At 61.5% G+C, this 57,671-nt stretch carries 51 protein-coding genes (2 of these 51 running past the window's edge); 33 read left to right on the forward strand and 18 right to left on the reverse strand.

Annotation, left to right across the window (positions count from 1 at the left end):
- Together AC3WJP_RS13730 and AC3WJP_RS13735 are read left to right on the forward strand one after the other, a co-directional pair.
- Positions 1 to 384: the 3' portion of a YbaN family protein gene (locus AC3WJP_RS13730; protein WP_493722733.1), read on the forward strand. 12 nt of this gene lie to the left of the window's left edge; 384 of the gene's 396 nt are visible here — the last part of the coding sequence; the start codon falls outside the window, past its left edge; its stop codon occupies positions 382 to 384.
- Positions 385 to 454: 70 nt separating this feature from the next.
- A complete protein-coding gene (locus AC3WJP_RS13735; protein WP_493722684.1) occupies positions 455 to 808 on the forward strand; it encodes a DUF5064 family protein in 354 nt (117 codons plus the stop codon).
- 16 nt (positions 809 to 824) lie between these two features.
- On the opposite strand, the gene AC3WJP_RS13740 is transcribed toward AC3WJP_RS13735, so the two are convergent.
- Positions 825 to 1,433: an RES family NAD+ phosphorylase gene (locus AC3WJP_RS13740; RefSeq protein WP_493722683.1), complete on the reverse strand. Its 609-nt coding sequence runs from the start codon at positions 1,431 to 1,433 to the stop codon at positions 825 to 827.
- Between the two features lie 83 nt (positions 1,434 to 1,516).
- Between AC3WJP_RS13740 and gcsR the strand changes: the two genes are divergently transcribed.
- From gcsR to AC3WJP_RS13770, 6 genes are all read left to right on the forward strand, one after another.
- Positions 1,517 to 3,025 (forward strand): transcriptional regulator GcsR, encoded by a 1,509-nt coding sequence (gene gcsR, locus AC3WJP_RS13745; RefSeq protein WP_493722682.1) that lies wholly within the window; start codon positions 1,517 to 1,519, stop codon positions 3,023 to 3,025.
- A 511-nt stretch (positions 3,026 to 3,536) separates the two neighbouring features.
- On the forward strand, positions 3,537 to 3,914 hold the full coding sequence (gene gcvH, locus AC3WJP_RS13750) for a glycine cleavage system protein GcvH (protein ID WP_493722681.1): 378 nt from the start codon (positions 3,537 to 3,539) through the stop codon (positions 3,912 to 3,914).
- Positions 3,915 to 3,924: 10 nt separating this feature from the next.
- Positions 3,925 to 6,789 (forward strand): aminomethyl-transferring glycine dehydrogenase, encoded by a 2,865-nt coding sequence (gene gcvP / locus AC3WJP_RS13755; RefSeq protein WP_493722680.1) that lies wholly within the window; start codon positions 3,925 to 3,927, stop codon positions 6,787 to 6,789.
- A gap of 124 nt (positions 6,790 to 6,913) precedes the next feature.
- Positions 6,914 to 8,038, forward strand: coding sequence for a glycine cleavage system aminomethyltransferase GcvT (gene gcvT / locus AC3WJP_RS13760; RefSeq protein ID WP_493722679.1), 1,125 nt, complete (start codon positions 6,914 to 6,916; stop codon positions 8,036 to 8,038).
- Between the two features lie 424 nt (positions 8,039 to 8,462).
- Entirely contained in the window at positions 8,463 to 8,675 is a 213-nt protein-coding gene (locus AC3WJP_RS13765; protein ID WP_003227496.1) for a cold-shock protein, read from the forward strand.
- A 127-nt stretch (positions 8,676 to 8,802) separates the two neighbouring features.
- Complete coding sequence (locus tag AC3WJP_RS13770; RefSeq protein ID WP_493722678.1) at positions 8,803 to 9,285, forward strand: RDD family protein; 483 nt, start codon at positions 8,803 to 8,805, stop codon at positions 9,283 to 9,285.
- Positions 9,286 to 9,379: 94 nt separating this feature from the next.
- Here AC3WJP_RS13770 and lptG read toward each other — a convergent pair whose 3' ends face one another.
- A complete protein-coding gene (gene lptG / locus AC3WJP_RS13775; RefSeq protein WP_493722677.1) occupies positions 9,380 to 10,441 on the reverse strand; it encodes an LPS export ABC transporter permease LptG in 1,062 nt (353 codons plus the stop codon).
- Positions 10,438 to 11,559 (reverse strand): LPS export ABC transporter permease LptF, encoded by a 1,122-nt coding sequence (lptF, locus tag AC3WJP_RS13780; RefSeq protein WP_493722676.1) that lies wholly within the window; start codon positions 11,557 to 11,559, stop codon positions 10,438 to 10,440. The genes lptG and lptF overlap by 4 nt, the downstream gene beginning before the upstream one ends.
- A 363-nt stretch (positions 11,560 to 11,922) precedes the next feature.
- Here lptF and AC3WJP_RS13785 point away from each other — a divergent pair, with 363 nt between their 5' ends.
- The 5 genes from AC3WJP_RS13785 (at position 11,923) to rlmF (ending at position 18,437) form a co-directional block, all read left to right on the forward strand.
- Positions 11,923 to 13,410, forward strand: coding sequence for a leucyl aminopeptidase (locus AC3WJP_RS13785; RefSeq protein WP_493722675.1), 1,488 nt, complete (start codon positions 11,923 to 11,925; stop codon positions 13,408 to 13,410).
- 128 nt (positions 13,411 to 13,538) lie between these two features.
- On the forward strand, positions 13,539 to 13,967 hold the full coding sequence (locus AC3WJP_RS13790; RefSeq protein WP_493722732.1) for a DNA polymerase III subunit chi: 429 nt from the start codon (positions 13,539 to 13,541) through the stop codon (positions 13,965 to 13,967).
- Between the two features lie 7 nt (positions 13,968 to 13,974).
- Positions 13,975 to 14,358, forward strand: a complete 384-nt coding sequence (locus tag AC3WJP_RS13795; RefSeq protein ID WP_493722674.1) for a DNA polymerase III subunit chi — start codon at positions 13,975 to 13,977, stop codon at positions 14,356 to 14,358.
- 199 nt (positions 14,359 to 14,557) lie between these two features.
- Positions 14,558 to 17,404: a valine--tRNA ligase gene (locus AC3WJP_RS13800; protein ID WP_493722673.1), complete on the forward strand. Its 2,847-nt coding sequence runs from the start codon at positions 14,558 to 14,560 to the stop codon at positions 17,402 to 17,404.
- 121 nt (positions 17,405 to 17,525) lie between these two features.
- The gene (rlmF, locus tag AC3WJP_RS13805) at positions 17,526 to 18,437 is read left to right on the forward strand and encodes a 23S rRNA (adenine(1618)-N(6))-methyltransferase RlmF (RefSeq protein WP_493722672.1); all 912 of its coding nucleotides are present in this window, start codon (positions 17,526 to 17,528) and stop codon (positions 18,435 to 18,437) included.
- 231 nt (positions 18,438 to 18,668) lie between these two features.
- On the opposite strand, the gene AC3WJP_RS13810 is transcribed toward rlmF, so the two are convergent.
- Positions 18,669 to 18,950 (reverse strand): HU family DNA-binding protein, encoded by a 282-nt coding sequence (locus tag AC3WJP_RS13810; RefSeq protein ID WP_493722671.1) that lies wholly within the window; start codon positions 18,948 to 18,950, stop codon positions 18,669 to 18,671.
- A gap of 428 nt (positions 18,951 to 19,378) precedes the next feature.
- On the opposite strand from AC3WJP_RS13810, the gene yejK reads away from it, so the two are divergent.
- The gene (gene yejK, locus AC3WJP_RS13815; protein ID WP_493722670.1) at positions 19,379 to 20,386 is read left to right on the forward strand and encodes a nucleoid-associated protein YejK; all 1,008 of its coding nucleotides are present in this window, start codon (positions 19,379 to 19,381) and stop codon (positions 20,384 to 20,386) included.
- A 127-nt stretch (positions 20,387 to 20,513) separates the two neighbouring features.
- Here yejK and AC3WJP_RS13820 read toward each other — a convergent pair whose 3' ends face one another.
- The 8 genes from AC3WJP_RS13820 to AC3WJP_RS13855 all read right to left on the reverse strand — a co-directional run bounded on the left by AC3WJP_RS13820 (position 20,514) and on the right by AC3WJP_RS13855 (position 28,334).
- On the reverse strand, positions 20,514 to 21,449 hold the full coding sequence (locus AC3WJP_RS13820) for a glutathione S-transferase family protein (RefSeq protein ID WP_493722669.1): 936 nt from the start codon (positions 21,447 to 21,449) through the stop codon (positions 20,514 to 20,516).
- Positions 21,450 to 21,662: 213 nt separating this feature from the next.
- Positions 21,663 to 22,079: a GIY-YIG nuclease family protein gene (locus AC3WJP_RS13825; protein ID WP_493722668.1), complete on the reverse strand. Its 417-nt coding sequence runs from the start codon at positions 22,077 to 22,079 to the stop codon at positions 21,663 to 21,665.
- A gap of 13 nt (positions 22,080 to 22,092) precedes the next feature.
- Complete coding sequence (locus AC3WJP_RS13830; protein WP_226503023.1) at positions 22,093 to 22,569, reverse strand: nuclear transport factor 2 family protein; 477 nt, start codon at positions 22,567 to 22,569, stop codon at positions 22,093 to 22,095.
- Between the two features lie 171 nt (positions 22,570 to 22,740).
- On the reverse strand, positions 22,741 to 24,045 hold the full coding sequence (locus tag AC3WJP_RS13835) for a CynX/NimT family MFS transporter (protein WP_493722667.1): 1,305 nt from the start codon (positions 24,043 to 24,045) through the stop codon (positions 22,741 to 22,743).
- A 131-nt stretch (positions 24,046 to 24,176) separates the two neighbouring features.
- The gene (locus AC3WJP_RS13840) at positions 24,177 to 24,941 is read right to left on the reverse strand and encodes an amino acid ABC transporter ATP-binding protein (RefSeq protein WP_493722666.1); all 765 of its coding nucleotides are present in this window, start codon (positions 24,939 to 24,941) and stop codon (positions 24,177 to 24,179) included.
- Positions 24,942 to 24,951: 10 nt separating this feature from the next.
- The gene (locus AC3WJP_RS13845) at positions 24,952 to 26,049 is read right to left on the reverse strand and encodes an amino acid ABC transporter permease (RefSeq protein WP_493722665.1); all 1,098 of its coding nucleotides are present in this window, start codon (positions 26,047 to 26,049) and stop codon (positions 24,952 to 24,954) included.
- Positions 26,050 to 26,059: 10 nt separating this feature from the next.
- Positions 26,060 to 27,238 carry an amino acid ABC transporter permease gene (locus AC3WJP_RS13850; RefSeq protein WP_493722664.1) on the reverse strand — a complete coding sequence of 393 codons (1,179 nt, stop codon included), beginning with the start codon at positions 27,236 to 27,238 and terminating at the stop codon, positions 26,060 to 26,062.
- A gap of 67 nt (positions 27,239 to 27,305) precedes the next feature.
- On the reverse strand, positions 27,306 to 28,334 hold the full coding sequence (locus AC3WJP_RS13855; RefSeq protein WP_493722663.1) for an amino acid ABC transporter substrate-binding protein: 1,029 nt from the start codon (positions 28,332 to 28,334) through the stop codon (positions 27,306 to 27,308).
- Positions 28,335 to 28,834: 500 nt separating this feature from the next.
- On the opposite strand from AC3WJP_RS13855, the gene AC3WJP_RS13860 reads away from it, so the two are divergent.
- Both AC3WJP_RS13860 and rhlB read left to right on the forward strand, forming a co-directional pair.
- Complete coding sequence (locus tag AC3WJP_RS13860; protein ID WP_493722662.1) at positions 28,835 to 29,500, forward strand: alpha/beta hydrolase; 666 nt, start codon at positions 28,835 to 28,837, stop codon at positions 29,498 to 29,500.
- 146 nt (positions 29,501 to 29,646) lie between these two features.
- Entirely contained in the window at positions 29,647 to 31,161 is a 1,515-nt protein-coding gene (rhlB, locus tag AC3WJP_RS13865) for an ATP-dependent RNA helicase RhlB (RefSeq protein ID WP_493722731.1), read from the forward strand.
- A gap of 75 nt (positions 31,162 to 31,236) precedes the next feature.
- Here rhlB and AC3WJP_RS13870 read toward each other — a convergent pair whose 3' ends face one another.
- Positions 31,237 to 31,371 (reverse strand): hypothetical protein, encoded by a 135-nt coding sequence (locus AC3WJP_RS13870; RefSeq protein ID WP_493722661.1) that lies wholly within the window; start codon positions 31,369 to 31,371, stop codon positions 31,237 to 31,239.
- A 33-nt stretch (positions 31,372 to 31,404) separates the two neighbouring features.
- Here AC3WJP_RS13870 and AC3WJP_RS13875 point away from each other — a divergent pair, with 33 nt between their 5' ends.
- Complete coding sequence (locus AC3WJP_RS13875; RefSeq protein WP_493722660.1) at positions 31,405 to 31,746, forward strand: hypothetical protein; 342 nt, start codon at positions 31,405 to 31,407, stop codon at positions 31,744 to 31,746.
- Between the two features lie 108 nt (positions 31,747 to 31,854).
- Here AC3WJP_RS13875 and moaE read toward each other — a convergent pair whose 3' ends face one another.
- The 5 genes from moaE to AC3WJP_RS13900 form a co-directional block, all read right to left on the reverse strand.
- Positions 31,855 to 32,307, reverse strand: coding sequence for a molybdopterin synthase catalytic subunit MoaE (gene moaE / locus AC3WJP_RS13880; RefSeq protein WP_493722659.1), 453 nt, complete (start codon positions 32,305 to 32,307; stop codon positions 31,855 to 31,857).
- 1 nt (position 32,308) lies between these two features.
- On the reverse strand, positions 32,309 to 32,551 hold the full coding sequence (locus tag AC3WJP_RS13885; protein ID WP_493722658.1) for a MoaD/ThiS family protein: 243 nt from the start codon (positions 32,549 to 32,551) through the stop codon (positions 32,309 to 32,311).
- Positions 32,548 to 33,021, reverse strand: a complete 474-nt coding sequence (moaC, locus tag AC3WJP_RS13890) for a cyclic pyranopterin monophosphate synthase MoaC (RefSeq protein WP_493722657.1) — start codon at positions 33,019 to 33,021, stop codon at positions 32,548 to 32,550. Before moaC ends, AC3WJP_RS13885 begins: the two co-directional genes overlap by 4 nt.
- Before the next feature lie 151 nt (positions 33,022 to 33,172).
- Positions 33,173 to 34,567 carry a PhoH family protein gene (locus AC3WJP_RS13895; RefSeq protein WP_493722656.1) on the reverse strand — a complete coding sequence of 465 codons (1,395 nt, stop codon included), beginning with the start codon at positions 34,565 to 34,567 and terminating at the stop codon, positions 33,173 to 33,175.
- A gap of 339 nt (positions 34,568 to 34,906) precedes the next feature.
- Positions 34,907 to 36,022: a polysaccharide deacetylase family protein gene (locus AC3WJP_RS13900; RefSeq protein WP_493722655.1), complete on the reverse strand. Its 1,116-nt coding sequence runs from the start codon at positions 36,020 to 36,022 to the stop codon at positions 34,907 to 34,909.
- 229 nt (positions 36,023 to 36,251) lie between these two features.
- Here AC3WJP_RS13900 and yaaA point away from each other — a divergent pair, with 229 nt between their 5' ends.
- The 16 genes from yaaA to AC3WJP_RS13980 form a co-directional block, all read left to right on the forward strand.
- Positions 36,252 to 37,031, forward strand: coding sequence for a peroxide stress protein YaaA (gene yaaA, locus AC3WJP_RS13905; protein ID WP_493722654.1), 780 nt, complete (start codon positions 36,252 to 36,254; stop codon positions 37,029 to 37,031).
- Positions 37,032 to 37,861: 830 nt separating this feature from the next.
- Entirely contained in the window at positions 37,862 to 39,178 is a 1,317-nt protein-coding gene (locus AC3WJP_RS13910; RefSeq protein ID WP_493722653.1) for a nucleotide sugar dehydrogenase, read from the forward strand.
- Between the two features lie 108 nt (positions 39,179 to 39,286).
- Complete coding sequence (gene alg8, locus AC3WJP_RS13915; RefSeq protein WP_493722652.1) at positions 39,287 to 40,768, forward strand: mannuronan synthase; 1,482 nt, start codon at positions 39,287 to 39,289, stop codon at positions 40,766 to 40,768.
- A 35-nt stretch (positions 40,769 to 40,803) separates the two neighbouring features.
- Positions 40,804 to 41,964: a PilZ domain-containing protein gene (locus AC3WJP_RS13920; RefSeq protein ID WP_493722651.1), complete on the forward strand. Its 1,161-nt coding sequence runs from the start codon at positions 40,804 to 40,806 to the stop codon at positions 41,962 to 41,964.
- Between the two features lie 19 nt (positions 41,965 to 41,983).
- Entirely contained in the window at positions 41,984 to 43,411 is a 1,428-nt protein-coding gene (gene algK / locus AC3WJP_RS13925) for an alginate biosynthesis TPR repeat lipoprotein AlgK (RefSeq protein WP_493722650.1), read from the forward strand.
- Complete coding sequence (locus AC3WJP_RS13930) at positions 43,408 to 44,925, forward strand: alginate export family protein (protein ID WP_493722649.1); 1,518 nt, start codon at positions 43,408 to 43,410, stop codon at positions 44,923 to 44,925. The genes algK and AC3WJP_RS13930 overlap by 4 nt, the downstream gene beginning before the upstream one ends.
- Positions 44,926 to 44,951: 26 nt before the next feature.
- Complete coding sequence (algG, locus tag AC3WJP_RS13935; RefSeq protein ID WP_493722648.1) at positions 44,952 to 46,592, forward strand: mannuronan 5-epimerase AlgG; 1,641 nt, start codon at positions 44,952 to 44,954, stop codon at positions 46,590 to 46,592.
- Positions 46,593 to 46,601: 9 nt separating this feature from the next.
- Complete coding sequence (locus AC3WJP_RS13940; protein WP_493722647.1) at positions 46,602 to 48,056, forward strand: alginate O-acetyltransferase; 1,455 nt, start codon at positions 46,602 to 46,604, stop codon at positions 48,054 to 48,056.
- 7 nt (positions 48,057 to 48,063) lie between these two features.
- Positions 48,064 to 49,233, forward strand: coding sequence for a mannuronate-specific alginate lyase (locus AC3WJP_RS13945; protein WP_493722646.1), 1,170 nt, complete (start codon positions 48,064 to 48,066; stop codon positions 49,231 to 49,233).
- 177 nt (positions 49,234 to 49,410) lie between these two features.
- Positions 49,411 to 50,973, forward strand: a complete 1,563-nt coding sequence (locus AC3WJP_RS13950) for an MBOAT family O-acyltransferase (protein WP_493722645.1) — start codon at positions 49,411 to 49,413, stop codon at positions 50,971 to 50,973.
- A gap of 13 nt (positions 50,974 to 50,986) precedes the next feature.
- Complete coding sequence (locus AC3WJP_RS13955) at positions 50,987 to 52,153, forward strand: alginate O-acetyltransferase (RefSeq protein ID WP_493722644.1); 1,167 nt, start codon at positions 50,987 to 50,989, stop codon at positions 52,151 to 52,153.
- Positions 52,154 to 52,199: 46 nt separating this feature from the next.
- On the forward strand, positions 52,200 to 52,874 hold the full coding sequence (locus tag AC3WJP_RS13960; protein WP_493722643.1) for an alginate O-acetyltransferase AlgF: 675 nt from the start codon (positions 52,200 to 52,202) through the stop codon (positions 52,872 to 52,874).
- Positions 52,875 to 52,989: 115 nt separating this feature from the next.
- On the forward strand, positions 52,990 to 54,441 hold the full coding sequence (locus AC3WJP_RS13965; protein WP_493722642.1) for a mannose-1-phosphate guanylyltransferase/mannose-6-phosphate isomerase: 1,452 nt from the start codon (positions 52,990 to 52,992) through the stop codon (positions 54,439 to 54,441).
- Between the two features lie 650 nt (positions 54,442 to 55,091).
- Positions 55,092 to 55,373, forward strand: coding sequence for a DUF3077 domain-containing protein (locus AC3WJP_RS13970; protein ID WP_493722641.1), 282 nt, complete (start codon positions 55,092 to 55,094; stop codon positions 55,371 to 55,373).
- A gap of 1,027 nt (positions 55,374 to 56,400) precedes the next feature.
- Positions 56,401 to 57,051, forward strand: coding sequence for a hypothetical protein (locus AC3WJP_RS13975; protein ID WP_493722640.1), 651 nt, complete (start codon positions 56,401 to 56,403; stop codon positions 57,049 to 57,051).
- A gap of 363 nt (positions 57,052 to 57,414) precedes the next feature.
- On the forward strand, positions 57,415 to 57,671 hold the 5' end (the start) of the coding sequence (locus AC3WJP_RS13980) for a hypothetical protein (protein WP_493722639.1). The gene runs 358 nt beyond the window's last position; 257 of the gene's 615 nt are visible here — the first part of the coding sequence; it begins with the start codon at positions 57,415 to 57,417; its stop codon lies beyond the right edge, outside the window.

A 57,671-nucleotide genomic window follows, 5' to 3' on the forward strand; every position in this document is an offset into this window, starting at 1 on the left:
AGGCCGCCCCGCTCCAAAGTCGCCCGTGTGCTGTATGGCGTGCTGGCTTACACGAGCCTGACCATCGGCCTGATCGCCATCGTCATTCCGGGCTTGCCCACCACGGAGTTCGTCCTGCTCGCCGCGTGGGCCGCGACTCGCAGCTCGCCGGCGCTGAGCGCATGGCTCGAGAACCATCGGCTGTTCGGGCCCATCATCAGCAATTGGCGCGATGGCAAGGTCATCACCCGCAAGGCCAAAGTCAGCGCCACCGTCAGCATGCTGATCTGCAGCGTGGTGATGTGGCTGACGCTCAAGCACCTGTGGTTTCTGTATGCGGCCATCGGCGGCATGGTGCTGGTCAATCTGTGGATCTGGTCGCGGCCCGAAGAGCGCCGCGGCTGATCGCCACGCTGAACCACAGCGCCCCCCAAAGGGTCTATCCTGCACGCATCAGCCCAGGAGAACCCTTCCCATGTTCGAACCCGGTCATCTGCACCTCCAGCACGCCAAGCTGCTTCCCGACGAAGTCGGCTACGACATCCACCTCAAATACGAAGTGCGCACCGACGCCGAGCGTGGCGCGCTGATGCACTTCGATATCAGCGGTCAGATCGACGGCAAGGAATTCAACGACGAATTCGACCTCCCTGAGGACATGGCCTGCAACTTCGCCAGCAATGCCGAACGCATCGCCCACACGCACGGCCTGCCCAAGGCCAAGGTGCTGCCGATCGCGGTGCACAAGCAATACGACGCGATGTTCGAGGATGTGCGCAGCAAGCTCGGCAGGCATTCGGGTGATCCGGTGAATACCGATCGGGTTTGACGCCAGCAGTCGCTCGCTAGAAAGACCGATCGACCGACCGCACTTCCAGCACATGGCTGAATCGCTGCGTCTTGCCGTCCCAGCAATAGCGAAAGTGCGGGCCTTGGGTGGGGATGGATAACGCAGGCGGTCGTAATGCCGCCACGCACTCATGCCCAGGCGACCGAACGCTGCGGTAGAGCAGGCCCCAAGCGCCCTCGCTACGCTGTTCACGGGCGAATGCCTGCGGGGCGGGGTATTCCGCCTCGTGGAAGTCCGCGCGATGGCGCACATCCACCATGGGCTTGAGTACCTGATTGACATAGGTGCGCATCGTCACTTCGATGCTTGCCTCTTGGGTCGCGCGCCAGAACGCCTCCTGATGAAAACGCGTTTCGGCCAACGCCGCGTCCAGGCTGTTCGCGCAGTAGTAAACGCCGTAGCTGCCGTCGGTATAACGGCTGGCGCGACCGATATGGGTGAAGGCCGCCATCAAGGGCGTCGACCCCGGCCCGCTGACACGATCCTGCGGCTGCACCCGATCGATCACGCCGGCCTGGTCGAGCAAGCGATCGTTGGTCAGCGCCTCGATGGCGAAGGCGATCTCAAGGTCGGCAGGTTCCAGCGTGTCCTCGAACACATCCACCGGCGACGAATCTGGGTATTTTCCATTCTTTCCCCCACCAAGGCATACTGCCGGTCCCTGCTGTCCAGAATTTCTGCTAGCCCATGCGCATCCACGTCAGTTTCATCGACCGAGTCGGTATCACCCAGGAAGTACTGGCGTTGCTGGGGGCTCGCAACCTCAATCTGGATGCCGTGGAGATGGTCCCACCCAACGTCTACATCGACGCTCCGACCCTGAGCCCGCAAGTCCTCGAAGAGTTGCACCACGCGCTGCTCAGCGTGCGCGGCGTGCAGGCGGTGACGGTGGTCGACATCCTTCCGGGGCAGCGCCGTCATCTGCAACTCGAGGCGCTGCTGGCGGCGATGGCCGATCCGGTACTGGCGCTGGACAGCGTTGGCCGTGTCCTGCTGGCCAATCCGGCGTTGATCGCCCTTTACGGCCGCGACCCGCGCGATGAATTTCTCGGCCAACTGCTAGGTGACGATGAACTGCTGGCGACCCTGATCGAGCAAGGCTTTCGTTTGCCATTGCGCGAAGTGCTGCTCAACGGTCAGACGCTGCTGCTCGATGCCACGCCGATCACCGACGCGGGTGCCCTGGTGACCCTTTACCCGCCCAATCGCATGGGCGAGCGCCTGGCCGCGCTGCACCATGATCATGCCGAGGGATTCGACTCGCTGCTGGGTGAGTCCCCGCCCATCCGCACCCTCAAGACCCGCGCCTTGCGGGTGGCGGCACTGGATGCACCCCTGCTGATCCAGGGCGAAACCGGCACCGGCAAGGAGCTGGTCGCCCGTGGCTGCCATGCCATCAGCGCGCGCCACAACGCGCCGTTTCTGGCGCTCAACTGCGCGGCGCTGCCGGAGAATCTGGCCGAGAGCGAGCTGTTCGGCTATGCCCCCGGCGCCTTCACCGGCGCTCAACGGGGTGGCAAACCGGGGCTGATGGAACTGGCCAATCAGGGCACGGTGTTTCTCGACGAAATCGGCGAGATGTCACCTTATCTGCAAGCCAAGCTCCTGCGTTTTCTCAACGATGGCAGCTTCCGCCGGGTCGGCGGCGATCGCGAGGTCAAGGTCGATGTGCGCATCCTCAGCGCCACCCATCGCAACTTGCAGAAGATGGTCGCCGAAGGCACCTTTCGCGAGGACCTCTACTACCGCCTCAACGTGCTGTCGCTGGAGGTGCCGCCGCTGCGCGAGCGCGGCCAGGACATCCTTATGCTGGCGCGGTACTTCATGCAGCAGGCCTGCACCCAGATCCAGCGGCCGCTGTGTCGCCTGGCGCCGGGCACCTACCCGGCGCTGCTGGGCAACCGCTGGCCGGGCAATGTGCGTCAGTTGCAAAACGTGATCTTCCGCGCCGCGGCCATCTGTGAAAGCACGGTGGTGGACATTGGCGACCTGGACATCGCCGGCACCTCGGTCGCGCGCCAGAGCGATATCGAGATCGACAGCCTGGAGCAGGCGGTGGAAGGCTTCGAGAAGGCCCTGTTGGAAAAACTTTACGTCAACTACCCTTCCACGCGGCAACTGGCGAGCCGGTTGCAGACTTCGCATACGGCCATTGCGCATCGGCTGCGCAAGTACGGTATTCCCCGGGATCTCTAGCGCGGCGGCCGGCCTCTTCGCGGGCAAGCCCGGCTCCTACAGAGGGCGCGCTGGGCTTGAGGGTGTGGGAGCAAGGCTTGCCCGCGATGGGGGTGGCGAGGCTGGGGATTTTTCGTGCGGCGGCCGGCCTCTTCGCGGGCAAGCCCGGCTCCTACAGAGGGCGCGCTGGGCTTGAGGGTGTGGGAGCAGGGCTTGCCCGCGATGGGGGCGGTGATTTCACGGCGTGGATCGTAGTGGAATCGTTACGTCGTAGCGAAATCATTCCACTTCCATCAGCGGGCGGCCGGTATAGCGCTGCCTATGCAAGCGCCCGTAAAACGTCTCAGACTGTACCGAATTCGTTCCACCCACATTTCCTTTGAAACGGGCGAAAACGCCTCCAACGCTGCTGTTTCCGACACTCCCGTTCACTTGGCAACAAACTTGCAAACAACGCTCTCAGATCGGCCCGAGCATGCCCGGGCCCACCTTTGCATCGGCCAGCTTAAAGCGCTGGCCCTGAGGAGTTTCAATGAGCGAGTTGCGTTTTACCGTTGAGCACGAATGGCTGCGTCTGGAAGCCGATGGCAGCGTCACCGTCGGCATCACTGCCTTCGCCCAGAACGCCTTGGGCGACGTGGTCTTCGTGCAACTGCCGGACCTGGCCAGCTACAACCAGCATGCCGAAGTCTCGGTGGTGGAATCGGTCAAGGCCGCCAGCAGCATCAACATGCCCCTGGACGGCGAGGTGGTCGAAGTCAACAGCGCGCTGGACGCCACCCCTGAGCTGGTCAATGACGCACCGCTGGGCGATGGCTGGTTCTTCCGCTTCGTACCGGCCGACGCCGGTCAACTCGATACGCTGCTCGATCAGCTAGCCTATGACAACTTGATCAGCGCCCAAGGCTAAGGAATCCGTCATGACCCTGCGCACGCCTCTGAACACCGCCAACGAATTCATCGCCCGTCATATCGGCCCGCGCGCCGAGGACGAGCAGGCCATGCTCGCCACCCTCGGTTTCGATTCGCTGCAGGCCCTGAGCGCCAGCGTGATCCCGGAATCGATCAAGGGCACCAGCGTACTGGAATTGTCCGAAGGCCAGAGCGAGGCCGAAGCCCTCGCCGCCATCAAGGCCATCGCCAGCCACAACCAGTTGTTCAAGACCTACATCGGCCAGGGCTACTACAACTGCCACACGCCGGCGCCGATCTTGCGCAACCTGCTGGAAAACCCGGCCTGGTACACCGCCTACACGCCGTACCAGCCGGAAATTTCCCAAGGCCGCCTCGAAGCGCTGCTGAACTTCCAGACCCTGATCAGCGACCTCAGCGGCCTGCCGATCTCCAACGCCTCCCTGCTCGACGAAGCCACTGCCGCCGCCGAAGCAATGACCTTCTGCAAGCGCCTGAGCAAAAACAAGCAAGGCGGCGCGTTCTTCGCTTCGCAGCATTGCCATCCGCAAACGCTGGACGTGCTGCGCACCCGCGCTGAACCCCTGGGTATCGAAGTGGTGGTGGCCGACGAGCAGCAACTCGGCGATCTGAGCGACTACTTCGGCGCCCTGCTGCAATACCCCGCCACAGACGGCGACGTGTACGACTACGCCGCGCTGATCCAGCGCTTCCACGATGCCAACGCGCTGGTCGCGGTCGCGGCCGATCTGCTGGCCCTGACCCTGCTCACTCCACCCGGCGAATTCGGTGCCGACGTGGCCTTGGGCAGTGCCCAGCGTTTCGGCGTGCCACTGGGCTTCGGCGGCCCGCACGCCGCCTATTTCGCCACCCGCGACGCGTTCAAGCGCGACATGCCCGGGCGCCTGGTGGGTGTGTCCATCGACCGCCACGGCAAGACCGCCCTGCGCCTGGCCATGCAGACCCGCGAGCAGCATATCCGCCGCGAGAAGGCCACCAGCAACATCTGCACCGCCCAGGTCTTGCTGGCCAACATCGCCAGCACCTACGCCGTGTATCACGGCCCGGCCGGCTTGCAGCAGATCGCCCGACGCGTCCACGGCCTGACCGCGATTCTGGCCCAGGGCCTGAGCGCGCTGGGCGTGCACGCCGAGCAGGAATACTTCTTCGATACCCTGACCTTCGCCACCGGCGATGCCACTGGCCCGTTGCATGCCAAGGCCACCGCAGCCGGCATCAACCTGCGGATCATCGACGCAGCCCGCCTGGGCCTGTCGCTGGACGAAACCACCACCCAGGCCGATGTTCAGGCGCTGTGGCAGCTGTTCGCGGCAGAGGGCCAGGCACAACCCGATTTCGACGCCCTGGCGCAAAGCTACAGCGATCGCCTGCCAGCCGCCTTGCTGCGCCAGTCAGCCATCCTCAGCCATGAAGTGTTCAACCGCTATCACTCCGAAACCGAGCTGATGCGTTACCTGCGCCGCCTGGCCGACAAGGACCTGGCGCTGGATCGCACCATGATTCCGCTGGGCTCGTGCACCATGAAACTCAACGCCGCCAGCGAGATGATCCCGATCACCTGGCCGGAATTCGGCAGCCTGCATCCGTTCGCTCCCGCCGAGCAGAGCCAGGGTTATCAGATGCTGACCGACGAACTGGAGGCCATGCTCTGCGCCGCCACCGGTTACGACGCGGTATCGCTGCAGCCCAACGCCGGTTCCCAGGGCGAGTACGCCGGCCTGCTGGCCATTCGTGCCTATCACCAGAGCCGTGGCGAGGAGCGCCGCGACGTGTGCCTGATCCCATCATCGGCCCATGGCACCAATCCCGCGACCGCCCACATGGCCGGCATGCGCGTGGTGGTCACGGCCTGTGACGCCCGCGGTAACGTCGACATCGAGGACCTGCGCGCCAAGGCCGTGCAACACCGCGACCAACTCGCCGCGCTGATGATCACCTACCCGTCGACCCACGGCGTATTCGAAGAAGGCATCCGTGAAATCTGCGCCATCGTTCATGACAACGGCGGCCAGGTGTACATCGACGGCGCCAACATGAACGCCATGGTCGGCCTGTGCGCGCCCGGCAAGTTCGGCGGCGACGTCTCGCACCTCAACCTGCACAAGACCTTCTGCATCCCCCACGGCGGTGGCGGCCCGGGCGTCGGCCCGATCGGCGTCAAATCGCACCTGGCGCCGTTCCTGCCCGGCCACGCGGCCATGGCGCGCAAGGAAGGCGCGGTCTGCGCAGCGCCGTTCGGCAGCGCCAGCATCCTGCCGATCACCTGGATGTACATCCGCATGATGGGCGGCGCCGGCCTCCAGCGCGCTTCGCAGTTGGCGATCCTCAACGCCAACTACATCGCCCGCCGCCTGGAAACCCACTACCCCGTGCTCTACAGCGGCAGCAACGGTCTGGTGGCGCACGAGTGCATCCTTGATCTGCGCCCGTTGAAGGACAGCAGCGGCATCAGTGTCGATGACGTCGCCAAGCGCTTGATCGACTTTGGCTTCCATGCGCCGACCATGTCGTTCCCGGTGGCCGGCACCTTGATGATCGAGCCGACCGAAAGCGAATCCCGCGCCGAGCTGGATCGCTTCTGCGACGCCATGATCTGCATCCGCGAAGAGATCCGCGCTGTGGAAAACGGCAGCCTCGACAGCGAGGACAACCCGCTGAAGAACGCGCCGCACACCGCCGAGGAAATCGTCGGCGAGTGGCCCCATCCCTACAGCCGCGAACAGGCGGTCTATCCGCTGCGCTCGCTGGTGCAGAGCAAGTACTGGCCGCCAGTGGGCCGTGTCGACAACGTCTTCGGCGATCGCAATCTGGTCTGCGCCTGCCCGTCGATCGAGGCGTATCAGGAAGCCTGAGTGAAGCCATCGGGGGCAAGCCCACTCGCTACAGCATCCCCCCTTGTAGCGAGGGGGCTTGCCCCCGATAGCGCTCAGCCCGGCCCGCCCCGGCCCGCCCCGCCCAATTCCAAGGAACACTGCGATGTCCACCGAAACCTTGCAACACACTCCCCTGCACGCCCTGCACCTCGAACTGGGCGCGCGCATGGTGCCGTTCGCCGGCTATGACATGCCCGTGCAGTACCCGTTGGGCGTGATGAAGGAACACCTCCACAGCCGCGAACAGGCGGGCTTGTTCGACGTCTCGCACATGGGCCAGATTCGCCTCACCGGCGCCAACGCCGCCAAGGCCCTCGAGGCGCTGGTGCCGGTGGATATCATCGACCTGCCCGTGGGCATGCAGCGTTATGCGATGTTCACCAACCCCCAGGGCGGCATTCTCGACGACCTGATGGTCGCCAATCTGGGTGACGACCAACTGTTCCTGGTGGTCAACGCCGCCTGCAAGGATCAGGACCTGGCCCACCTGCGCGAACATCTGGGCGATCAATGCAGCGTCGAGCCGATGTTCGAACAGCGCGCCTTGCTGGCCCTGCAAGGCCCGGCCGCCGTTACCGTGCTGGCACGTCTGGCGCCCGGCGTGGCGAGCATGACCTTCATGCAGTTCGCTGCCGTCGACGTGGATGGCATCGCCTGCTACGTCAGCCGCTCGGGCTACACCGGTGAAGATGGCTTCGAAATCTCCGTACCGGCCGAACACGCCGAAGCCCTGGCCCGGCGCCTGCTGGCCGAGCCTGAGGTCGCCGCCATCGGCCTGGGCGCCCGAGACTCGCTGCGCCTGGAGGCCGGCCTGTGCCTTTACGGCCACGACATGAACACCGACACCACACCGATCGAGGCCAGCCTGCTGTGGGCCATCTCCAAGGCCCGCCGCAGCGACGGTGTCCGGGCAGGCGGTTTCCCTGGGGCCGAGGTGATCTTCGCGCAGCAGCGCGACGGCATCGCCCGCAAGCGCGTCGGCCTGCTGCCGCAGGAACGTACTCCCGTGCGCGAAGGTGCCGAGGTGGTGGACGCCGAAGGCAAGGTCGTGGGCAGTGTATGCAGTGGCGGCTTCGGCCCGACCCTGGGCGCACCAGTGGCCATGGCGTATGTAGACAGCGCCTGCAGTGCTCTGGACAGCGAGTTGTGGGCCATGGTGCGTGGCAAACGGGTCGCGGTGAAAGTCAGCAAGATGCCCTTTGTAGTTCAACGTTATTACCGCGGCTAAATGTATCGGGGCAGCGTGATTGCAACGTTCGCGCCCCTCTGCTGACGCATTGCGCCAGACCACGCGAAAAACTTTTATATGCACTTACAAGGGCTTAGACGAACAGTCTCGATTCGATATCGAAACTCTCTGTACGGAATCGAAAATGACCGAACAGCGGCTAATGGCAGCAAGTGATTAGCCCCGCAGAAAAAGCTGCTGAAAAGCGCTAAAAGCAAGGCTTCGCAGGCTTGTTTTTGTCACAGGAGTTGTCGTAGAGTCTAGCGACTGTGTTTGCATGGGTCGCTATAGTACGTGGCCTGGGCAGTAGCTCTGAGCATTGCTACAACCCCTGTTCGACGGCGCTAAACTTTCCTGCAACCAGCCCAGTACTCTTTCATTTGGAAGAAGCTGTCACTAATTCTGTTTCAAGGGAAATAAAGCTATGTCGACTCGTCAGAGCGGTACCGTCAAGTGGTTTAACGACGAAAAGGGTTTTGGTTTTATCACTCCAGAGAGCGGTCCGGATCTGTTCGTACATTTCCGCGCAATCCAGGGTAACGGCTTCAAGAGCCTGAAAGAAGGCCAGAAAGTGACCTTCGTTGCAGTGCAGGGCCAAAAAGGCATGCAGGCGGACGAAGTCCAAGCCGAAGCCTGATTCGCGCGTGACAAAAAGCCCTCGCCGGCAACCGGCGAGGGCTTTTTCATGTCTGCGTTTCGGGTGGCGAGCGGCTTGCACACTGGGCTAAAGTGCCTGTCCTTTCAAGCCTGTGACGATGTCGAACGTGACTCCTTTGCTCACTCCTCCCGGCCCCTACCCCGCCGCCGGACTCAGCCGCCGCCTCGCCGCCATGGCCTACGACCTGCTGCTGTGCATCGCGCTGCTGATGCTAACTACCCTGCTGTACAAACTGGCCGCCATGGCCTTGATCGGCGAGGCGCGCTTGCGGCAACTGTCGGACAGCGGCGCACTGGATGGCGACCCGCTGCTGTCGACGCTGCTGGTGTTGGTGCTGTTCGGGTTCTTCGCCACGTTCTGGACCCGTGCCGGGCAGACGCTGGGCATGCAAGTGTGGGGGATCAGGGTGCAGAACGCCGACGGCAGCGCCATCAACCTGTGGCAGGCGCTGTTGCGCTTCATGGTGGCGATGGCTTCGGGGTTATGCCTGGGGCTGGGCTTTATCTGGGTGCGGATCGACCGGCAACAGCGCAGCTGGCATGACATCTGCTCGAGGTCGCAGATCGTGCGCCTGCCCGCCAGACGCTAACCTATAGCGAGGGGGCTTGCCCCCGAAAATCCTGTCAGATACACAGGCGCACCTGACACACCTATCGGCGGCAAGCCCCCTCGCTACAGCGGCATTACCCGGCTCGGCGCAGCAGCCACAAACCAGCGAACGCACAGATGCTCGCCGGTATCAGCACCGCCAGCAGCGGCGGGAAGCCAAACACCAGGCTCGATGGCCCGAGCAGGTCCTGCACGATACGGAAGGTGAACCCGACCAGCACACCGGTAAATACCCGCTGGCCCAGAGTCACCGAGCGCAGCGGCCCGAAGATGAAGGAAATCGCCATCAACACCAGCGCGGCCGTCACCAGCGGCTGGGTGACCTTGGTCCAGAATGCCAGCCAGTACTGGCCGTTGTTCAGGCCTTGATCGGCAAGGTAGTGGATGTAGCGCCACATGCCGGTGATCGACAGCGAATCAGGCGTGAGGATCACAGTCGCCAACAGTTGCGGGGTCAGCGACACGTCCCAGCGCTCTTCGGGAGCGGTCTTGATCTCGGTGTGATCACCCATGAAATGGGTGGTGGTGACCTCGCTCAGCACCCAGTGATCCCTGGCGTACTGCGCCTTGCGCGCAAAGCTGGCCGTCTGCATGTGCCGTTCCGGATCGATGTGATAACGGGTCACTCCGTACAGCACACCGTTGGGCTGCACGGCGTTGATGTGGATGTACTCCTCACCCTCGCGGTGCCACAGACCGTACTTGCCGGTTTGCGCTTGGTCGCCGCCCTGCTCCAGCGCGCGGTTGGCCTGCGCCTGGCTCTCGGTAACCGGCGCCACGTACTCGCCGATCAGCACGCCCATCACCATGAGCAGCAGCATGGGTTTCATCACCGCCCAGACGATACGGCCGATGGACACGCCAGCGGCGCGCATGATGGTCAGCTCGCTGCTGCTGGCCAGGCTGCCGAGGCCGATCAGGCAGCCGATCAGCGCGGCCATGGGCAGCATGTCGTAAAGGCGGCGCGGCGCGGTCAGGCCTACATAGCTCAGGGCATTGACCAAGGTGTAGGACTCGTCGACGTCCTTGATTTCATCGATCAGCGCAAACAGCGAGGCCAGGCCGAGAATGATGCCCAGCACCGCCAGAATGGCGAACAGGACGCTCTTGCCGATGTAGCGGTCGAGTTTTTTCATCGTGCCACACCCCGTACGGCTTTCTGGCTGGCGCGGCGCAGTTTCATGGGTTCCCAGAGCATCAGCCCGGCACCGATGGCGAGGAAGATCGCGTGCACCCACCACAGCCCCAGCGCGGCCGGCAGGCGGCCTTTTTCAAGGGCGCCGCGGGCGGCGATCAGGATGGTCAGGTAGGCCATGTACAGAAGAATCGCCGGCAGCAGCTTGAGGAAGCGACCCTGGCGCGGGTTGACTCGCGACAGTGGCACCGCCATCAGGGTCACGATGAAGACCAGCAACGGCAACGACAGGCGCCATTGCAGCTCGGCACGGGAGCGCGGGTCATTGGTGCTGGCCAACAGTTGCGAGGTGGGAATCGACTCACGCTCGGAGAGGTCTTCGACAAGATCCGGCTTGGGCAGCAGCACGCCATAGGTGTCGTACTTGATGGCCCGGTAGTCGGGCTCGCCCGGCTTGCCGTCGTAGCGGTAGCCGTTGTTCAGAATCAGGTAGCGGCTGCCGTCGGGACGCGTTTCCTGATGCCCCTTCTCGGCCACCAGCACGGCGATGCCTGGGTCCTTTTTGCCAGGCTGCACCTCATGGCGTTCGGAGATGAACACGCCGCTGAGATTGACGCGGTCGTCTGACATCCGCTCGGTATAGGTCACCCGCGAGCCGTCGCGCAGCATCTGGAAGCGGCCAGGTACCAGGGTGTCGAACTCGGTCATGGAATCCTGCTGGTCGACCACCTTCATCCACTGCGCCACGCCTTGCGGCGCCAGGCTGAGGCTCAGCCAGGCAACGATGACGAACAACACGGTGGCCGGGCCCATGGTCATGGCCAGCAAGCGTTGCTGGCTCATGCCGGTGGCGGCGAGCACGGTCATTTCGCTTTCGAGGTAGAGGCGCCCATACGCCAGCAGGATGCCGAGGAACAGGCCCAGAGGCAGGATCAACTGCAGGAAGCCGGGCAAGCGATAGCCCATGATCTGGAACAGCACGCCCGGATCGATGATGCCCTGCGCCGCTTGGGCCAGGTACTTGATGAAGCGACCGCTCATGATGATGACCAGCAGCACCGCACTGACGGCGCTCATGGTCACCATGACCTCGCGGGATAGATAACGGAAGACGATCAAACCAGACACTCCAGGGTTGTCAGGCTCAGGCAGCCGAACAATTGAACGCAGCACTCAAGACAGCGGTGGCCGGCATGCCGGGGCACGCCAACGAAAAAGTCGGCGCATTATCCTGTGATTGCCCTTCCGTGTCACTTCGCGCGCTCGCTGGCGAGCAAATTTCATCGCCTGGCTATCTGCGTCGCTGACGGGGCCGACACTTGAAGCAACGGGGCTCGCACCTCATATAGAGGGTTGTCAGCATCCGTTGCCTAGGGTCAAACTGCGCTCTTTGCCGCGACATGCGCACGCGCAGCGCACCCACGGCCGCCGCAGGGCCCAGACCCGGCGCCACACTCGACAGACCAATTAGGGATTCGAAATATGGAACTGGTTGTAAAAAGCGTCAACGCCGACACCCTCAAGACCGCCACCCTGGTCGTGCCGGTCAGCGAAGGCGGCGCCCTGGGCACCGTCGCGCAAAAAATCGACACCCTCACCAATGGGGCCCTGAGCGCGGTGCTCAAGCGTGGCGACCTGGTCGGCAAAAGCGGCCAGACTCTGGTGTTGCATGCCCCGACTGGCGTAAAGGCCGAGCGCATCCTGCTGGTCGGCGTGGGCAAGGACGAACTCGGCGACCGTCCGTTTCGCAAAATCGCCAGCAGCATCCTGGGTGTGCTCAAGGGCCTGGGCGGCGGTGACGCCGTGCTGGCCCTTGACGAACTGACGGTCAAAGGCCGCGATGCCTACGGCAAGGCGCGCCTGCTGAGCGAGACCCTGCTGGACGGCGAATATGTATTCGATCGTTTCAAGAGCCAGAAGGCCGAGCCTCGCGCGCTGCAGAAGATCACCCTGCTGACCACCAAGGCCAGCCTGGCGGAAGTCGAGCGTGCCGTGACCCACGCCAAGGCAATCGCCACCGGCATGAGCTTCACCAAGGACCTGGGCAACCTGCCGCCCAACCTGTGCCATCCGAGCTTCCTGGCCGAAGCGGCGAAGAGCCTGAGCAAGTCGCACAAAAACCTCAAGGTGGTCATCCACGACGAGAAAAAACTCAAGGAACTGGGCATGGGCGCCTTCCTGGCCGTGGCTCAGGGCAGCGACCAGCCACCGCGCCTGATCGAGCTCAGCTACCAGGGCGGGAAAAAATCCGACCAGCCGTACGTGCTGGTCGGCAAGGGCATCACCTTCGACACCGGTGGCATCAGCATCAAGCCCGCCGCCGGCATGGATGAAATGAAATACGACATGTGCGGCGCCGCCAGCGTGTTCGGCACCCTGCGCGCCGTGCTCGAGCTGAACCTGCCGATCAACCTGGTGTGCCTGATGGCCTGCGCCGAGAACATGCCGAGCGGCGGCGCCACGCGCCCTGGCGACATCGTCGAAACCATGAGCGGGCAGACCGTCGAAATCCTCAACACCGATGCCGAAGGTCGTCTGGTGCTGTGCGACACCCTCACCTATGCCGAGCGCTTCAAGCCCCAGGCCGTGATCGATATCGCCACCCTGACCGGCGCCTGCGTGGTTGCTCTGGGTGCCCACACCTCGGGCCTGATGGGCAACAACGACGAACTGGTCGGCCAACTGCTGACCGCTGGCAAGGCTGCCGACGACCGCGCCTGGCAACTGCCGCTGTTCGACGAATACCAGGAGCAGCTCGACAGCCCGTTCGCCGACATTGCCAACATCGGCGGGCCGAAAGGCGGCACCATCACCGCCGGGTGCTTCCTGTCGCGTTTCGCCAAGCAGTACAACTGGGCGCACATGGACATCGCCGGCACGGCATGGGTCAGCGGCGGCAAGGACAAAGGCGCCACTGGGCGTCCGGTGCCGTTGCTGACGCAATACCTGCTGGATCGCGCCGCGGTGTAATGGCTGACGGCCTCTTCGCGGGCAAGCCTCGCTCCCACACCACTGTGGGAGCAGGGCTTGCCCGCGAAGAGGCCGGTATGACTGGCGCAATACCGCGCCGCTATCTGTCCAGCCTTGTTGCCCTGACCATGACCAAAATCGACTTCTACATCCTCCCCAGCCCCTCCCCCGCCGCACGCCTGGATTTCGCCTGCAAACTCACGGAAAAAGCCTGGCGCCTTGGTCATCGGGTCTATCTGCAGTGCGCCGACAACGCCCAACGCGATGCGCTGGACGCGCGCCTGTGGAGCTTCAAGGGCGAGAGCTTCGTCCCCCACAGCCTGATCGAGGCAGCTGACAACGCCCCGATCGCCCTGGGCCTGGATGACCAGAGCGGCGAGCACAGCGATCTGCTGGTCAACCTCGGTCTGAGCATACCGACCGACTTCGCGCGCTTCGCCCGCGTGGCCGAGATCGTGGTCGAAGACCCGGCGATTCGCCAGGCTGCGCGGGAGAGTTTCCGTTTCTACCGGGAGAAGGGCTATCCTTTGCAAGATCACCGCTTGACGCGACTTTGAGCCGACGATGGACAAACCATACAACTTGCCTAAATCCGCGCACCTGCTGGACGACCTCGAGTCGATCCGCCAGTTGCTCGGCGACGACGACCTGCAACCGCCGCTACTGACCGAAACCGTGCAAGACAGCGAGGAGCAGATCCCCCTGCTGTTCGAGCTGGCTGACGAACGCTCCACCACTACGGCCGAGCCTGTGGTACCCGCGGCCCCGACGCCCAATGGGACGCAGCAAGAACGCAACCGCCAGGATACCTTGCTGCACCTGGATGCCGAACTGCGCGCGGCGGCACAACTGATCATGCAGGACGTAATCGACGACTTCGCCCCGCACATCGAGGCGGAAGTCAAACGCCGCCTCGAAGCCCGGCTGGAGCGCCTGCTGGGCAACTGAATACCCGCCCTGTAGCGAGGGGGCTCGCCCCCGACTCGGTTCACCACTTCCACTGTGGTATCCGATACCGGATCGGGGGCAAGCCCCCTCGCTACACCGCCGTAATTGTCACTCCCCGCCGCAAGGCATGTGCCTGCCCGCCCATTGGCGTTATACTTGTCGGCTTTCCTGAATTAATGCCTATAGGGTCCCGCCGCGCATGGATAAGACCTACCAGCCGCACGCCATCGAAACTTCCTGGTACCAGACCTGGGAGTCCGAGAACTACTTTGCCCCGCAAGGCGCGGGCGAGTCCTACACCATCATGATCCCGCCGCCGAACGTTACCGGCAGCCTGCACATGGGCCACGGCTTCAACAACGCGATCATGGACGCCCTGATCCGTTTCCGTCGCATGCAGGGGCGCGACACCCTTTGGCAGCCCGGTACCGACCACGCCGGTATCGCCACCCAGATGCTGGTCGAGCGCCAGCTCGAAGCCCAGGGCCAGAGTCGCCACGACCTGGGTCGGGAAAAATTCCTCGACAAGATCTGGGAATGGAAGGATCAGTCCGGCGGCAACATCAGCCGTCAGATTCGCCGCCTGGGCTCGTCCGTGGACTGGAGCCGCGAACGCTTCACCATGGATGACGGCCTCTCGGAAGCGGTCAAGGAAGCGTTCGTGCGCCTGCATGAAGACGGCCTGATCTACCGCGGCAAGCGCCTGGTCAACTGGGACACCAAGCTGCACACCGCCATCTCCGACCTCGAAGTGGAAAACCACGACGAGAAAGGCTTCCTGTGGAACCTCAAGTACCCGCTGGCCGACGGCGCGAAAACCGCCGAGGGCAACGCCTACCTGATCGTCGCCACCACCCGCCCGGAAACCATGCTCGGCGACGCCGCCGTGGCCGTGAACCCGAACGACGAGCGCTATCAGGCGCTGATCGGCAAGTTCATCGAGCTGCCGCTGGTGGGTCGTCACATCCCGATCATCGCTGATGATTACTGCGACCCCGAGTTCGGCACCGGCTGCGTGAAGATCACTCCGGCTCACGATTTCAACGACTACGAAGTCGGCAAGCGCCACAACCTGCCGCTGCTCAACATTTTCGACAAGAATGCCCACGTGCTGCCCGCCGCCCAGGTGTTCAACCTCGACGGCAGCCTCAACGACGCCGTCGACGGCACCCTGCCCGCGCAATACGCGGGCCTGGAGCGCTTTGAAGCGCGCAAGCAGATCGTCGCCGCGTTCGACGAACTGGGCCTGCTGGTCAGCGTCGACGATCACGGCCTCAAGGTGCCCAAGGGTGACCGGTCCGGCACCGTCATCGAGCCGTGGCTGACCGACCAGTGGTACGTGTCCACCAAGCCGTTGGCCGAGCCGGCGATCGCCGCCGTGGAAGACGGCCGCATCGAGTTCGTGCCCAAGCAATACGAAAACATGTACTTCTCCTGGATGCGCGACATTCAGGACTGGTGCATCAGCCGCCAGCTCTGGTGGGGCCACCGCATCCCGGCCTGGTACGACGAGTCGGGCAAGGTCTACGTCGGCCGCAGCGAAGCCGAAGTGCGCGCCAAGCACGGCCTGGGCGACGACCTGGTACTGAATCAGGACAACGACGTCCTCGACACCTGGTTCAGCTCGGGGCTGTGGACCTTCTCCACCCTCGGCTGGCCGGAGCAGACCGAATTCCTGAAGAAATTCCACTCCACCGACGTGCTGGTGACGGGCTTCGACATCATTTTCTTCTGGGTCGCCCGGATGATCATGCTGACCATGCACCTGATCAAGAACGAGGACGGCACCCCGCAGGTGCCATTCAAGACGGTGTACGTGCACGGCCTGGTGCGTGACGGCCAGGGCCAGAAAATGTCCAAGTCCAAGGGCAACGTCCTGGACCCGCTGGACATCATCGACGGCATCGAACTCGAAGCCTTGGTGCAGAAGCGCACCTCGGGGATGATGCAGCCCAAGCTGGCCAAGAAGATCGAGAAGCAGACCCGCGACGAGTTCGCCGACGGCATCGCCAGCTACGGCACCGACGCCCTGCGCTTCACCTTCTGCTCGCTGGCTTCCACCGGGCGCGACATCAAGTTCGACATGGGCCGCGTCGAAGGCTATCGAAACTTCTGCAACAAGATCTGGAACGCCGCCCGCTACGTGCTGGACAAAGGCGAAGACTGCGGCCAGAACGGCGAAGCCTACGAGCTGTCGCTGGCCGATCGCTGGATCATCTCGCAGCTGCAACGCACCGAAGCCGAAGTGACCCGCCAGCTGGATCAGTTCCGCTTCGACCTGGCCTCTCAGGCGCTGTACGAGTTCATCTGGAACCAATACTGCGACTGGTACCTGGAGCTGTCCAAGCCCGTGCTGTGGGACGAGAACGCGCCGGTCGAACGCCAGCGCGGCACTCGTCGCACCCTGGTGCGCGTGCTGGAAGTGGCGCTGCGCCTGGCGCATCCGTTCATGCCGTTCATCACCGAGGAAATCTGGCAGCGCCTGGCGCCGCTGGTGGGTGCCGAGGGCAAGACCATCATGCTGCAGCCGTGGCCAGTGGCCAACGAATCGCGCATCGACGTGGCCGCCGAAGACGATATCGAATGGCTCAAGGGCCTGATGCTGGGCACTCGCAACATTCGTGGCGAAATGAACATCGGCCCCGGCAAGCCGCTGCAGATTTTCGTCAAGAACGCCAGCAGCGAAGACCAGCGTCGTCTGCTCGAGAACGAAGCCTTGCTCAAGAAGCTGGCCAAGCTCGAGTCGATCACCGTGCTGGACGCCGGCGCCGAAGCGCCATTGAGCGCCACCGCGTTGGTGGGCGAGATGGAAGTGCTGGTGCCGATGGCCGGGCTGATCGACAAGGACGCCGAACTGGCGCGTCTGGACAAGGAAATCCAGCGTCTGCAGGGTGAAGTCCAGCGCGTCGGCGGCAAGCTTTCGAATGCTGCCTTCGTCGACAAGGCGCCCCCAGCGGTCATCGACAAAGAACGCGCCAAGCTGGCCGAAGCCGAGCAGGCGCTGGGCAAACTGGCCGAGCAGCACGCGCGGATCAGCAGCCTGTAAACACCGCACCTGTGTGGCGAGGGGGCTTGCTCCCGATACGGTGTCTCAGTCCCGGCAGCGGTGACTGGCACACCGTATCGGGAGCAAGCCCCCTCGCCACATTTGCACTGGACGTATCGACATGACATCCCCCGCCAAACCCACCCTGCACCCGCGCAACCGCCATCAGGGCCGCTACGACTTCCCCAAGCTGATCAAGAGCAGCCCCGAGCTTGCCCAGTTCATGATCATCAACCCCTATGGCAAGGAGAGCATCGATTTCGCCAACCCGGCGGCGGTCAAGGTGTTCAACCGTGCCCTGCTGCGGGCGCTGTATGGCATCCAGCACTGGGACATTCCCGAAGGCTACCTGTGCCCGCCGATCCCGGGGCGGGCCGACTACCTGCACTGCCTGGCGGATCTGTTGGCCGCCGACCGAGGCGGCGAGATCCCGCGCGGTAGCGTGGTGCGGGTACTGGACGTGGGGGTAGGTGCCAACGTGATCTATCCGCTGCTGGGCTACAGCGATTACCGTTGGCAGTTCGTGGGCTCTGACATCGACCCTGTGGCCCTGGCATCGGCCAAGGCGATCGTGCAGGCCAACGGCCTGGAGAAAGCTATCAGCCTGCGCCAGGCCGATCCACGGTACATTCTCAAGGGCCTGATCCAGGCTGACGAACGCTTTGACCTGACGATGTGCAATCCGCCCTTCCACGCGTCTTTGGCCGAAGCCACCAAAGGCAGCCAGCGCAAATGGCGGGCGCTGGGCAAGGCCGATCCGAAGCGCAAGCTGCCGGTGCTCAATTTTGGCGGGCAGAACAACGAGCTGTGGTGCGAGGGCGGCGAGATCCGTTTTACCAGCCAGCTGGTGGCCGAGAGCGCGGCGTTTGGGCAACAGGTGCGCTGGTTCAGCACGCTGGTATCGAAGGCGTCCAATCTGCCGGGGATTCAGGCGGCGCTGAAAAAAGCCGGGGCGCTGGACAGCACGGTGGTGGAGATGGGCCAGGGTCAAAAACAAAGTCGGTTTATCGCCTGGACGTTTCAGACGAAGTGATTTGTCGGTCTTGCCGGCCTCTTCGCGAGCAAGCCTCGCTCCCACAGGGTTTTGCCGATCCAGAGTCGTACGCCTGTGGGAGCAAGGGTGGCTCCCACAGGGTTTTGCCGATCCAGAGTCGTGCGCCTGTGGGAGCAAGGCTTGCCCGCGAAGCTTTTGATCTTTTCAACAGACAATAAAAAACCGCACCTGGGTCTCCCCACGGCGCGGTCTCTGAAAGCCTGTTTACAATTACTTGTTAACAGAGTCGGTCAGCACTTTGGCTGGCACGAACTTGACGACTTTCTTGGCAGCGATTTCGATGGCGGCGCCAGTCGAAGGGTTGCGGCCAGTGCGAGCTGGACGCTCGGTGATTTTCAGCTTACCGATACCTGGCAGAGTGATTTCGTTGCCATTTTCCAACTGATCAGCAACGATCTGGCCCAGTTGCTCAAGAGCATTGCGCGCGGTGGTTTTAGGCGCGTCGATGGCTTCAGCAATGTCGGCGATCAGTTGGTCTTTGGTTAATGCCATGGTGGTGTTCCTTCCCTATCAAATTCATTTGGATTGCAGTGTGCAATGTCGGTCGTCGGACCAGACCCGGCAGGCCTGGCAAGGGTGTTGGTGCCACGCCAATCGCGAATGTAGATACACAAATCGGCGTTTGGTTCGACCTGACAGCAGTGAGCTGCGAGTGATGCGCGCCGTTCAGCCGATGTTCGATACCGAACAGGGCGCAAGACCGGGCAAAACTAGCACAGCAACGGATAAATATCCGCCACTGATGGAGCAAATATTCAGGTTTATTGATCATTTGGCCAAAAAACGTCCAAAAGTGTCGCACCGAGCCCTATTCCCCGGCCCTCATGGACCAGCCAGCCCCCCATTGCGCTACACTTGGCGACTTTGCAGCGAGCGCCCGTCCCGCTACGCTGGCTCCCATTTCACCAGCCGAGAAGCCTATGCCGATCCGTCATTGCATCGTCCACTTGATCGACAAGAAACCCGACGGCAGCCCCGCTGTGCTCCACGCCCGCGACACCGAACTGCAGGCCTCCCAGGCCATCGAGCACCTGCTCGCCGATCTCAACGAGAGCTATAACGCCAAACAGGGCAAGGCCTGGGGTTTCTTCCATGCCGAATCCGGCGCGCACCCATTCAGCGGTTGGCTCAAGGAGTACCTTGAAAGCGACAAGGACTTCACCGGTTTCAGCCGCACCGCAGTCGAGCACCTGCAAAAGCTCATGGAAGAGTCCAACCTCTCCACCGGCGGCCACGTGGTCTTCGCTCACTATCAGCAAGGCATGACCGACTACCTGGCCATCGCCCTGCTGCACCACAGCGAAGGCGTGGCCGTGAACGACGCGCTCGACGTCACCCCGTCGCGGCACCTGGACCTGGGCCAGTTGCACCTGGCGGCGCGGATCAACCTGTCGGAATGGCAGAACAACAAGCAGTCCAAGCAGTACATCTCGTTCATCAAGGGCAAGAACGGCAAGAAGGTCTCGGAATACTTCCGCGATTTCATCGGTTGCCAGGAAGGCGTCGACGGCCCGGGAGAAACCCGCACTCTGCTCAAGGCCTTCAGTGACTTCGTCGAGAGCGAGGACCTGCCTGAGGAGGCTGCCCGGGAGAAAACCCAGGCACTGGTGGATTACGCCAGCAGCCAGTCGAAAATGGGCGAGCCCATGGCCCTGGAAGAGCTCTCCGGGTTGATCGACGAGGACCATCCACGGGCGTTCTACGATCACATCCGCAACAAGGACTACGGGCTGTCACCAGAGATCCCCGCGGACAAGCGCACGCTCAATCAATTTCGCCGTTTCACCGGCCGCGCGGAGGGCCTGTCGATCAGTTTCGAAGCCCACCTGCTGGGTTCCAAGATCGAATATGACGAGGAAGCCGGCACGCTGATCATCAAGGGCCTGCCGACGCAGTTGACCGATCAGCTCAAGCGGCGCAAGGACTGAGATGAGCGGCGGTCTGACTGCCGTCTTCGCGAGCAAGCTTTGCTCCCACAGTGTCAACCGCTCCTGAGCCCTACACCTGTGGGAGCAAGACTTGCCCGCGAAGGGGCCAGATCAGGCAACGCAGATTTCAGCATTTTTCGACGCGAAAGCCCAACCGCGGGAAGTGCACATGCACCGTACCGACGCGATCGTCCTGACGCTTGAGGATGAATTGCTCGCCCCCGGCATACACCAACTCGCCCTCCACCCCATCGACGCCGTAGTCGACCGCCGCGATCGCCACCTGATCGCCGGCCTTGAAGCCGTTAGGGTCATCGAACGGTTCGGCGGGCAATGGCGCCGGCGTCGCATCCCGAGCGATCTCGAGAGCCTGCTCCGCGCTGAGCTCGCTGGATGCGCCATGCCCGAAACCCTGAACCCGCGCGAACCAGGCACTCACTGCCGGATAGGCGTCCACCAGCGGCGCGGTAACCGGGGTGCCCTTGAGGAACCAGCACAGGTGCGCCATGGAGAAGTCAGCGATGCTCGGCTCACCGAACAGGTAGTCGCCGGCCTCGCGCTGCAACTGCTGCTCGAGGCGCGCCATGATCACTGGCCACTGCTGCTTGGCCTGCTCGACGGCGACGCGCACGGCCGTGCCCCCGGAAAACAACTTCATGCGGTCCTCGATAAACGCCTGCCGGGCATCTGGCGAGAAGCGCGCAAACCGCACTGCCGCTGACTCCGGCTGGAATATCAGGGCCACGCAGTTGGCGAACGCGAACGAATCGAGCCAGGCCGCGAAGGTCGCGGTGATCATTTCCTGACCCACCGGGAACATCGCGGGCTGGGCCTTTTCCTGCTCAAGGCGGCGGGCGATGAGTGCCGTGTCGCAGTAGATGTCGGCGCCCACCTGCAGCACCGGCGTCTTGCGATAGCCACCGGTCAAGGGCATCAGATCGGGCTTGGGCAGCATCGGCGGGATCGTCACCGAACGCCAGGACAAGCCCTTGAAGCCGAGCATCAGGCGGGCCTTTTCGGCGAAAGGCGAAGCGGGGTAATGGTGAAGGATGAGCTCTGACATGGGCAGCGTCCGCTGTTGGAATTTGTTTCCTCAGCTTACCCGCGTGCGGAGCATCGGCCTACCCATGGGATTGGATACGGGTTCCGTCTGGCGTATTTACCGGCTGTTCCGGCCTCTTCGCGGGCAAGCCCTGCTCCCACAGGGGTAAGGCTCTAGAGGTCATTGTGGGAGCCGGGCTCGCCCATCGGCCTACCCAGAGAATTGGATACGGGCTCAGTCTGGCGTATTTACCGGCTGTTCCGGCCTCTTCGCGGGCAAGCCTTGCTCCCACAGTGTGACCGGGTCTGGAGTCGTACCCCTGTGGGAGCAGGGCTTGCCCGCGAAGGGGCCATCGGGATCAATACTGTAGGCCGCCACCAGCGCCTCCTTGGCACTTTTGCGCAGGCGCTTGATCAACCGCTCCTGGCGCAGCGCCTCGCCCTTGTCGGGCCAGACTTCGACGTACACCAGAGCCACCGCCGGGCTGGAGGCGAAGAACCGCGCGCCCTTGCCACTCTGGTGCTTGGCGAAGCGGCGGTGCGGATCGTCGCTGATGCCGCAGTAAAGGGCACCATTGGCCGCGCGCACCAGGTACACGGACCAGGGCTTGGGAGAGGGCGCGAGCAGCGCTTCACAGATCGGATCGGTCATGACGCGCAGGATATCAGAGCGCAGTGCCCGCGCGCCCGGCCTGGAAGCTGCGCAGCCCCTTGAGCGCCTGCTGGTTGACCTTGCGGTGCAACATCGGCGTCCAACCCAGCAATAGCCCAGGGGTGCCCAGCGCCTGACGCGACCAGCGCCAGAAATCGAACTGATCGTGATGCTCGCTGATCTTGCCGTCGCGAAACACGAAGCGCGCCTGGATATCGTTGACCACCGTGCGGCCGGTCTGGCTGAACAGGTAGGTCGCCACCCAATGGGCCGCGCCCGCGCGCTCATCGCCGCGGACCTGGTCGAAGCTCAAGGAAAACTGCTGGGCGCGGGACGCCAACAGGCGCCACATGTCCCTGGCATCGTCGCCGCGCAAGGTACCGAAAGCCGGATCGCTGAACAGCACATCCTTGCTGTAGCAGGCGCACATGGCCTCGGCATCGAGGCGGCTGAACGCCGTGTAGAATTCGCGGATCAGGGCTTCGCTCATCAGGGTGTCCACCAGTTACTGTGCGGGCAGTTTTACCATGATGGTGCAGCAAGTGCGATCAGGATGGCACCGCTTACCCTGTGGCGAGGGGGCTTGCCCCCGATACGGAGTGTCAGTCACCTGACTTGACACTGACACCCCGTATCGGGAGCAAGCCCCCTCGCCACAGCTTCACACCCGCTCGCTGCTGACATTCACCTGCAACGCCCTTCCCGCCCCCATCCCGGCCGCCGTCGCCGTGACGCCGATAAACGCGAACACCCAGCCCACCGCGCTCCAGCCGCCGGTCATGTCATGCACCAGGCCCACGGCAAAGGGCCCCAGCGAGGCGATGGTGTAGCCCACGCCTTGCGCCATGCTCGACAGATTGGCAGCCACATGGGCATCACGGGAGCGCAGTACGATCAAGGTCAGCGCCAAGGCAAACACCCCGCCCTGCCCCAATCCCAGCACCACCGCCCAGCCCCACAAACCGCCCAGCGGCGCATACAGACAACCGAACAGGCCGGCCATGGACAGCGCCATCACCACCACGATCGCCAGCCGCTGATCCCGCCCGCGGGTGCCGAACCATGGCGCCGTCAGCGCACTGGCCAGTTGCACGATGATCGACCCGGACATCACCAGCCCGGCGTCCGCCGCCGACAGGCCACGGCCCATCAGAATCGACGGCAGCCAGCCAAATACGATATACGCCAGCGACGATTGCAGGCCCATGAACAGGGTCACCTGCCACGCCAGCGGGTCCTTCAACAGGCCCCGCACCCGGTAGGCGACCTTGTGCGATGCGTGCTGAGTACGCGTCTGGGGCCACCAGATCAGCGCCGCCAACAGCGCAGGCAGCAGCCAGAAACCCAGCCCCCGCTGCCAATGCCCGCCCAGCAGGTTACTGATCGGCACGCTGCTGCCCGCCGCCAACGCCGCGCCCAGGCACAAGGCCATGGTGTAGACACCGGTCATCATCCCGGCCTGCCGAGCGAAGTCGCGCTTGACGATGCCGGGCAGCAACACACCGATGATGCCGATACTGGCGCCGGCCAACAGACTGCCCGCGAACAGCCCAGCTATACCGAAATGGCTGCGCAAGGCGATGCCCGCCGCCAGTACCAGCAAGATCAGCAGCACCACCCGTTCACTGCCCAGGCGCCGGGCCAGCAAGGGTGCCAGCGGCGCGAACAGGCCCAGGCAGAGCACGGGCAGAGTGGTCAGCAGACCTGCCTGGGTGCCGGACAGTCCCAGGGCGGCTGACACTTCGCCCAGCAGCGGCGCCATGCTCGAGAGCGCCGGGCGCAGATTCAGTGCGACCAGCACCAGGCCGAGCAACAGCAGCCAGCGTCGATGAACGACTGGATGGTCCGGGGCGCCTTCGCGGACGGGGCCTGCTCCCACAGGAGCAGCGGCAGAAGAATGGGCTTGAGTGGTCTTTATCGACACAGGCTCGGGGACCGAGGCGGCCTGCTGGGGTTGAATCGACATGGGGGGCTCGCAATTATGGCTAGCAATCAACTGTGGCAGCTGCACCCCTGACGGGTCAACCCGAGCATTTTTGCCGGGCCAAAAAAAACCCGAACCTGCGTCCGGGTTTTCTGACGATGCGCTTCAACCGATCAATGCAGGATCTGGCTGAGGAACATCTTGGTACGGTCGCTCTGCGGGTTATCGAAAAAGTCGTTCGGTGCCGCCTGTTCGACGATTTCGCCCTTGTCCATGAAGATCACGCGGTTGGCCACGGTCCGCGCGAAACCCATTTCGTGGGTCACACAAAGCATGGTCATGCCGTCTTCGGCCAGGCCGATCATGGTGTCCAGCACCTCTTTGACCATCTCCGGATCGAGTGCCGAAGTCGGCTCGTCGAACAGCATGATCTTGGGCTTCATGCACAACGCACGGGCAATCGCCACACGCTGCTGCTGGCCACCGGACAGTTGCCCCGGAAACTTGTGGGCCTGCTCCGGAATCCGTACGCGCTGCAGGTAATGCATGGCGATTTCTTCGGCCTGACGCTTGGGCATCTTGCGCACCCACATCGGCGCCAGCGTGCAGTTCTGCAGGATGGTCAGATGGGGGAACAGGTTGAAGTGCTGGAACACCATGCCGACTTCACGACGCACCGACTCGATCTGCTTGAGATCGTTGGTGAGCTCGACGCCGTCGACGATGATGGTGCCCTTCTGGTGCTCTTCCAGACGATTCAGGCAACGGATGGTGGTCGACTTGCCCGAGCCCGAAGGCCCGCACAGTACGATCCGCTCACCCTGCTGCACATTGAGGTTGATGTCTTTCAGTACGTGGAACTGGCCGTACCACTTGTTGACGCCCTGCATCTGGATGATGCCCGGGGCGCCCGCTGGCTGTTTGATCGCTTCGCTCATGGGAAAACTCCTAACGCTTGTGGCCAGTGTCCAGCTTGCGCTCCAGATACTGGGAGTAGCGGGACATACCGAAACAGAAAATCCAGAAGACCAGGGCGGCGAATACATAGCCCTCGGTCGCCATACCCAACCATTTAGGGTCGGCGGATGCTTGCTTGACGCTGTTGAGCAGGTCGAACAGGCCGATGATGATCACCAGGCTGGTGTCCTTGAACAGCGCGATCAGGGTGTTGACCAACCCCGGGATCACCATTTTCAAGGCCTGCGGCAGGATCACCAGACCCATGGTGCGCCAGTAGCCCAACGCCATGGCGGCCGCGGCTTCGTACTGGCCCTTGGGAATGGCCTGCATGCCACCACGAACCACCTCGGCCACGTAGGCCGACTGAAACAGAATCACGCCGATCAGCGCCCGCAGCAGCTTGTCGAAGTTCATGCCCTCAGGCAGGAACAGCGGCAGCATCACGGAAGACATGAACAGCACGGTGATCAGCGGCACACCCCGCCAGAATTCGATGAAGGTCACGCAGACCACCTTCACCGCCGGCATGTTCGAACGACGGCCCAGCGCCAGCAGAATGCCCAGCGGCAACGCGCCCGCGATACCGACCACGGCGATCACCAGGGTCAGCATCAAACCGCCCCATTGGCTGGTGGCGACGTTTTCAAGGCCGAACGCGCCGCCGTGCAGCAGGAAATAGGCAACGATCGGGTAAATGACGATGAAGCACAGCCCGTAGATGGCCTTCTTCGGCACCTTGGCGATGAACAGCGGCGCCACGCCGATGATTGCCAGCCACACGGTCAGGTCAACGCGCCAGCGGAACTCCGCCGGGTAGTAGCCGTACATGAACTGGCCGAAGCGCTGGATGATGAACACCCAGCAGGCGCCTTCCTTGTTGCAGTCGGCCTGCGTCGTGCCGACCCAGCTTGCTTTGAAGATGGCCCACTCGAGCAGCGGCGGGATGATCAGGTAGATCAGGTAGATCGCCACCAGCGTGAGCAAGGTGTTGAACCAGCCGTCGAACAGGTTGTTGCGCATCCAGGCCATAGGCCCGAAGACCTTGCCCGGTGGCGGCATGTCAGGTTTGAAATTATGAGTGCTCATGGGCGCATCCTCACCGTTCGATCAGCGCAATGCGCTTGTTGTACCAGTTCATCAGCAGGGAAATGCTGATACTGATGGCCAGGTAGACGCTCATGGTGATGGCAATCACTTCGATCGCCTGGCCGGTCTGGTTGAGCACGGTACCGGCAAACAGCGAGACCATCTCCGGATAACCGATACCGGCGGCCAGCGACGAGTTCTTCGCCAGGTTGAGGTACTGGCTGGTCAGCGGCGGAATGATCACCCGCAGTGCCTGCGGAATGATGACCTTGCGCAGGGTCGGACCATTGCGCAGCCCCAGGGAGTGGGCGGCTTCGGTCTGGCCATGGCTGACCGACTTGATGCCCGAGCGCACGATTTCGGCGATGAATGCCGCGGTGTACACCGTCAGCGCCAAGGTCAGTGCCAGCAGTTCCGGGATCATCACCCAGCCACCGACGAAGTTGAAACCTTGCAGCTGGGCGAGCTCCCAGTGCACCGGCACGCCAAAGATCAGCATGCTCAGCGCCGGGATCACGATGATCAAGGCCAGGCCGGCCCAGAACTTGTGAAACGGCACGCCGGTTTCTTCGAAACGCCTGGTGGCCCACTTGGACATCACCACGATCGCGACGATGGCGACGATGACGGCGATCACGAACGGCCAGACGCCCTCGGCAGGAATCGCCGCCGGCATGTTCAGGCCGCGGCTGCTGACGAAGAAGTAACCGAGGATGCTGTGGGCGGCGCGCGGACCCGGCAGGGTCAGGAACACGGCGAAGTACCAGAACAGGATCTGCAACAGCGGCGGAATGTTACGGAATACTTCGATGTAGACCGTCGCCAGCTTGTTGATCATCCAGTTTTTGGACAAGCGCGCCACACCGAGCACGAAACCCAGCAAAGTCGCCAGAATGATGCCGATGAAGGTGACCAGCAAAGTGTTCAGCAGCCCGATCAGGAAGACCCGCGCGTAGCTATCCGACTCTTTGTAGTCGATAAGATGTTGAGCAATACCGAAGCCGGCACTGTTCTGCAGGAAGCCAAAGCCCGAGGTGATGCCCCGGTGCTGCAGGTTGGTTTGAGTGTTGTCGAACAGAAACCAGCCCAGCGAGATCACCGCGAGTACCGTGATGATCTGGAATAGCCACGCACGCACACGTGGATCGGTCAGGGAAAACCCTTTGGGTGCGCCGATTTGATTTTGCATTGAATGCCCCAGGAGAAATGAAACGAGCAACGCCCGGCAGCCTTCAAGCTACCGGGCGTTCAGCCGATCAGCGCACTGGAGGTGCGTACTGGATACCGCCGTTGTTCCACAAGGCATTCTGGCCACGGTCGATGGCCAGCGGGGTGCTCTTGCCGAGGTTGCGCTCGAACACTTCACCGTAGTTGCCGACCTGCTTGACGATCTGCACGACCCAATCCTTGCGCAGCTTCAGGTCTTTGCCGTACTCGCCGTCAGCACCCAGCAGACGACCGACGTCCGGGTTCTTGGTCGACTTGGCTTCTTCCTCGACGTTCTTGGAGGTGACGCCCGCTTCTTCAGCGTTCAGCATCGCGAACAGGGTCCACTTGACGATCGCCATCCAGTCTTCGTCGCCACGACGAACCACAGGGCCCAGCGGCTCCTTGGAGATGGTTTCCGGCAGTACCACGTAGTCGTTCGGCGAGCCCAGTTTGCTCCGCTGTGCGTAGAGCTGCGATTTGTCTGAGGTCAACACGTCGCAACGGCCGCTTTCCAGCGACTTGGCGCTTTCATCGGAGGTGTCGAAGGTGATGGGGGTGTATTTCAGGCCCTGACCGCGGAAATAGTCGGCCACGTTCAGTTCGGTGGTGGTACCGGCCTGGATGCAGATGGTCGCGCCGTCGAGCTCTTTGGCGCTCTTGACGTTGAGCTTCTTGTTGACCAGGAAGCCGACGCCGTCGTAGTAGGTCACGCCGGCGAACACCAGGCCCATGCCCGCGTCACGGGAGCTGGTCCAGGTGGTGTTGCGCGACAGTACGTCGATTTCGCCGGACTGCAGGGCGGTGAAGCGCTCCTTGGCGTTCAGCTGGCTGAACTTGACCTTGGTGGCGTCGCCGAATACAGCGGCAGCCACAGCGCGGCAGACGTCTGCGTCGATGCCAGTGATCTTGCCGGTCGAATCCGCTACCGAGAAACCAGGCAAGCCATCACTGACGCCGCACTGGATGAAGCCTTTTTTCTGGATTGCATCAAGGGTAGTCCCTGCCTGAGCGAAGCTGGCAACGCCCAGGGCGGTTGCAGCGGTCAGTACGGCCAGGGTGGATTTCAACATCTTCATTCAAAACCTCCAATGTGCTCTTGTTGTGTCCGAGCTTGAGTTGCGCCGCACCTTTATGAGGCGGATTCGACCAGTGCTGGCTTTTTTTTGGGTCGAGCGCCGCAACCAGCAAGATTTAAATCCGAAACGCGTAAACTACGTGCCGGGTTAGAACTCACCATTTCCTATCGTTTGCCGGACCGAAGCGCAGGTACTCTGTGTCAGCAGCCATTCGCAACCATCCAGCAGACCAAGGTAAAGCATCTGCATGACGGGTTTATGCGTCCCCCTGCGGCCTCTGCCACCGGGTGTTACCAACGGGGAGCGCGCCTTCATTCAGGGGTTGTGTAGCAAAGGGCATACCATAGTTGAACGCGGAAGCGTTTAAGTGTGCGTCAAGCTTAAAACTTGTAGCCTTGCGACATTCTCTTCTCAAATTGGCACCTCATCATTTCAAATCGATACCGCACGCACTTTTCTAATGCACTTAAAAATGCCGTGCGCACCAACAAGGAGCAGTCATGACCGAGCCACTTATTCTGCAACCCAAACCACCGGCCAAGGCCGATGCCTGTGTCATCTGGCTGCATGGCTTGGGCGCCGATCGGTTCGATTTCGAGCCGGTAGCCCAGATGCTGATGGTCAGCCTCACCACCACCCGCTTCATCCTGCCCCAGGCCCCAACCCGCGCGGTCACCGTCAACGGCGGTTATGAAATGCCCAGCTGGTACGACATCAAGGCCATGAGCCCTGGCAGCCGTGCGATAGATGAAAGCCAGCTCGAAGGCTCTGCCCAGCAGGTCCTGGACTTGATTGAAGATCAGATTGCGGCAGGTATCCAGCCGCAGCGTATTTTCCTCGCCGGTTTTTCCCAGGGCGGCGCTGTGGTCTATCACACGGCCTTCGTGAAATCGCAGCAGCCGCTTGGCGGCGTCATCGCCCTCTCGACCTATGCGCCGACCTTCGCCGCCGACTTGACCGTGGCCGACAGCCAGCGGGCCATTCCGGCACTTTGCCTGCACGGCACTCAGGACACTGTAGTGCCCTATAGCATGGGCCGCACCGCGCATGATTGGCTCGCGGACCGGAACGTCACCGTTACCTGGCACGAATACCCAATGGGCCACGAAGTGTTACCCAAAGAAATCAAGGACATCGCTGCCTGGTTGGCCGCACGTCTGGGCTGAATCGACTGCCCGGCTCGCGACAATGACCCCGGTGGCTGTAGCGCAACGCGTCAGCCACTACGCCGCGCCCGATTCTTGCATTACACTGCCCCGCGTACATTCCTTAACCAATCGATGAGAAGACCGTGCTCAAAGCACTCAAGAAAATGTTCGGTAAAAGCGAGGCTGAGCCGCTCGCCCCCGTAACGACCGCTTCCACCCGCTCCCCCGCAGCGTACGATCAGCCCGCCCATGTCGCGCCCCAGGCGGCGGCCGAGTTGAACGTTGCCGCCGCGTCAGAGGCGACCCCGGCAGCCGCCGCGCCTCTAGCCGCGAGCGAAGCGCTGATCGACAGTGCGGTGGTGCACGGCAGCCCTTTGGTGACAGACCACGCGCCGCAACGCGCCGAGCGCCCTCGACGCCAGCCGAAACGTGCGGCCAGCACTTGGAAGCTGGAAGACTTCGCCGTCGAGCCGCAAGAGGGCAAGACCCGCTTCCACGACTTCGCGCTGTCGGCCGAGCTGATGCACGCCATCCACGACCTCGGTTTCCCGTACTGCACGCCGATCCAGGCGCAGGTGCTGGGCTTTACCCTCAAGGGCAAGGACGCCATCGGCCGCGCCCAGACCGGCACGGGCAAGACCGCCGCCTTTCTGATTTCGATCATCACCCAGCTGCAGCAGACGCCACCGCCCAAAGAGCGCTACATGGGCGAGCCGCGGGCGCTGATCATCGCTCCAACCCGCGAGTTGGTGGTGCAGATCGCCAAGGACGCAGCCAACCTGACCAAATACACCGGCCTCAATGTCATGACGTTTGTCGGCGGCATGGAGTTCGACAAGCAGCTCAAGCTGCTCGAGGCGCGCCATTGCGACATCCTCGTGGCCACGCCAGGCCGCCTGCTCGACTTCAACCAGCGTGGCGAAGTGCACCTGGACATGGTCGAAGTCATGGTCCTGGACGAAGCCGACCGCATGCTCGACATGGGCTTCATCCCCCAGGTGCGGCAGATCATTCGCCAGACCCCGCCGAAAAGCGAACGCCAGACCTTGCTGTTTTCGGCCACCTTCACCGAAGACGTGATGAACCTGGCCAAGCAGTGGACCACCGACCCCGCCATCGTCGAGATCGAACCCGAGAACGTCGCCAGCGACACCGTCGAGCAGCATGTCTATGCCGTGGCCGGCGCCGACAAGTACCGTCTGCTGTACAACCTGGTCACCGAAAACAACTGGGAACGGGTCATCGTCTTCGCCAACCGCAAGGATGAAGTGCGCCGCATCGAAGAAAAGCTCGTGCGAGATGGCGTCAACGCCGCGCAGCTGTCCGGGGATGTGCCGCAGCACAAACGCATCAAGACCCTCGAGAGTTTTCGCGAAGGCCGCATCCGTGTACTGGTGGCCACCGACGTGGCGGGCCGCGGGATTCACATCGATGGCATCAGTCACGTGATCAACTTTACCCTGCCGGAAGTCCCGGACGACTACGTGCACCGCATTGGCCGTACCGGTCGAGCCGGCGCCAGCGGGGTGTCGATCAGCTTCGCCGGGGAAGACGACTCTTATCAGTTGCCGTCCATCGAAGCGCTGCTGGGGCGCAAGATCAGCTGCGAAACGCCACCGGCCGAATTGCTTAAGCCGGTGGAGCGCAAGCGTCCGCCAGTGCCGACCACGGATAACTGATCCAGCCCTGTGGTGAGGGGCTTGCTCCCTCACCACATTGGACTGCACTACTCCCCGCACCGCGCCGCAGTAGCGTCAGCGGCTGTCAGCAACGTGCAACGCGTTGCGCTCGGCGCATGGGTCGAACATCGAAGTCTGCATCTGATCGCCATAGATATTTACCGAACCGCTCGCCGGCTGCTCAGGATCATGGGCCAGCAGGAGGTGCAAACGCGCCTCCCCTTCTGACAAGGACGCTGACATATGAACAAACAGGACTTCAAGCAGATCCACAGCACCCTCAAGCAGGCCATCGGCCAACCGCTGGGCTCGGCGGCGGTTGATGCCATCATCGAAACGTTTAAAAATTGCCAGCATTCCAGCTCAGTTACGTTGTTCTATTCCATCGACAACCGCGCACCGCTGGCGCGCGGCCATGGTAGCGACGGCGCCTATCTGTCGCCCTTGATAGACATCCTGGTGATCTGCGACGAGAGAGCGATCATTCGCCAGCTGATCTGCTTCGACCGCCAGGCTCGGCCCGAAGACTTCGGCCACATCCCATGCACGGGTTGCGTGAGTGCCGCGAACCACAGGGTCGACTGACCCGTACTCGAGCCATAACCAAAAGAGGCCCTTTCGGTGAAAGGGCCTCTTTGTTGCAACCTGCCGCTGACGTCTGAGCAACGTACCGCGAGCGGCGCAGCCCGCTCTTCAAAGGTCCCAGCGCTTTGCCGCTGCCTTGTCGCTCTCTCGCCCCTCGACCCAGCGCGGGCCATCGGCGGTATCTTCCTTCTTCCAGAACGCGGCGCGGGTCTTGAGATAGTCCATCACGAAATCGCACGCCTCGAACGCCGCCTGCCGGTGCGCGCTGGCCACGCCGACGAAGACGATAGGCTCACCCGGCTCCAGCGTCCCGACCCGATGCAGCACTTCGACCTTGAGCAATGGCCAGCGCTGCTCGGCCTCGACGACGATCGCAGCCAGGGCCTTCTCGGTCATGCCGGGGTAGTGCTCGAGGAACATCCCGCGCACGTCCAGCCCATCGTTGAAGTCCCGCACGTACCCGACAAAGCCGACCACCGCCCCCACACCGGTGTTGGCGGCGTGCAACGCGTTGAGCTCGGCGCCGGGGTCGAACATCGCATTCTGCACCCTGATCGCCATCTCAGCCCCCCGTGACCGTCGGAAAAAACGCCACCGCATCGCCGCCAGTCAGCGGCTGATCCAGCCCGCACAGCTCTTCGTTGCGGGCGCACATCAGGTTGCGTTCGCCCAATACTGCCCGGTCGCCACGCGCGAGCAGATGCTGGCGCAGGTCGTCGATGGTGGCGAAATCTCCCTCGACCACCTCCTCGCCCAGCCCGAGCACCTCACGATAACGGGCGAAATACAGCACCTGGATGCTCATGCCGGGTCCACCAGGAAATGCCCGCTCTTGCCGCCGACCTTCTCCAGCAACTGGACGTTCTCGATCACCATGGCGCGGTCCACCGCCTTGCACATGTCGTAGATGGTCAGCGCAGCGACGCTGGCGGCGGTCAGCGCCTCCATCTCCACGCCGGTCTGCCCGGAAAGCTTGCAGCGCGCCACCACGCGCACGCGGTCGCTGCCTTCGGCGCTGAGCTCGACCTTGACGCTGGACAGCATCAGCGGATGGCACAGAGGGATCAGATCGGAGGTCTTCTTCGCCGCCTGGATGCCGGCGATGCGCGCCACGGCGAACACATCACCTTTGGGGTGACCGCCGTCGACGATCATCTGCAGGGTCTGCGGCAGCATACGGATAAAAGCCTGGGCCACGGCCTCGCGGTGGGTCACGGCTTTGTCCGTGACATCGACCATGTTGGCACGGCCTTGGGCATCGAGATGAGTGAGCACAATGAATATTCCTGGGCAAGTGGGGGGATTTTACCCCCGATGCCAGGTCGACGCGAATGCGCTTTTCGCCGCCGAACGCGCAAGCCCGCTCCCACAGTATCGACACGACCCTGTGGGAGCGAGCTCGGCTCGCGAAGAGGCCATTAGGCCGTTACAGATGCGACTCGGCGTATTCCGCCAGAATCGAACGCGGCACCCCTTGCAGGGTGATGTGTACACCGTTGGGGAAGTCCTTGAAGCGCTCCGTCAGGTAGGTGAGGCCCGAGCTGGTGGCGGACAGGTAGGGCGTGTCGATCTGCGCCAGGTTGCCCAGGCAGATCACCTTGGAGCCGTTACCGGCCCGGGTGATGATGGTTTTCATCTGGTGCGGCGTGAGGTTCTGGCACTCGTCGATCAGGATCAGGCTCTGCTGGAAGCTGCGCCCCCGGATGTAGTTGAGTGACTTGAACTGCAACGGCACCTTGCTGAGGATGTAATCGACGCTGCCATGGGTATTCTCGTCGTCCATGTGCAAGGCTTCGAGGTTGTCGGTGATGGCCCCCAGCCAAGGCTCCATTTTCTCGGCTTCGGTGCCTGGCAGGAAGCCGATTTCCTGATCCAGCCCCTGCACGCTGCGCGTGGCGATGATGCGCCGATAGCGCTTGGTGACCATGGTCTGCTCGATCGCCGCCGCCAGCGCCAGGATGGTTTTACCCGAACCCGCCGCGCCCGACAGATTGACCAGATGGATATCCGGATCGAGCAACGCAAAGAGCGCCAGGCCCTGATAGATGTCCCGTGGCTTGAGGCCCCAGGCTTCCTGATGCAGCAAAGGCTCCTGATGCATGTCGAGGATCATCAGCTCATCGGCCTTGACGCCCTTGACCCAGCCGACGAAGCCCTGCTCGTCGATGATGAACTCGTTCATGTGCACGGCAGGCAGCATTTCGGTGAGCTGCACGCGGTGCCAGGTACGGCCGTGGTCCTGGCGCGTGTCGACCTTGCTGACGCGATCCCAGAACGATCCGCTAAGGGTGTGATAGCCGCGCGACAGCAGTGAGACGTCGTCGACCAGTTGGTCGGTGCTGTAATCTTCGGCCTCGATCCCGCACGCCCGGGCCTTGAGGCGCATGTTGATGTCTTTGGTGACCAGGATCACGCTGAGCCGCGGCTGAGCGGCATGCAGGTCGATCAACTGGTTGATGATGATGTTGTCGTTGAGGTGCTCGGGCAGCAGGCTGTCCGGTTCGGCACGCTTGTTCATGAGGATCGACAGGAAGCCCTTGGGGTCACCCTTGCCGCGCTGGATCGGCACGCCCTTTTCGACGTCCGCCGGGGAAGCTTCACCGAGGGTCTTGTCGATCAGGCGGATGGCCTGACGACACTCGGCGGCCACGGAATGCTTGCCACTTTTAAGCTTGTCGAGCTCCTCCAGAACGGTCATCGGGATGGCGACGTGGTGTTCTTCGAAATTGAGCAGTGCGTTGGGATCGTGAATCAGTACGTTGGTATCGAGCACATAAAGGATTGGCTGGGTGGAGGAAGTGCTGCGTCCTTGATCATCCATACTCGGTCACCTTTGTGGGAGCCAGTCAACGCAGGACCTGAACGGTGCTGCGCCGCGAAGTAGCCGCCGAACGATGCCCTTGAGGCAGGACACCACTAACCAGGTACGGTCCGGTTGAAGACGCCACCTGTGTTGCAGGTTTCGGCGGTCTGTCGTCTTGATACCGCAAAACCCATGACGATAAAAAGCACTTTGACAGTTTTTTGAAGTTTATTTGATAGAGAGACGAATAGCGCTTGGCGTGCGCCCCAAGCGCCGTTACAGTCGGAAGTCCACCCTACTAGCACGCGCAGAACATTTTTCTGCAAAAAACCGTGCGCGCCTTGTAAACCGGGGCTGTCAGTCAAACTGATGGCATTCTTCCCAGGCAATTCCACTTTCCACCGTCTGATTCAGAATCAACGGCACCGCCACCTTGGCGCGGTCCTGGACATCGTGAAAGGCAATGATCCCCTTGCGCCACAACAGCATCAGCGTGATGACGCGATCGGCTGACTGCGCCGCAGTCAATTGGCTGTCCTGGGAATCGATATTCCACAGCGCCACCTGCAACTGTTGCGCGGCGAAGAAGCTGCCGCTGTCGGCGCGACGCTGGCCATAAGGAGGGCGGAACAAGGGCACGAAGCTGGCAGGCAACTGCGCCCGCACCAGCGCCACGCTGCGCTGGATCGAGTCCTTCCAGTCGTTCCACTGGCTGTGCGAGCGATACTGCCAGCCCTGCACACCGACGCATTGATCGGCATAGATCGCCTGCAAGTCCTCGTCAGGCTGATGATCGCGGCGCAGTTCGACACTATTGCCCAGCACGAAGAAAATCGCCGACATCTTTTGCTTGCGCAGATAATCGGTCATCCAGTCGGTCGGGCCGGGCGCCAGGCTGGGTCCGCCGTCGAAGGTGAGCAGAAACACCCGATCCTTGAAATCGTCGCCATTGCGCTCCTGATCGTTGAAGCGCGCCACCTCGCTGCTGATCTGCGGAAACAGCGCAGCCATGTGCAACAGCTCGTCGAGGTAATCGATATTGAACTGCTTGCCGGGGATCAGCCACTTCGCATAGAAGGAGTCGCTGGCCACCTGAAAGGTCGCAGCTTCGCGGCGCAACGCGGCCTCATCCTCGATGAGGTAACAGAACGAAGCATCCTGCTCGCAACTTTGCTGAGCGTTGTTGTAGTTTTCCCACAGGCGCTGCCACAACCGCTGACGCAGGGCGGTGATGGCCTCCATGTTGATCTGCCGCAGGCCCAGGCGCTGGGCCAGGGCATCCTCGCTGAGCAGCTCGCTGTCGCCCAGCTCCCGGGCGAACCCCAGCACCTCGGCGCGCGAGGCGACGTCGAACAATACCGGACTGGTCAGCGCTTCGGGCCAGTTGGCACGGTCGAGCACGGCGGCCGGTGGTTGCGCGGCAGCGGCGTTGAGGCAGATGAGCAGGGAAGCCAACGACAGGGCGAAACGCAAAAGCAGTTCTCCGGAAAAAGTCAAAACACATGTAGCGAGGGGGCTTGCCCCCGATTGCGGCGCGCCAGCGCTGGAAACTCAGCTTACCCACTGATCGGTGGCGAGCCCCCTCGCTACAGGTTGGTGGAGGCCGACAAGCGCCCGATGCTAAAGCTTCTATCCCACCGATAGCTAGAGTTTGCGTGTCTATCTCCCTAGAATCGCTCCACGATCCGAAGGAGACAACGACATGCTGATGGTGATTTCGCCCGCCAAGACCCTCGACTACGACACCCCGCCGACGACCCAGCGCTTCACCCAGCCGCAGTATCTGGACCACTCCCAGGAATTGATCGGCCAGCTGCGCGACCTCAGCCCGGCACAGATCAGCGAACTGATGCACCTGTCCGACAAACTCGCCGGCCTCAATGCCGCGCGTTTCGGCAGCTGGAACCCGGTGTTCACCCTCGACAACGCCAAGCAGGCGCTGCTGGCCTTCAAGGGCGATGTTTACACCGGCCTGGATGCCAACAGCCTCGACGAGCAGGATCTGGACTACGCCCAGCAACACCTGCGCATGCTCTCCGGCCTCTACGGCCTGCTGCGCCCGCTGGACCTGATGATGCCGTACCGCCTGGAGATGGGCACCAAACTGGCCAACCCTCGCGGCAAGGACCTCTATGCCTTCTGGGGCGAGCGCATCAGCGAATGGCTCAATCAGGCACTGGCCGAACAGGGCGACGAGGTGCTGCTCAACCTGGCCTCCAACGAATACTTCAGCGCAGTCAAACGCAAGGCACTGAAGGCACGGGTCATCAACACCGAGTTCCGCGACCTGAAGAACGGCCAATACAAGATCATCAGCTTCTATGCGAAAAAAGCTCGGGGCCTGATGAGTCGCTTCGTCATTACCGAGCGCATAAACGACGCTGAACAGCTCAAGGCATTCGACAGCCAGGGCTACCGTTTCAACGCCAAAGACTCCACTGCGGACAACCTGGTGTTCCTGCGTGACCATCCAGACGAATAACCGCCACCGTTCATCGGCGTAGCCGCCCGGCTGCGCCCGCTGCTCTCCCCCAAATGGTCGTGCATACCCCCCTAAAGACAGTTTCATGGCGCCAAGTTAATATTACTGGCGCACTTGATACTTGTATTAACCTTCGCAGTTCACATTTTTTTTACCTCTTCCTTTAAATATTTTTCGATACTGGCAAAAAAATATCGCCGGTCGACAACTGCCCGTGTTTACAGGCCCAAACATTCCCATGATGGCACCTTGCAACCACTGTATTCCCTCCTCGCAATGAAAAAATATTCACCAGCGGTCGTCCTCCTCAGGAACTTCATGGGTGATATGTCGCTCATACCACCCGTAACGATTCTCTTGCAGCGTGTGAGAGATGACGTACACAGCGACTCACAAGGGCGCCGGTGGCAGCACCGGATGTAGTTGACTCAGTCGATCCCCGAGCGGATCAAACGGTTATTCTCAGGAGAGAACGCACCCAATTATCCTCAGCATCTGGCCAAGCCCGAGCTGCACTACAGAGCTCAAACATGACGTCTCAAGTGCTTGATTCACAAGGTGAAACACCGGACTGAAAACACGTACAAGAATAACAACGAGATTAATTGTAATAAAGGCTGGCTACATTCTAGGGCGAGCCCGTGTTCTACGGGCCCTGAGCGCCCAACTTAGGTGCACCTTCTTGGGCACCGGGTTCTTAATTATGCCTGCGCCGTGTATTGCAGCATTAAGTTGTTGTACTTCCGAGTGCCTGAAAAACTGCTGGTTAATCAAACCCCCAGTCTGGCTCTGTCAGTGGAGCTGGCGTGATAAACAATGAGGTGAATGCGATGCGTATCAGCATCTTTGGTCTGGGTTATGTCGGTGCAGTGTGTGCCGGTTGCCTTTCTGCACGTGGTCACGACGTTGTTGGCGTGGATGTCTCCAAAGCCAAGATCGATTTGATCAATAACGGAAAATCGCCAATTGTCGAACCGGGTCTGGGAGAACTTCTGGAACAAGGGATCAAGAAGGGCAACCTGCGCGGGACGACGGACTTCGCCGAAGCCATTCGCGCTACTGACCTTTCCATGATCTGCGTGGGAACGCCAAGCAAGAAGAACGGCGACCTGGAACTCGACTACATCGAGTCCGTATGCCGCGAAATCGGCCTGGTACTGCGCGACAAGGCCACTCGCCACACCGTCGTGGTCCGCAGCACCGTGCTGCCGGGCACCGTCAAGAACGTGGTGATCCCGATTCTCGAAGATTGCTCCGGCAAGAAAGCCGGCGTCGACTTCGGCGTTGCGGTCAACCCTGAGTTCCTGCGTGAAAGCACCGCGATCAAGGACTACGACCATCCGCCGATGACCGTTATCGGTCAACTCGACGACGCCTCGGGCGACGTCCTGCAGGCCCTGTACGAAGAACTCGACGCGCCGATCATCCGCAAGGACATCGAAGTGGCCGAGATGATCAAGTACACCTGCAACGTGTGGCACGCCACCAAGGTCACCTTTGCCAACGAAATCGGCAACATCGCCAAGGCGGTCGGCGTCGATGGTCGCGAAGTGATGGACGTGGTCTGCCAGGACAAATCGCTGAACCTGTCCCAGTACTACATGCGCCCAGGCTTCGCGTTCGGCGGTTCCTGCCTGCCCAAGGACGTACGCGCCCTCACCTACCGTGCCAGCTCGCTGGACGTCGAAGCGCCGCTGCTCAACTCGCTGATGCGCAGCAACGTGTCTCAGGTGCAGAACGCCTTCGACATGGTCAATTCCAAGGACAAGCGCAAAGTCGCGCTGCTGGGCCTGAGCTTCAAGGCTGGCACCGACGATCTGCGTGAAAGCCCGCTGGTGGAACTGGCCGAAATGCTGATCGGCAAAGGCTTCGACCTGAGCATCTACGATGTCAACGTCGAATACGCCCGTGTTCACGGCGCCAACAAGGAATACATCGAATCGAAGATCCCCCACGTCTCGTCCCTGCTCAACTCGGACTTCGACGATGTGATCAACCGTTCCGATGTGATCATCCTCGGCAACCGTGACGAGCGTTTCCGTGCCTTGGCCGCCAACGTACCGGAAGGCAAGCAAGTCATCGACCTGGTCGGCTTCATGGCCCACACCACCGATGCCGCTGCCCGCACCGAAGGCATCTGCTGGTAAGGCTGGACCTGCGCGGGGCCCTCGGGCCCTGCGCGTGCCTTGAACGATTCGGGCCGCCACGATCGGCGGCCCGTTATCAGTGGCCCGATTCCCACATGGATGCAGATCATGCAAAGGCTCAAGCACGGCCTACTCCAGGCTTCCGGTTGGATGTTCTACCTGGTGTTCCTGATGGCCCTGGCGCTCATGCTGCCGGCCACCACTTTCGACCCTGCGTCGAAAGACTTCATTTTCCTGATTGGCGCCATCGGCATCTGGCGCTATTCGATGGGTGCAACGCACTTCGTGCGCGGCATGCTGTTCCTCTACATCGTCTATCCGCACCTGCGCCGCAAAGTGCGCAAGCTCGGTAGCGATGCCGATCCGTCCCACGTGTTCCTGATGGTGACCAGCTTTCGCATCGACGCCCTGACCACCGCCCAGGTGTACAGCTCGGTGATTCGCGAGGCCATCAACTGCGGCTATCCCACCACGGTGGTCTGCTCGCTGGTGGAAATGTCCGACGAGCTGCTGGTCAAGAGCCTGTGGCAGAAAATGGCCCCGCCTGACCGCGTCTCGCTGGACTTCGTGCGCATCGCCGGTACCGGCAAGCGCGACGGCCTGGCCTACGGTTTCCGCGCCATTTCCCGCCACTTGCCGGACGACGACGCGGTGGTTGCGGTGATCGACGGCGACACCGTGCTGGCCGATGGCGTAGTGCGCAAGACCGTGCCGTGGTTCCGTCTGTACGGTAACGTCGGCGGCCTGACCACCAACGAATTCTGCGAAGTGCGCGGCGGCTACATCATGAGCGAATGGCACAAGCTGCGTTTCGCCCAGCGCCACATCAACATGTGCTCCATGGCCCTGTCCAAGCGCGTGCTGACCATGACCGGGCGGATGTCGGTCTTCCGCGCTTCGGTGGTGACCAACCCGGAATTCATCGCCGACGTCGAAAGCGACTCCATCGACCATTGGCGCCTTGGCCGCTTCAAGTTCCTGACCGGCGACGACAAGTCCAGCTGGTTCAGCCTGATGCGCCTGGGCTACGACACGTTCTACGTACCGGACGCCAACATTCACACCGTTGAGCACCCACCGGAAAAGAGCTTCTTCAAGGCCAGTCGCAAGTTGATGTACCGCTGGTACGGCAACAACCTGCGGCAGAACTCCCGAGCGCTGGGCCTGGGCGTAGGACGCCTGGGGCTGTTTACCTCCGTGGTGCTGTTCGACCAGCGTGTTTCGATGTGGACCAGCCTGTTGGGGCTGACGGCGGCAATCATCGCCAGCCTCACCTATGGCATCAACTTCCTGTTGGTTTACCTGTTGTGGATCGGTATCACCCGTTTGATCCTGACCATCATGCTCCTGTGTTCAGGGCACAAGGTCGGGCCGGCTTACCCCGTGATTCTGTATTACAACCAGATCGTCGGCGCCATGATGAAAATCTACGTTTTCTTCCGCCTCGACAAGCAGTCCTGGACGCGTCAGCCCACCTCGCTCAAGCGTGATCTCGCCAGCTTTCAACAATGGTTCAACACCTGGTCCTCCCGGACCATGACCTTCTCCGCCGCCAGCATCTTCGTTGCTGTGCTGTTCGTGATGGTCTGAGCCGGAACCCAATGGATTAAGTAGGAATAATCGCCATGAATACAGCCGTGAACGTCAATGTTGTCCATGAATCCGAAGCTCAGCGCCAGCACGCTCGGGTAAAAATCCCCGCCAAACTGCGCTACATCGGCCCGAATCGCGAGACCTTCGAATCCAAGATCGAGGACCTCTCCGCCGGTGGCTTCAGCATCCTTACTCAAAAGGCCCTTAAACAGGGCGAGGTCTACCGAGGCCGGATGATGTTCGTCATCGACAACCTCGGCCTGGGCATGGACATCGAGTTCCAGGTGCGCTCGCTCGACAGCGATGGCCGCGCCGGCTGCGCTTTCCAGAACCTCGACCAACAGGACATCGCCACCCTGCGCCACCTGATCACCTCGCACCTGAGCGGCGAGTTGGTCACCATGGGCGGCGTGCTCGGGACCCTGCAGCGCGACAACTTCACCAAGGCGCGCAAGCGTGGCGGCACCAACCATGGCATGTCGGCCTTTGGCCGCCTGCGTGCGGTGACCTTCAGCCTCGGTATCTTCGTGGTCGGCCTGGCTGCCTTCGGCTTCGTCGCCAAATCGGTCTATGGCATGTACTTCGTCAGCCACGCGGTCTCCGGTGTGGTGTCCATCCCATCGAGCAACATCACCATGCCGCGCGACGGTACGGTCAACAGCCTGATCGCGGTCAATGCCACGGCAGCCAAAGGCGCGCCTCTGGCGACCTTCAGCACCAGCATGCTCGACGTGCTCAAGGATCACCTGGACGACGCTCAGCTGACCCCGGCGAAAATCACCGAAATGTTCGGCAAGCAACTCACCGGCACCCTGACTTCGCCGTGCGACTGCATCGTCGCCGAGCAACTGGTGCCGGACGGCCAGTTCGCCAGCAAGGGCGACATCATCTACAAGATGCTGCCGCGTGACGCCCAAGCCAACATCGATGCGCGCTTCACCTATCGCCAAATCAACGACGTACGCCCTGGCACCCGCGTGACCTTCCAGGTCGCCGGCGAAGACACCACCCGCGAAGGCCAGATCGTCTCCAGCACCAACCTGCTGCCCGATGCCCTGTCCTCGGACCTGCGCGTGCAGATCAAACCCGACGCGCCAATCAACAGCGCTCTGGCCGGTCGTCCGGTGGAGGTCTACAGCGACCGTGGTTCGATGAACTGGTTGATCGAGAAAGCCATGGCCAAAGGCCTCTAAGTTGATCGTGCGAAGGAGAATGCCTGTGGCAACGAGAAGAACCCTGTCGCACCCCGCGCTACTGGGCCTGGCCATTGCAATCAGCCTGGCCGGTTGCGCCGGGCTTCCCGACCAGCGCCTGGCCAATCAGGCGCTGCAGAACGGTGACACCGAACTTGCGCAACAGAACTTCCAGCAACTGGCTGACCTGGGCTATGCCGATGCACAAATCGGCCTGGCCGATATTCAGGTCAACACCGGCGATCCAGAAGCCATACGCAAGGCCGAGGCCATCTACCGTGCCGCTGCGCAGACCTCCCCCCGTGCTCAGGCACGGTTGGGGCGCCTGCTCGCAGCCAAACCCGGCAGCACTGTCGCCGAGCAGCACGAAGCCGAAAGCTGGTTGAAGAAAGCCGGCGCCAACGGCGAAACCGGCACCCTGCTGCCGCTGGCCACGCTGTACCTGCAATACCCGCAAAGCTTCCCGAACATCGATGCGCAGAAACAGATCGACCAATGGATGGCCGCCGGTTATCCGGATGCACCGCTGGCCCAGGTCATGCTCTATCGCGCCAAGGGCACCTACGATCAGCACCTGGATGACGTCGAGCGCATCTGCACCAAAGCGCTCAGCACCAACGACGTCTGCTACGTCGAGCTGGCCACCGTATACCAGAAGCGCGGTCAGGCCGATCGCCAGACCGCGCTGGTCAAGCAGTTGCAGTCTGCCTACAGCGCCGGCAACGCCTCGGCTGCGCGCATCGACGGCGTGGCCCGCGTGCTGTCGGATCCGACCCTCGGCAAGACCGACGAGAAGACCGCACAAACCCTGCTCGAAAGCGTCACCGACACCTATCCCGCCGCCTATATCAGCCTCGCGCAGCTGCTGTATCAGTTCCCCGAGCTGGGCGATGTCGACAAGTTGATGGGCTACATCGACAAAGGCCACAACGCCGACCCAGGTCGCGCCGAGCTGCTGCTGGGCAAGCTCTATTACGAAGGCAAGGTGGTGATCCCCGACGCGCACAAGGCGCTCGATCACTTGCAAAAGGCTGCGGCGACCCAGGTCAGTGCCCACTACTACATGGGCCAGATCTACCGCCGTGGCTACCTCGGCAAGCCAGAGCCGCAGAAGGCCGTGGATGAACTGCTCAAGGCCGCTCGCAGCGGCCAGAACAGCGCCGACTTCGCCCTCGCGCAGCTCTACTCGGGCGGCCGCGGTACCAAGCCCAATCTGGTCAACGCCTACGTGTTCAGCCAACTGGCGAAGATGCGTCCTGACGTGCAGCAGCCGGTGACCGACCTCAACACCCAGATCGAGACCCAACTGCAGCCCGCGCAAAAAGCGCAGGCGCAGCAATTGGTTCAGCAAGAACTCAAGGCTCGCGGTGGTATCAGCCAGGCCAACAGCGCCCTGGCCCAACAAGAAATGCCTGCAGACCCCATCGGTGAGGACAATTCCCTATGAAACTGAACAAATGGATGAAGGCCGGTATCGGCCTCAGCTTCGCCGCCTTGTGGTCTTGCCCTACCCTCGCGGCGCTGACCGCGACGCAGAATTTCGGCATTGAAGTCAAAGCCACCGGCCAGTCCGAAGATGACCGCGACCTGGGCACGCGCTCGGGCGGCGACGTCAACGGTGTGGGTATCGACCTGCGCCCATGGGCGTACTTCGAAGCCGGTAAATGGTCGTTCTATGCGATGGGGCAGGCAGTGGCCGCCAGCGACACCATTCAGACCGACCCACTGGACGACCAGACCAGCACCGCCGCCGGCGCCGGTGTCAACACGTCAGGCATCAACCACAATTCCGCCCGCGACGGCAACGACGCCTATTTCGCCATGCGCGAGTTCTGGGTCGGCTACCAAGGGCTGTTCACGCCTTACCCGGGCGAGAACACCAAGTTCGGTCGCCAGCGGTTGCGTAACGACGACGGTCAATGGACCGACAACTACATCGAAGCCCTGACCTGGAACCTCGACACCACGCTGCTCAAGACCCATGCGGGTGTGGCTCAGCGTTTCAGTGATTACCGCACCGATTACGATCAGCTATCGCCCCGCGACAAGAATCGCTTCCACGCCTTCGGCGACGCGTACTACCAGTGGATGCCAGGGCAGTGGGCCGGCGTGCGCGCGCACTATGTCAAAGACGACGGCAAACTGGCCCACGCCGGGGAAGTGGTCGACGACCTGGACAAGCGTGAAAACAGCACCCTCACCTGGCTCGGTCTGGACCTCAACAGCGACGCTTACAACTACCGCAACCTGAACCAGATCAACTACTGGGGCAGCGTGACCTTCATGCAAGGCACCCAGGACCTCAACAACGCCGCCTATGACGCTAACAACCTGCGCACCGATGCGGCCACTGGGCGTACGCTCGCGTCGCCCAAGAGCGATCGCGACCTGAGCGGCTGGGGTTCGGACCTGGGTGTACGTCTGCGCCTCGACCCGCAATGGCAGGTCGGCGGTGCCTACTCCCAGGCCAGCAAGAACTACGAGCAGAACGGCCTGCAAAGCAACCGTTCGACCTGGACCGGCACTCGCTCGCGCATCAGCCGCTTCGGCGAGGCCTACCAGGCGCAGATGGGCAACACCCGGGTCGCCTCGGCGTTCGCCTCGTGGCAGCAAGAGGATCAATACGACGCCTCGCTGATCTACCACAAGTTCTGGCGTGTCGACGGCAACTCCGGGATTTCCGGCAGCAACATCAATGCCGTGGACGAACAGAACGACGGTTCCTTCTCGACCCTGCCGACGATCAACAACGGCAGCAAGGACCTGGGTCAGGAAGTCGACCTCGTCGTGACCAAGTATTTCAAGCAAGGGTTGCTGCCCGCTGCCTTGAGCCAGTCGATCGACGAGCCCTCGGCGCTGGTTCGCCTGCGTGCGGGTGTGTTCAAGCCGGGTGATGCCTATGGCAGCAGCGTGGACAACTACATGCACCGCGCCATTGTCGATGTGATCTGGCGCTTCTGATGCCTAACGCGAAGGGAGTGCATGCAATGAATCATTCTAGCCTCAGCAGCCGTTTGCCCTGGCGCACCTCGCTGCTGACCGGCGCCTTGTTGCTGGCCAGCGGTGTCGCCCTGGCCAACAGCCCGGCGCCCGTGCCCAAGCCTGACGCCAAGGCGGCGGACAGCGCCCCGGCAGCGGCCAAGCCCGGCCTGGTCAAGGAACTGCATCAAGCCAAGAGCTACACCGTGTCCTCGGCGCCCACCGCGCCGCTGGACATGCCTGCGCCCAAGCTGCCCGACCTCACCGGCTACACCGAAGCGGCCGCAGAGGCCAAGGTCGCGCCGCTGCGCAAGGGTCCCCACGCCAAAGTCAGCATCCGGCGCATCATGCAGGAAGTGGTGCTCAAGGAGTTCGTCGGCGGCAACAACAAGATGGCCGAGTGGGTCGCGCGTCAGCACGGTATCCCTCAGGCGATCTTCGTCGAAGGCGGTTATCTGAACCTCAAGGATCTCACCAAGAGCGTTCCCAAGCAGTATTTCAGCGAGACCTCGCCGGGCGTCTACCTGGCGCGTCTGCCGATCATCGTCGGCAACAAGGCCGTGCTGGAGATCGACAAGCAGACCCAGGAACTGCGTCTGTCGCAAGAGGCCGGCTCGTTCATCATCAACGACGGCAAGCTGTTCACCAGCAATACCAAGGTGACCGGCTGGCGCGAGAAGGACAACGGCCCGGCGACCTTCCGCGCGCCCAAGGAATTCCGCCCGTTCCTGCTGTCCTGGGGTGGCACCGAGACGTACATCGTCAACACCACCATGGCCAGCTTTGGCTACAACCAGAGCAAGTCGTACGGGGTGAGCATTTCCCAGTACACGCCCAACATGAAAGCGCAGATGGGCCGCAGCGAGCCCACCGGCTGGATCATCGGCTCGACGTTCAGCGACATGTGGTACGGCTTCTACTGCTATGAAACGCAGAACTTCGTGGTCAAGAGCAACACCTACAAAGACAACATCATCTACGGCATCGACCCTCATGACCGTTCCCACGGTCTGATCATTGCCGACAATGACGTTTACGGCACCCACAAGAAACACGGCATCATCGTTTCGCGGGAAGTCGACGACAGTTTCATCATCAACAACCGCACGCGCGAGAACAACCTGTCGGGCATCGTGCTGGACCGTAACAGCGTCGGCAATCTGGTGGCCTACAACGAGGTCTACCGCAACCACTCCGACGGCATCACCCTCTATGAGAGCGGCGACAACCTGCTCTGGGGCAACAAGGTCATCCGCAACCAGCGCCACGGCATCCGGGTGCGCAACAGCACCAACATCCGCCTGTACGAAAACGTCGCCATGGCCAACGGCCTGACAGGCGTCTACGGGCACATCAAGGACCTCAGCGACACCGACCGCGACATCGCCCTCGACCCGTTCGATGCCGAAGTCTCGCTGATTCTGGTGGGCGGCGAACTGACTGCCAACGGCACCGGCCCGCTGGCGATCGACTCGCCCTTGAGCCTGGAGCTGTATCGCGTGTCCATGCTGGCGCCGAGCAAATCCAGCGGCATCACCTTCAACGGCATCCTGGGCGACAAGCAGACCGAGATCCTCGACCTGCTGGTGCGCCAGAACAAGGCCGTATTGATCGACCCCGTCGAACGCCAGACCGAATTGCAGGACTGAGGAATTCACATGCGAACGCCATCTTTCATATCGCTCAAGCTGCTCAGCCTTTCGGCCCTGACCGCTGGCCTTATGGCCGCCACCGGCGGGACCCAGGCTGCCCCCGCAGCGCCGGCCCCGGTGTTCACCGCCGAGCCGTGCTGCAACGTCTGCCCTGAGGCTCACGATGCCTCCAAGTACGTGACGCGTTATCAGCGCAACTTCACCACCCTGTTCCAGGGTGAAGGTGACTGGCTGTTCCGGACCGTCGAGGACCTGCGCACCGAGTTCGACACCACGCCGGAAGGCTATCGCCGGCTGCAGGAACTGCACGACGCCTTCAAGAGCAAGGGTGTGGAGCTGGTGATCGTCTATCAGCCGACCCGCGGCCTGGTGGATCGCAACAAGATGTTCCCCGCTGACCGCGACAAGTTCGACTACGACAAGGCGCTGAAAAACTACAAGGCCATGCTCGCTCGCTTTGCCTCCATGGGCTACACCGTGCCGGATCTGTCGCCGCTGACCAACGAACAGCAGGCTCACGACTTCTACTTCCGCGGTGACCAGCACTGGACGCCATACGGCGCGCAGCGCACCGCCAAGATCGTGGCCGAAAGCATCAAGAAGCTGCCCGCTTATGCGTCGATTCCCAAGAAGGAATTCGAGACCCGTATATCGGGCCGCATGGGCAAGACCGGAACATTGCAGAACATGGCCGGTCAATTGTGCGGCACCAGCTATGCGATCCAGTACATGGACCAGTTCACCACCGAGCCCAAAGGGGCTGCAGCCGATGGCGACCTGTTCGGTGATTCCGGCAACCCCGAGATCACTTTGGTAGGGACCAGCCACAGCGGCAAGAACTACAACTTCGCCGGCTTCCTGGAGCAGGACACCGGAGCCGATGTGCTCAATGTGGCCTTCCCCGGCGGCGGTCTGGAAGGCTCGATGTTGCAGTACCTGGGCAGCGAAGACTTCCAGAAACGGCCACCGAAGATTCTGGTCTGGGAATTCTCTCCGCTGTATCGCCTGGATCAGGAAACCATCTATCGCCAGATGATGGCGTTGCTGGACAACGGCTGCGAGGGCAAGCCAACCCAGATGAGCGCCAGCACCACGCTCAAGCCCGGCAAGAACGAGCTGTTGGTCAACGGTCGTAACGGCATCATCGATGTGCATAACGGTGCCCATCAGATCGACATCAAGTTCGCCGACACTTCGGTGAAAACCCTGAAGGCCACCCTCTGGTACCTCAACGGTCGCCACGAGGAACTGAAGATCGAAAAACCGACGACATCCGATACCGACGGGCGTTTCGCCTTCGAGATGCGCGATGACCAGGACTGGCCGCAGCAGAATCTGCTGGCTCTGGAAATTCAGGGGCCGGAAGAAGCCGGCGCCGCACCGCAGAAGGTCGAAGCGAAAGTATGCAAACGCAACGTGTTCCCCGGCGTGAAAACGCAACAGGCTCAGGCCGGGCTATGAGGTTTCTATGCACACTTTGAAAACAGCTACACGCCAATGGCTCGCGCCGTCCCTGCTGACCCTGGCCCTGTTCGGGCCGGCGATGGCCGCACAGGCCGCTGACCTGGTACCGCCCAAGGGCTACCTCAGCGGCATCGAAAAGCCCAAGGTCAAACCGGGCAATTTCAGCTGCGATTCGCCGCCCAAGCCTTACACCGAGAGCTTGCAGTTCCGCAGCAAGTACGAGGGCTCGGGCAAGGATCGTTCGACCTTCAACGCGGATTCCGACGCCGCGTTCCGCACGGCGACCAAGGACATCACCGACATGGAGCGTGGCACCAGCAAGGTGGTCATGGCCTACATGCGCGATGGTCGCCCGGAACAACTCGATTGCGCACTGAGCTGGCTGGACACCTGGGCCAACGCCAACGCGTTGATGTCCACCGACTTCAACCACACCGGCAAGTCGATGCGTAAATGGGCGCTGGGCAGCATGTCTTCGGCGTACCTGCAACTGAAGTTCGCCGACACCCATCCTTTGGCCGGCAAGGACGCGCAGACCAAACCGATCGAGGCCTGGTTCGGTCGTCTGGCCGATCAAGTGGTCAGCGACTGGGACAACCTGCCGCTGGAAAAGAACAACAACCACACCTACTGGGCCGCCTGGTCGGTGATGTCGACCGCCGTGGTGCTCAACCGCCACGACCTGTTCGACTGGTCGGTCAAGGAGTTCAAGGAAGCCGCCAACCAGGTCGATGCGCAGGGCTTCTTGCCCAACGAGCTGAAGCGCAAGCAACGCGCCCTGGCCTACCACGCCTATGCCGTCGCGCCGCTGACCATGATCGCCGTCTTCGCCCAGGCCAACGGTGTGGATCTGCGCCCGGAAAATAACGGCGCCCTGCAGCGCCTGGGCAACGTCATCCTCAATGGCGCGAAAGACCCGAACGAGTTCCAGAGCAAGAACGGCGAAACCCCGGACATGACCGATATCAAAGTGCAAAGCAAATGGTCATGGCTGGAACCCTACTGCTCGCTGTATGCGTGCGCACCGGATGCCATCCAGCGTCGCCATGTCGGCCAGCCCTACAAGAACTTTCGTATGGGCGGCGACCTGACCCGGGTATTCGATCCGGCAGACGACAAAGGTGGCAAAGGCGGTGCCGAAGACAGCGGTTCGGCAGGTGACGCGGGCTCCTGATACATCACGGCTCACCTGTGGGAGTGGGCTTTGCCCGCGAATTCGCGAGTAGAACTCGCTCCCATAGGTGAGCACTGCGGCAGAAATTTTTATGGGCCCTCCTGTGGGGGGGTTTGGGGGGGGCGCGGCCTTTGATCGCTGCCCCTGACTGCAAGTCGCAACAAAGGAGAGATCGGGATGGTGTTCTCATCCAACGTGTTCCTGTTCCTGTTTCTACCGGTCTTTCTAGGCCTGTACTACTTGAGCGGCAACCGCTACCGAAACCTGCTGCTGCTGGTCGCCAGCTATGTGTTCTACGCCTGGTGGCGGGTGGACTTCCTCGCCCTGTTCGCCGGCGTCACGCTGTGGAACTACTGGATCGGCCTGCGCGTAGGCGCTGCCGGCGTGCGGACCAAAAAGGCCCAGCGCTTTCTGCTGATGGGCGTGGCCGTCGACCTGTGCATTCTGGGTTATTTCAAGTACGCCAACTTCGGCGTCGAGAGCATCAATGCGATCATGCATTCGTTCGGCCTGGAGCCGTTCATCCTGACCCATGTGCTGTTGCCGATCGGTATCTCGTTCTACATCTTCGAGTCCATCAGCTACATCATCGACGTGTACCGCGGTGACACCCCGGCCACGCGCAACCTCATCGATTTCGCGGCCTTCGTGGCGATCTTCCCGCACCTGATCGCCGGCCCCGTGCTGCGCTTCAAGGACCTGGCCGATCAGTTCAACAACCGCACCCACACCCTGGACAAGTTCTCCGAGGGCGCGACGCGGTTCATGCAGGGCTTTATCAAGAAGGTCTTCATCGCCGACACCATCGCGGTGATCGCCGACCACTCTTTCGCCCTCACCCACCCCACCACCGGCGATGCCTGGCTGGGCGCGCTGGCGTATACCGCACAGCTGTATTTCGACTTCTCCGGCTACAGCGACATGGCCATCGGCCTGGGCCTGATGATGGGCTTTCGCTTCATGGAGAACTTCAAGCAGCCGTACATCAGCCAGTCGATCACCGAGTTCTGGCGGCGCTGGCACATCAGTCTGTCGACCTGGCTGCGCGACTATCTGTACATCACCCTGGGCGGCAACCGCGGCGGCACCTTCGCCACCTACCGCAACCTGATCCTGACCATGTTGCTCGGTGGCCTGTGGCACGGCGCCAACATCACCTACATCGTCTGGGGCGCCTGGCACGGTGTGTGGCTGGCGATCGAGCGAGCGTTGGGCATCAACACCACGCCGCGCGCGCTGAACCCGATCCGCTGGGCCTTCACCTTCCTGCTGGTGATCATGGGCTGGGTGATCTTCCGCTCCGAGAATCTGCACGTGGCGGGCCGCATGTACGGCGCCATGTTCAGCTTCGGCGACTGGAAGCTGTCCGAGCTCAACGCGGCCAGCCTCACCGGCCTGCAGGTTGCCACGTTGGTGGTCGCCTATATCACTTTGGCGTTCTTCGGCCTGCGCGATCTGTACCGCAAGCCGTTGCAGGTCAAGTCGCCCAAGGCGCAGGCCACTGACAGCGACGTGGCCAACGGCCCCGCCACTGCCCAGCCAGGTCTGTTGCGCGCTACCCCCGGCGACCAGCCGGCACAGGTCGCCGCCTATGCCCACGGCCATGACGTGCAAGCGTCCGCCTGGGTCGCCGATTGGCCACGTTATGTGATGCGCGCCTTGATCCTGCTGATGTTCGCGGCCTCGATTCTCAAACTCTCGGCGCAAAGCTTCTCGCCGTTCCTTTACTTCCAGTTCTGAGGGAGGCCGAATCATGACCCGTTCATTACGCATCCTCTACATCGCCTTGTTCCTAGGGCTGCTGCTGGCCCTGGGGCTGTGGTCCCTGACCGCGTTCGGCAACTTCAACCGCACCGAGCAGATGACCCTGCTCAACGGTAAATGGGCCAAGGCCGTCGAGACCCACTACGACGACGAGTTCCCGATCAAGCGCCTGGGCACCAACCTCTGGGCGGCGCTGGATTTCAAAGTGTTCAACGAAGGCCGTCCGGGAGTGGTCCTCGGCAAGGACCAGTGGCTGTACACCGACGAAGAGTTCGATCCAGTGGCCAATAGCGAGCAGATCGAAGCCGAGAACTTCGCCCTGATCCGTGGCGTGCGCGACCAGCTCAAAGAGCACGGTGTGCAACTGGTGATGGCCATCGTGCCGGCCAAGGCGCGTCTGTACCCCGAGCACATCGGCGCGCAGACGCCCACCAGCCTGCATGCCGATCTGTATCAGCAGTTCCATGCCCAGGCGCAACAGGCCGGCATCGTTGCCCCTGATCTGCTGGCGCCGTTGCTGCAGGCCAAGCAGCAAGGCCAGGTGTTCCTGCGCACCGATACGCACTGGACGCCCATGGGGGCCGAGGTGGTCGCGCAGAACCTGAGCAAGACCATTGCCGCACAAATGCCACTCAACGGCACGCCGCAGCAGTACCAGACCGAAGCCACCAAGACCGAGCCTTACAAGGGCGATCTGACCACCTTCCTGCCGCTCGATCCGCTGTTCAGCAATTTGCTGCCCAAGCCCGATGAGCTGCAACAACGCGCCACAACGGTGGTCAATAGTTCGGCTGATTCGAGCAGCGATGCCGCTGATGCCGCGCTGTTCGCCGACAACACCATCGCGGTTGCGCTGGTGGGTACCAGCTACAGCGCCAACCCGCACTGGAACTTCCTGGGTGCCTTGCAGCAGTCGCTGAAAAGTGACGTCGTCAACTACGCGGAGAACGGCCACGGGCCGATTCTGCCGATGCTCAAGTACCTGCAAACCGATGCTTTCAAGAACAGCCCGCCACAGGTGCTGATCTGGGAATTCCCTGAACGTTATCTGCCGATGAAAAACGATCTGAGCGAGTTCGATCCCAAATGGGTCGCCGACTTGAAAAAGAGCTCGGACACCAACAACCAGAACCTGGCCGTGGGCCAAACCAATTGAGCTGCACTGCGGCCCACCTTCGAATTTATTGCAAGAGGAATGACGCATGACTAACGCTACTGCCGCCACCCGTACTCCGGCTGTCAAACGTATCGCCAAGGCCTGCGCCCTGGTTGCGGGCATGAGCCTGCTGTCCGTGCAGGCTTTCGCCGCCGGTGACTCGGCCCTGTATGGCCCGACCGCGCCCAAGGGCTCGACCTTCGTGCGGGTCTATAACGCCGGCAACCAGCCAGTCGCCGCCAGCGTCGGTAACACCAGCCTCAACGAAATCCCGGTACAGGGCAGCAGCGCCTTCAGCTTCATGCCCCAGGGCGACTACAGCGCCAAGATCGGCAGCGCCACCTTGCCGGTGAAGCTGGCCTCGGATCAGTACTACACCATCGTCAACAACAGCGGCGGCCAGCCGGTGCTGGTCGACGAGCCGCCGTTCAAGAACAAGCAGAAATCTCTGGTGCGCGTGCAGAACCTCACCGACACGCCCCTGACCCTGAAAACCGCCGACGGTAAAACCGACGTGGTCCCTGCCGTGGCACCCAAGGCCCATGGTGATCGTGAAATCAACCCGGTGAAAGTCACCCTGGCGCTGTACAAGGGCGACACCAAGGTCTCCGACCTCAAGCCGGTTGCCTTGGAACGCGGCGAAGCGGCCGTGCTGTACGTCACGGGCAGCGGCAGCAACCTGTCGCCGGTGTGGGTCAAGCCGCCAGTGGCGAGCAAGTAAGCCTTTAGCGTGATGAGCATAGCGTCGACCGGCCAGGTGGCCGGTCGACCGGGAACAACAACAAGACAGAAACGGCAGCACTAGTCAGCCCATACGAATATCTAGGAGAAACAACATGATTCCGGTGATCTTGTCAGGTGGTAGCGGCTCACGTCTTTGGCCGCTTTCGCGCAAGCAATTCCCTAAACAGTTTCTGGCCCTGACCGGTGAACACACACTGTTCCAGCAAACGCTGGAGCGTCTGGTGTTCGAAGGCATGGACAAGCCGATCGTGGTCTGCAACAAGGACCACCGCTTTATCGTCAACGAGCAGCTGAGCCAGCTCAAGCTCGAGACCCAGGGCATCCTGATGGAGCCCTTCGGCCGCAATACCGCACCGGCCGTGGCCCTGACCGCCATGAAGCTGGTCAACGAAGGCCGCGACGACCTGATGCTGGTGTTGCCAGCCGACCACGTCATCGAAGACCAGAAAGCCCTGCAGCGCGCCCTGGCCCTGGCCACCGTGGCCGCCGAGCGCGGCGAGATGGTGCTGTTCGGTGTACCGGCCACGCGCCCGGAAACCGGCTATGGCTACATCAAGTCGACCAACGATGCACTGTTGCCTGAGGGCGTCAGCCGCGTCGCGCATTTCGTCGAAAAACCTGACGAAAAACGCGCTACCGAGTTCGTTGAAGCCGGTGGTTACTTCTGGAACAGCGGCATGTTCCTGTTCCGCGCCAGCCGCTTCCTCGAAGAGCTGAAAAAGCACGATTCGGACATCTACGACAACTGCATGCTGACTCTGGAGCGCAGCAAGCACGAGGGCGACAACGTCGAAATCGACGATGCCACTTTCGCCTTGTGCCCGGACAATTCCATCGACTACTCGGTCATGGAAAAAACCCAGCGCGCCTGCGTGGTGCCACTGTCGGCCGGCTGGAGCGACGTCGGTTGCTGGGCTTCGCTGTGGGAAGTCAACGCCAAGGACGACAACGGCAACGTCAGCAAGGGTGACGTGGTCATCCAGGACAGCCGCAACTGCATGATCCACGGCAACGGCAAGCTGGTGTCGGTGATCGGCCTGGACAACATCGTCGTGGTCGAAACCAAGGACGCGATGATGATTGCCCACAAGGACAAGGTCCAGGGCGTCAAGCAGATGGTCGCCACCCTCAACGAGGCCGGCCGCAGCGAAACCCAGAACCACTGCGAAGTGTATCGCCCATGGGGCTCGTACGACTCGGTGGACATGGGCGGCCGCTTCCAGGTCAAGCATATTTCGGTCAAGCCGGGCGCTTGCCTGTCGCTGCAGATGCACCACCACCGTGCCGAGCACTGGATCGTGGTTTCGGGCACGGCGGAAGTGACCTGCGACGAGAACGTGTTCCTGCTCTGCGAAAACCAGTCGACCTACATCCCGATCGCGTCGGTGCATCGCCTGCGCAACCCGGGCAAGATCCCGCTGGAAATCATCGAGGTTCAGTCTGGCAGCTACCTGGGTGAAGACGATATCGAGCGTTTCGAAGACATCTACGGCCGATCGACCCCGATCGACCGCGGCGTGTCGGTGAAAACCATCGCTCAGTAATACGTCAGGGTTGGAACAGGCCCCCTACCCGCTCGCTGCGTACCCTATCCGCAGCGAGAGGGTCGGGGGCTTTTTCATCCCACTGGCCTGTCACCCCCCGCCAAAGCCCCTGTAGCGAGGGGGCTTGCCCCCGACAAGCCGCAGGCTACGCGGTGTTCTTGAAAGGCTCGCTTCGGCGGGCTTTTTATTGTCTGGAATGGGTGAACGGCAACGGCAAGAGATTGTTGGCGGTGGTTTGGGGATTTGTGTGCTGGCCCTTTGCTGCGGGCCTGTGCGGCTCGCCCTGCCCACGGCCTGCTGGAGGGGCGGCTGCACAGGCCCGCAGCAAAGGGCCAGATCGGGAATGATGTGGGCGATTTGGCTGGGTAGACCGGCTATGCGTTTGCTCGTCTTGCTACTGACTCGCTGCAGCGGTATCGTGCCGACGCCGCTGCTCATCAGCGGTCGGGCTTGGTAACCCGTTCCACAGCAATCAGCGCTTGATGCATTCGCTGGCCGATATTTCGTGCCCGCAAATCCCTTAATGGCGGCTGTACGCGGGAGGCCTTGCGCCTGCCGGTGGTTGTGGCCGGTTTACCAGCCCGCGTACAGCTGCCACCTATCGCCTGGTAACGAGAGGTGGTGGCGCCTGAGTAAAGGACATCACAACCATGCACGACTCGACTTTCAAGACATCCCCCGGCCACTTCTTTGGCCCAACCGGCGATGCGTCGTTGAAACGCTCCCTCTTTACTGTCACCCCTGACATCGCGATCTTCGATGCCATGGAGAACGTCTCCATCCTGCTCGCCACCGTCCATGCCTCGCTGTTATCGGCGGCCACGGAGGAACGCGTGCTCTCCAGCGATGACGCCTTCATGATGGCCCATACGCTCAAGTCAGCTAAAGCGGTTGTGGATTCGTTGATCGGAAATCTGCAGCAGCACGTCTAAGCGTCGGATATTCGCGCATGTGCCTATAGCCAAAGGCTTACACGCCGTGGTGGTGTTTGGCTCTATGGCGCAACGTGGCGACGCAGTAATCTGAACCCATCAACAGCAACGCAGGCAGCGTTGCTGGATCAAGGATGATCGACCATGGCTCGGAGGGCCGCCACAGGATGTGGGATGGTCTTGGGAAACCCGCTTCGGCGGGTTTTTTATTGCCTGGGATTTGCTGCGGTGCGTGCGGCGCAGGTGCTGCTGTGGGGTAGGGATGAGTACATGCTCGCTGCGTACTCTATCACCAGCGGTGAGGAATCTTGAGCAGGTTATGGGCTGTCTGCACACCCTTAAGGGCGAGCAATGGTATCGCCATAATAGTGGTCATCCGTCAGCACCATGCTCAGTGGCTCCGCAGAATAATACTTGTCAGGATGAAAATCGCTGCAAAGCTGCTTTGAAGTTATCTATAAATAGCGCGGATGTGCTGAACAAGCTAGAGCCTCTAATTTTTCTTACAAATCATCCGTTACTCCTGAATCTTTCCTGCAGTCGCCCTCATAGGGCAGTGCTGCGAGAGCTACACTTTCGGCGTTAGTTGCATCCGATACTGCTACGGGAGTACGCAATTGGATGTGCAGCAGGATTGTTGACGCATTGCCCCCAAAATAGCCAGCCCCGCCGGGTCCGCGCTGTTGTTATTAACACGTTTGAGCTCTACCTTTACTTCGCCCTCGTTTGGTTTAATATGACTGTCTTACTGCGCAGATTCCATTGCTTGATAGAGAGGCCGCAATGGGTATGAGTTGGAGACAGGGTTTAGCATGAACTATCTCCATTGAATAAGACGCGCTGCACTATAGATCACCTTACTTCTCCAATGTTGTCGTTTGCGCTTATTCATATTCGATCCGATAGCATTCAGCCCCAGCTTGCCATATCGCAAAGCGTCGTCATGTTGAGAAAATGAGCGATACGCACAAGCACGGCAAGGCAAACACCTATATAACTATCTGACCCAACAAACGAGGTCAGCCAGATGCCACATGGAACAATATCGCCCGCCGCTTTCTATTACCCGCCCACTATTAAATATGGTAGGTCAAACACCAACTCTACAGAAAAAAGCTTGACGAGTGCACACACAAGCAATACTGGAAACGCTGCTTCCAGTCTTAAACCCCTATTGACGCAAACATCTGAAATTACCAAAAGATTGAACAGCCTGGACATGCAATACTCTACAGCCAAAGACAAATACTTTTCACTTCAAGCAAAATACCTGGCTGGCGTCACCCGAGAGCAACGCAGCGAGCTATTTGAGTTAGTAGGGCCGATCCTAGAAATTGAAGACCGCAGCCTCGCCCCTGATGCTGTGAGCTTTTTTGTCCTACAAGATAGAGCCGCAGAGGGAAAATCCAGATATACCACATTCATGGAATTAGTGGATAGCAATGTAAAAGCGCATGAGCTAATTATTAAAATGTCGTATTACGAGGTTCGACCTTCGCTAACTGTCATTGATGAGGCGCTCGACCAGTTTCTGCTATCAGAAGTAGCCATTTACAAATTCTGTAACGACCTACGTCTACCGCCGCTCAAGAGCTGTTTAGATACTTGGCCTCCAGAGCTAGTGCGATCGATCATCAATCTGGCAACTTCCATAGCATCACCGTGGCATCAAGGATGATCGACCTGCCATCAATAAACGCGACATGAAAAGCCACCGCTGGGGAGTCACACCGATCCGACAAGCCTCCTAACCACAAGCAGCCCACTCGGTCCGTCGAGAGGAGGTCGGGTGCTTTGCTACGGCGTGCGCTATTTCAAAGTACGTCGGGGCCTGACCGGATATAAACCCAACTCCCCATAATGATCGACACTATCGCCAATGAACGTCAAATCCATCACCCACTGGCCCGCCTATGGCAGACCCTGCTCCGGTCGCAGAGACCGACTGCTATGGCAACCCCAAAAGGCCCCGCTGAGCTTATGGCAGATGACAATACCACAGAGCTCCCTCCATCCCCGACACAACCATTTGGATAACATCATGAGTACTTCCCTCTCCGATGTGCTGCAACAGCTGGGTATTTCACCATCACCTCATCTGACTCAAATCCCCATCGAACCATCAAAGACCTACAGCAGGACACCCGAGCAAAGATATAAAAAACTGCTGGATGATTATATTGAGCACATAAAAACCCTGCCGAAAAGAATTCCTCGCGCTCAACGCGACAAGCTATACCCTACGATTCTGGCGATAGTGGCCTACCAAGAGACGATCCGATCCTCGTCGCTGAACAG

The sequence above is a fragment of the Pseudomonas sp. GW821-FHT01A09 genome (assembly GCF_058986725.1).

What these genes read in the sequence shown, in the direction of transcription:
- AC3WJP_RS13735 (WP_493722684.1), top strand. Translation starts at nt 455, where the DNA reads ATGTTCGAACCCGGTCATCTGCACCTCCAGCACGCCAAGCTGCTTCCC.
- gcsR (WP_493722682.1), top strand. Translation starts at nt 1,517, where the DNA reads ATGCGCATCCACGTCAGTTTCATCGACCGAGTCGGTATCACCCAGGAA.
- gcvH (WP_493722681.1), top strand. Translation starts at nt 3,537, where the DNA reads ATGAGCGAGTTGCGTTTTACCGTTGAGCACGAATGGCTGCGTCTGGAA.
- gcvP (WP_493722680.1), top strand. Translation starts at nt 3,925, where the DNA reads ATGACCCTGCGCACGCCTCTGAACACCGCCAACGAATTCATCGCCCGT.
- gcvT (WP_493722679.1), top strand. Translation starts at nt 6,914, where the DNA reads ATGTCCACCGAAACCTTGCAACACACTCCCCTGCACGCCCTGCACCTC.
- AC3WJP_RS13765 (WP_003227496.1), top strand. Translation starts at nt 8,463, where the DNA reads ATGTCGACTCGTCAGAGCGGTACCGTCAAGTGGTTTAACGACGAAAAG.
- lptG (WP_493722677.1), bottom strand. Translation starts at nt 10,441, where the DNA reads ATGAAAAAACTCGACCGCTACATCGGCAAGAGCGTCCTGTTCGCCATT.
- AC3WJP_RS13785 (WP_493722675.1), top strand. Translation starts at nt 11,923, where the DNA reads ATGGAACTGGTTGTAAAAAGCGTCAACGCCGACACCCTCAAGACCGCC.
- AC3WJP_RS13790 (WP_493722732.1), top strand. Translation starts at nt 13,539, where the DNA reads ATGACCAAAATCGACTTCTACATCCTCCCCAGCCCCTCCCCCGCCGCA.
- AC3WJP_RS13795 (WP_493722674.1), top strand. Translation starts at nt 13,975, where the DNA reads ATGGACAAACCATACAACTTGCCTAAATCCGCGCACCTGCTGGACGAC.
- AC3WJP_RS13800 (WP_493722673.1), top strand. Translation starts at nt 14,558, where the DNA reads ATGGATAAGACCTACCAGCCGCACGCCATCGAAACTTCCTGGTACCAG.
- rlmF (WP_493722672.1), top strand. Translation starts at nt 17,526, where the DNA reads ATGACATCCCCCGCCAAACCCACCCTGCACCCGCGCAACCGCCATCAG.
- AC3WJP_RS13810 (WP_493722671.1), bottom strand. Translation starts at nt 18,950, where the DNA reads ATGGCATTAACCAAAGACCAACTGATCGCCGACATTGCTGAAGCCATC.
- yejK (WP_493722670.1), top strand. Translation starts at nt 19,379, where the DNA reads ATGCCGATCCGTCATTGCATCGTCCACTTGATCGACAAGAAACCCGAC.
- AC3WJP_RS13820 (WP_493722669.1), bottom strand. Translation starts at nt 21,449, where the DNA reads ATGTCAGAGCTCATCCTTCACCATTACCCCGCTTCGCCTTTCGCCGAA.
- AC3WJP_RS13825 (WP_493722668.1), bottom strand. Translation starts at nt 22,079, where the DNA reads ATGACCGATCCGATCTGTGAAGCGCTGCTCGCGCCCTCTCCCAAGCCC.
- AC3WJP_RS13830 (WP_226503023.1), bottom strand. Translation starts at nt 22,569, where the DNA reads ATGAGCGAAGCCCTGATCCGCGAATTCTACACGGCGTTCAGCCGCCTC.
- AC3WJP_RS13835 (WP_493722667.1), bottom strand. Translation starts at nt 24,045, where the DNA reads ATGTCGATTCAACCCCAGCAGGCCGCCTCGGTCCCCGAGCCTGTGTCG.
- AC3WJP_RS13840 (WP_493722666.1), bottom strand. Translation starts at nt 24,941, where the DNA reads ATGAGCGAAGCGATCAAACAGCCAGCGGGCGCCCCGGGCATCATCCAG.
- AC3WJP_RS13845 (WP_493722665.1), bottom strand. Translation starts at nt 26,049, where the DNA reads ATGAGCACTCATAATTTCAAACCTGACATGCCGCCACCGGGCAAGGTC.
- AC3WJP_RS13850 (WP_493722664.1), bottom strand. Translation starts at nt 27,238, where the DNA reads ATGCAAAATCAAATCGGCGCACCCAAAGGGTTTTCCCTGACCGATCCA.
- AC3WJP_RS13855 (WP_493722663.1), bottom strand. Translation starts at nt 28,334, where the DNA reads ATGAAGATGTTGAAATCCACCCTGGCCGTACTGACCGCTGCAACCGCC.
- AC3WJP_RS13860 (WP_493722662.1), top strand. Translation starts at nt 28,835, where the DNA reads ATGACCGAGCCACTTATTCTGCAACCCAAACCACCGGCCAAGGCCGAT.
- rhlB (WP_493722731.1), top strand. Translation starts at nt 29,647, where the DNA reads ATGTTCGGTAAAAGCGAGGCTGAGCCGCTCGCCCCCGTAACGACCGCT.
- AC3WJP_RS13875 (WP_493722660.1), top strand. Translation starts at nt 31,405, where the DNA reads ATGAACAAACAGGACTTCAAGCAGATCCACAGCACCCTCAAGCAGGCC.
- moaE (WP_493722659.1), bottom strand. Translation starts at nt 32,307, where the DNA reads ATGGCGATCAGGGTGCAGAATGCGATGTTCGACCCCGGCGCCGAGCTC.
- AC3WJP_RS13885 (WP_493722658.1), bottom strand. Translation starts at nt 32,551, where the DNA reads ATGAGCATCCAGGTGCTGTATTTCGCCCGTTATCGTGAGGTGCTCGGG.
- AC3WJP_RS13895 (WP_493722656.1), bottom strand. Translation starts at nt 34,567, where the DNA reads ATGGATGATCAAGGACGCAGCACTTCCTCCACCCAGCCAATCCTTTAT.
- yaaA (WP_493722654.1), top strand. Translation starts at nt 36,252, where the DNA reads ATGCTGATGGTGATTTCGCCCGCCAAGACCCTCGACTACGACACCCCG.
- AC3WJP_RS13910 (WP_493722653.1), top strand. Translation starts at nt 37,862, where the DNA reads ATGCGTATCAGCATCTTTGGTCTGGGTTATGTCGGTGCAGTGTGTGCC.
- alg8 (WP_493722652.1), top strand. Translation starts at nt 39,287, where the DNA reads ATGCAAAGGCTCAAGCACGGCCTACTCCAGGCTTCCGGTTGGATGTTC.
- AC3WJP_RS13920 (WP_493722651.1), top strand. Translation starts at nt 40,804, where the DNA reads ATGAATACAGCCGTGAACGTCAATGTTGTCCATGAATCCGAAGCTCAG.
- algK (WP_493722650.1), top strand. Translation starts at nt 41,984, where the DNA reads ATGCCTGTGGCAACGAGAAGAACCCTGTCGCACCCCGCGCTACTGGGC.
- AC3WJP_RS13930 (WP_493722649.1), top strand. Translation starts at nt 43,408, where the DNA reads ATGAAACTGAACAAATGGATGAAGGCCGGTATCGGCCTCAGCTTCGCC.
- algG (WP_493722648.1), top strand. Translation starts at nt 44,952, where the DNA reads ATGAATCATTCTAGCCTCAGCAGCCGTTTGCCCTGGCGCACCTCGCTG.
- AC3WJP_RS13940 (WP_493722647.1), top strand. Translation starts at nt 46,602, where the DNA reads ATGCGAACGCCATCTTTCATATCGCTCAAGCTGCTCAGCCTTTCGGCC.
- AC3WJP_RS13945 (WP_493722646.1), top strand. Translation starts at nt 48,064, where the DNA reads ATGCACACTTTGAAAACAGCTACACGCCAATGGCTCGCGCCGTCCCTG.
- AC3WJP_RS13950 (WP_493722645.1), top strand. Translation starts at nt 49,411, where the DNA reads ATGGTGTTCTCATCCAACGTGTTCCTGTTCCTGTTTCTACCGGTCTTT.
- AC3WJP_RS13955 (WP_493722644.1), top strand. Translation starts at nt 50,987, where the DNA reads ATGACCCGTTCATTACGCATCCTCTACATCGCCTTGTTCCTAGGGCTG.
- AC3WJP_RS13960 (WP_493722643.1), top strand. Translation starts at nt 52,200, where the DNA reads ATGACTAACGCTACTGCCGCCACCCGTACTCCGGCTGTCAAACGTATC.
- AC3WJP_RS13965 (WP_493722642.1), top strand. Translation starts at nt 52,990, where the DNA reads ATGATTCCGGTGATCTTGTCAGGTGGTAGCGGCTCACGTCTTTGGCCG.
- AC3WJP_RS13970 (WP_493722641.1), top strand. Translation starts at nt 55,092, where the DNA reads ATGCACGACTCGACTTTCAAGACATCCCCCGGCCACTTCTTTGGCCCA.
- AC3WJP_RS13975 (WP_493722640.1), top strand. Translation starts at nt 56,401, where the DNA reads ATGCCACATGGAACAATATCGCCCGCCGCTTTCTATTACCCGCCCACT.